This is a genomic window from Candidatus Paceibacterota bacterium (assembly GCA_035530615.1).
Lineage (GTDB): Bacteria > Actinomycetota > Actinomycetes > Nanopelagicales > Nanopelagicaceae > QYPT01.
In genome coordinates, this window is sequence record DATKUL010000001.1 from 345,431 (window position 1) to 402,587 (window position 57,157).

The window sequence follows — 57,157 nt, forward strand, 5'->3', positions numbered from 1 at the left end:
TGCTCGATATGCCTCCGATTTCCTCTTCAGCCGAATTGATTCCATCACCGTCCTCGATGGCTCCAACCTCACGGTTGAAGGTCATGACTTTGCACCCTCCTTCTCCATCTGGACGACAATTGAAGAATGCCTCAACCCTCCTTTGGTCTGGGAGGACGGTCGCGGTTGGTACACGACTGCGCCATTTAGCGAAATCGAGGTTTTCGATTTCCCAGAAGGGATCGGACCAGTCGAGTGCGTCAATGTTGAGCACGAAGAAGTTGTACTGATTCCACAGAAAGTGGATGCAAAAAAAGTTAACTTTAAATACGGACTCGGTGCTGAATTTATTACCACCTTGAAAACAATTCATATGCTCGGCATGGATCGGAAAGAGCACGTCGACGTTCAAGGGATCTCGGTTTCACCACGCGATCTTCTGGCCGCCTCGCTTCCAGATCCTTCAACGTTGGGCGAACGTATGCATGGCAAAACCTGCGCCGGAACCTTGGTGAAAGGCCTTAACAAGGAGGGCCAGCCATACGCTTGCTACATCTACAACGTCATTGACAATGAATGGTCGATGAAGGAGTACGGAGATCAGGCTGTCGTCTGGCAGACCGCAGTGAATCCGCTCATCGCAATGGAGTTGATCCATAAGGGTGTGTGGAAGCCATCTGGCGTTAACGGTCCAGAATGGTTTGAACCAAAGCCTTTCCTCGACCTACTCGAGGCCTACGGAACGAGTTGGACGATTCGCGAAGAGGATTCAAGCCAGATCGAGATATAGGTTTATCTCATGAAGGAAACCTATGACGTTCTGATCATAGGTTCTGGTTTTGCGGGATCCGTCGCTGCGCTTCGCCTCGCGGAAAAGGGATACAGCGTTGCTGTCCTTGAAGCGGGGCGTCGCTTTACTGACGAGGATTTCCCCAAAACGTCGTGGCGGCTCAATAAATTTCTCTTCGCGCCGCGGCTCGGTCTTATCGGTCTACAGAGGATTCACTACCTACCCAATGCGCTCATTCTTGCGGGCGCCGGAGTCGGTGGCGGATCTCTGATCTATGCAAACACTCTTTATCAACCGGGAGACAAATACTTCTCGGATCCCCAATGGTCGTCGATCACTGATTGGAAGAGCGAACTAGATCCATTTTATGACCAAGCTCGACGGATGCTTGGAGTGACACAGAATCCGTACTTCTCTCCGAGTGACCAGGCGATGAAAAATGTGGCGGAGGCAATGGGGGTCGGTGAGACCTTCCAACTCGCGCCGCTTGGAATCTTCTTTGGTAAAGAGAAGGTGAGTGATCCGTATTTCGGAGGCGTCGGACCTGATCGCAACGGATGCATCCAATGTGGTGGATGCATGACTGGATGCCGACACAATGCAAAAAACACTCTGCCGAAAAATTATCTCGGATTGGCAGAACGAGCAGGAGTCACAGTTCATCCACGTACAACAGTGACAAAAATTGAACAGGTCAATAGAGATTGGAAAGTGACTGCAGTAAAAACCGGACCTTTCCCATCGAAGAATCGAATCTTCCACGCCCGCGATGTCATTGTCGCCGCCGGAACGTACAACACTCAGAAGTTGCTCCATCGAATGAAATCAGATCAGATACTTCCCGAACTCTCTGACCGGCTCGGCGATCTTTCTCGAACAAACAGTGAATCGCTAGTTGGTGCCACCATGCCCAATACTGATATCGACTTCAGCGAGGGGTCAGCAATCACGTCCTCCTTTTTCCCAAATGAGCAGACGCATATCGAGCCGGTGAGATATGGGAAAGGAAGTAATTTGATGGGATTGCTTCAAACAATCATGACGGAGGGATCAACATCGGGTGCGCGTCGACGTCAGTGGGTCTCCAAATTCCTGAAGAATCCCTCATTACTTCTTAAAGCGCTTAATGTTCGGTGCTGGAGTGAGCGGACGGTCATCGCGTTGGTCATGCAAAATGTGGATTCTTGGATCAGAGTCCGCGGAAAGCAAGGCCGCTTTAGCTGGCGCTTAACTTCGGAAAATAGCGACGAACATCCCAATGCGACCTGGATTCCTGAGGGAAATGAGACCGCACGTGCTATCGCGAAGAAATACAAAGGTGTTGCCATGGGCCATCTGGGCGATCTCATAGACGCTCCCTTTACTGCCCATTTTGTTGGTGGAGTTGTTATTGGTGAATCGCCAGAAAAAGGAGTTGTGGACCCTTACCACCGAGTATGGAATTACACCTCGCTTCACGTGATTGATGGTTCGACAATCACTGCCAATTTGGGCGTAAATCCGGCTCTAACAATCACGGCGCAGGCAGAAAGGGCGCTTTCATTCTGGCCAAATAGAGGCGAAAAAGACTTGCGCCCTCTACAGTCGGAGAATTATCGTCGTCTTGATCCAGTAAAACCTCTCCACCCGATTGTGCCAATCGGAGCTCCAGGCGAACTGCGAGTATCACCGAAAGGGAGCGCACATGATGAATAGAGCAGCACTAGTCACCGGAGCAAGCGCCGGCATTGGTGCCTGCTTTGCAGACCTTCTGGCAAAAGAAGGCTATGACTTGGTTCTGGTTGCGCGCGACGAAGAGAGACTCACCGAACTCGGACGGCGATTGCAAAGTGAACATGGAATCAATTTCGAAGTTCTCCGCGCCGACCTAACCATCCCAGATGACCTCAAACGTGTTGAGGAAAGAGTGAAAGATAAATCCAACCCAATTGATGTGCTTGTCAACAATGCTGGTTTTGGAATCAAGAAAAGTTTTCTCGCCAGCGATGTCTCAGCGGAGCAAGAACTCTTGGATGTACTCGCGAAAACGCCAATGAGGCTTATGCACGCAGCGCTTCCTTCCATGAAAGAACGCAATTCAGGAATCATCATCAATGTCTCATCCGTTGCCGGTTGGGTCGCAGGGGGTTCTTACAGCGCAGCGAAGTCGTACCTCACCGTTCTTAGCGAATCAATTCACTCGGAACTCTCAACATCGAATGTGAAAGTTCTTGCACTCTGCCCTGGATACACACGGACTGAATTCCACGACCGGGGCAAAATGCACATGTCTGGACTTCCTGATTTCATGTGGTTGAAGGCTGAGAAAGTTGCAGCCAAAGCTTGGTCAGATGCCCGCGCCGGAAAAGCCATCTCTGTGCCAGGATGGCAGTACGCAATATTTGCGACCCTCGCCCGTTCTGCGCCCCGACCCCTCATCCGCAAATTTAGAATCAATATGAAGCCCAAAAAGAGCAAGAAATAACCGCGTTCCTGTCATTTCTCGGTGAATTTCATAAATGACTGGCTTTAGGCTTCTGACCCTGTTGCGGATTGGCTACGATGAGTCCACATTCTCTGGAGGTTATTATGTTTCGCAAAATAATTACTGCATCTGTTCTTGGCTTCCTTCTGGCTGGATCTCTGGTCACCGCTTCTGCCAATGCAGCAACGATCAGCAATGGCGTCGCTTGCAAGACGCTAAACGCCAAGGCCAAGTCCGGTGGCTACATTTATAAGTGCACCAAGAATCCGGTAGTCAAAAAAGCGAAGAAACTGACCTGGGTCTCTCTGGATTGCCTCAAGACAAATACTATTTACGTTAGGCAGAACACCACCTACCTAGCCTTGGTTAAAAATCTCCCCGCCACTCTGGCCGCACTCGACGCCAAGATCGCGGCAGAACAGGTAAAGGTCGCTGAAGCGAATGCGAAAGCCGACTCCTTGGATGCTCAGAGTGTCATCTGGACTGCCAAACTCGCTGAATTCACCGCGGCGCGAGACAAGCTCGCAGCAGATGGAACAACCTCGGCTAAAAAGACAGAGGCACTTGCTAGTTATGCCGCCGCCATACGTTCTATTAATTCCGCAATTCGTTCCAATACCACCGCAGCTCTCTCCCTACGCAAGGTCGGTACAAGCGTCACGACAATGCAGACCACTCGTGCTTCAACGGTCGACTCGATTGCACAGGCCAAGGCTGGGGTAGCGCAATCCCTCTCCATGCGCGGACTGGTCTGCCAGAAGGGCATGTAAAACCCACACACAGTAATTAGCGACTAGCCATAGATCGAGCGGAGAGGCTCGGTCTATGGCTAGCCCTATTTATTGGTACTGGTGACCTGCCTTAACTTCATGTCAATGGTGCGGATAAATAGGATCCTGGCACCAACGTTGCTGGCCATTCACGTACTCTTACGAATCGCGATTCCAGGCTCCAATTTTTTCATTGACCTCATTCTCTTTCACGCGATCTCTCTCTGGGCAGCATTCTCAATCTTCACCTCCCGGACATTCGACGATCAAATCGCGAGAGTCACGCTTGGTGCAGCAATAGTTTTCTGGAGCATCGGTTCGATACTCTCCACCTACAACGAATTCTTCAGTTCCCCACGAATTCATTCTGCGCTTGCCAATACCTTCTATCTGCTCTTTTATCCCTGCGCTTTTATTGGAATACCACGAACGTTACGAGCTTGCGGAAAACTCGGATCACTAGAAATTCTCGACGCCACCATTTTGGGACTCGGTCTGAGCGCAATCGGTGCAGCTTTTCTTATCGAACCCGTCCTTCCTTACTCTCAAGAGGACCTCGCACAGACCTTCGTCGCGATTCTCTTCCCGATCGCCGACTTGGTCCTAGTTGCCCTCGTTCTGGCGCTCACGCTCATCTCCCCACCGACTCCGCGAAGCGCACTCATCACCGCTGGAATAGCGATTTTTCTAATTTCAGATTTTCTCTTTCTCTGGCTCAACGTGAATCACCGATATTCATTGGGAGCGCTCACGGATGATTTGTGGCTCTTGGGAATCGTCCTGCTTGCTCTAGGCATGCGCTTTCGCGGAACCGAGCGAGCGCTCATCGGAACAATTCATCCGCTCTTTGTAGCGCTCTCAGTGATGATGAGCGCAACACTCTTATCGATTACATCGCTACGTCCCGGCTATTTCCCAGAGTTCATTTTGATTCCAACAATCGCGACTTTAATCTTGGCCTTTGTGCGAATGATGATCGCTCTGCGACAGGCCCGATCTATCGGCGAAGAGAGGGTTCTGGCTCGCACCGACGACCTTACAAACTTGCCCAATCGGAGAAGGTTCATCGCAGAACTTGGAGCACTCACAAAAAACTCCGAAGTAGAAGGCGCGCTCCTTCTACTTGACCTAGATGGGTTTAAACCGATCAACGACTTGTACGGCCATGAAATCGGCGATCAACTTCTTAAGGAAGTCTCGCTCAGATTTACCCGAGCCTTGCCACAAGGCGCCCTTTTAGCCAGACTTGGTGGAGATGAATTTGGCGCCATCGTGCGCGGCAATTTCGCCGAAACCTTTGAGGTAGCCCACGCTTTGCGGGCCACCTTGAGTTATCCGTTCTCCATTGCGGACCGCGAAATCCACGTGGGTGTGAGCGTGGGACATGTAGGCAATGACGGTGCGCCAGACCTCCTACGCCGCGCAGATAGAGCGATGTATGAAGCCAAGCGCCAGGGTGCCGGAGTCTGGTCTGAGTCGGCTGCGGACCATGCGAGGAAAGAGTTCTGAATTTTTAGCCTATGATTTAAGGCGCGATGCCGCTCCACTTTCATACAGGCTCGCAGAAGAGGTCTAATTGTCCGCATCCTTCCACAATCGAATTCTTGTTCTCGGCGCCGGCTCGGTAGCCCAATGCGCAATCCCGCTACTTCTCGAACATTTAGTGGAAGCAAAACAGATGACGATCGTGGATCAAAGAGACAATAGATCACGTGTGCAAGGCGCGATAGACCAAGGCGCCACATATTTTCAGGATCAACTTACGCAGGAAAATTTGGATGAGTTCCTAAGTCGCTATCTCTCAGAAGGTGACTTCTTACTCGACCTAGCTTGGAACATCGATGCAAATGAAATGATCCAGTGGGCTCATGACCACGGTGTGATTTACGTCAACACCTCTCTGGAGGAGTGGGAGCCTTATTCTGGTGGACCTGAGCGAAGCGTTCAGTCGCGCACTTTGTACGTCCGACATATGCGTATTCGTGAGATGAAAGCGCGTTGGACGAAGAAGGGTCCGACCGCCATTGTTGAACATGGTGCAAACCCGGGATTGGTATCACACCTGACAAAGCGAGCGCTCGTGGATATTGCCACTCGTGCACTCAAAGATGGATTGGCTGGAGAAGGTGTCGAAGACGCGCTTGCCGAAAAGAACTTTCCGGTTCTTGCGCAGAAACTCGGCGTTAAAGTCATTCATATCGCCGAACGCGACACTCAGGTCGCCGATAAACCAAAGCTTGTTGGCGAGTTTGTAAATACCTGGAGCGTTGAAGGATTCTACGAAGAAGGTATCGCACCTGCGGAATTGGGCTGGGGCACACACGAGAAGAATCTTCCAAAAAATGCCTACCGGCATGAAGATGGACCGAAGAATCAGATTGCAATCGCCCAACCTGGAGCGACAACCTGGGTTCGTTCATGGGTTCCGAATTCTGAAACCACCGGACTGCTTGTTCGACATGGTGAGGCCTTTACGATTTCAGATCATTTAACTGTGTGGGATGGCGACACCGCCGTCTATCGCCCAACAGTGCACTACGCGTACTGCCCAGCCGATGCTGCCATTGCCTCAATGCGCGAACTTGAAATGCGCCAATGGGATCTTCAAGAGAACCAACGGATCATGAACGATGAAATCATCGACGGCGAAGATCGCCTCGGTGTTCTTCTCATGGGTCATCCATATAAATCATGGTGGACGGGGTCGCTGCTGAGCATTCATGATTCACGGAAGATGATTCCGCACCAATCTGCCACCACTGTCCAAGTTGCCAGCGCCGTTTACGCCGCCGTTGCATGGGCAATGAAGAATCCTGATCAAGGACTCATGGTTCCGGATGATCTCCCATGGGATGAAGTTCTTGCTTACGCAGAGAAATACTGGGGCGAATTCCATTCAGAACCTGCCGATTGGGATCCACTGAAATATCGCAACGATCTCTACGGTCCCTGGAACGGTCGCGAATACGACCATTCAGACCCTTGGCAGTTCGCTAACTTCCTGGCGTAATACTCTTCAGCGCTTCTAACCGAGACGTTATGGAAAGAATTAAACGATTTCAAATTCGTGGCGCTTCACAGCCAGTTGAACGTTTCAATTTTGACGGCCGAACCGTAGATTTTTGGAACCCTGGAGTTCCTACCGAACACCTTCTCATCGCGCATGATGGACAGAACATATTTAAGCGATGCTCCGCCACCGGTCGTCGTTCGTGGCAGATGGTGCAGAGTGCAATAAAGGTAAGTCGTGAACTAGGAATCATGCCTCCGGCGATTATCGCCGTTTTCCATAGTAGATCGCCGGAAAACCCTTGGGGGCGGATTCATGACCTTGCCCCTGAGGATCCCTACCAAAATGGGGTCAGTGCCGCGAGAGAAGCTAATGCTGAAATATCCCTAAGCGACCTGCGAGGAAACAAATACCTCGAACAAATCACGGACCAAATAACTCCTGCAATCTGTAAAGAACTCGGGTTGAACCTGGCTGCGATCGACAAAGCCGTGATCGGTTCAAGCATGGGCGGCCTCGCATCACTCTACGCAATGAGCAAGCGCCCCGATTTCTTCAGTACCGCGCTTGCCCTTTCACCTCATTGGCTAGCGGGAGAGGAACCTCTAGTCGATGCAATTATTAGCGCTCTTCCAACACCTGGAGCACACAAGATTTGGATGAGTCACGGGACGGGCGGTTACGACGCGAAGTACGGGCCATTCCAGAGGTATGCCGATCAGAAGATGCGCACTGCGGGATGGATAGACGGTGAAGATTTCATTACTCGCATCTATAACCGATCAGGCCATAACGAAAGGTCTTGGGCGAAGTACCTAACTGATCCCCTACGGTTTTGGCTTTCGCCTAGCAAGTAATTCACGGAAGAAATAAGCACTCGTCTTTGGAGTTCGCTTCTGCGTTTCCTTGTCCACGTGGAAAAGACCAAAAGATTTAGTCCACCCTTGTGCCCATTCTAAATTATCCAGGAGGGACCAAGCAAAATAGCCACGAAGATCTATGCCAGATTCACGAGCATTCAGTGCAGCATCTAAATGCGATTGGTAATATTCAACGCGATCCTGGTCATCAATTTCACCATCGACCATGACATCCGCAAATGCACCTCCATTTTCAGTGATATAAAGCGGCACACCAGGCAACCGCTCCTGTGTCTGGCGAAGCGTGCTAGTCAAACTCTCAGGGTGAACCTCCCAACCCATTTCAGTAAGCGGACCGCGCGGCACTGCAAGATAAGGCGGAGTTCCCGGGTAAGACTTCGAATGGTGGTGCTCGCCATCTTTCGTCTTGCCATCTTTCGGAACCGATGCAATTCGAATTGGCATGTAGTAATTAATCCCCAGCCAATCGATGGGAGCGGCAATAGATTTCAATTCTGACCCTGTGACGAAGGACCAATCTGTAAATTGGCGCGTGCCTTCAATAATGTCTGCTGGGACACCGCGACCGGCAAGCAGATCGAGCCAGAGTCGATTTTGAAGGCCATCTATCTGTCGAGCCGCAGTCTCAACACCCGTGTCCTCCGCGATGACAGACATGAGATTCAGGACAATCCCAGCATTTTTTGCCTTGTATCCGCGGAGAACTTCCATAGACCGACCGTGCGCGGCAAGGAGGCGGTAGGCGGCCTCTAGTCCGGCGGCGGCATCGCCCTTGCCAGGCGCCATGACGATATCTGCATAACCCAAGAAAGCAGAACACCAAGGCTCGTTAAAGGTAGCCCACATGGATGTTCGGTCAACAAAATTCTTGGCCAGTACCTCGGTGTACTCCGCAAAGGCATCGCTGATTCCCGACCAGTTCCAGCCGCCTTTCTTCTCCAAAGCCGAAGGCAGGTCCCAGTGGTAGATGGTGATCACTGGCTCGATATTTCGCTTGAGCAAACCGTCGATCAATCGATCATAAAAAGCAACTCCAGCGGGATCAACCTTGCCCACTCCATCATGGAGAATTCGCGGCCAACTTATTGAGAAGCGATATGAATCAACTCCCAACCACGACAAATGATCGAGATCCTCTTCCCATCGATTGACGTGATCGCATGCTGGATCTGCCTGCGCACCATCAACGATATTTCCCGATATGGCCGCAAAATCTTCCCAAATGGAGCGACCACGTAGAGTGCTCGAGCCCTCTATCTGCCATGAGGATGTGGCAGCGCCAATGCGAAAATCTTTCGGCATACGGGAAACTAAGTTTGCGATCTTGGCATGCGAGGCATCATTTAGTGGGGGCATGGAAACTCGCTTCTCTAGGAGAGCAATACTATTTTACAGATCCGGCAAGGAGTCCTCGGACGAAGAAGCGCTGCAGCGAAAAGAATACGACAAGTGGAATAGCAATCGTTACGAATGCACCAGCGGTAAGAATTTCCCAACCAGATCCCCATTGACCCACAAGAGAGGCAAGTTTGACGTTGATCGGAGCAACTTCTTCGGTTCCTGACGCAAATGTCAACGCCACGAGCAAGTCGTTCCAAACCCAGAGGAACTGGAAGATTGCAAAGGCCGCAATGGCCGGAATCGAGAGTGGAATGACAATTTGACGAAATACCTTGAAGTGATTGCCGCCATCCACGTGCGCCGCTTCCATCAAATCCCGTGGCAAGGACGCAATAAAGTTATGGAGTAGATAAATTGCCAGAGGCAAAGCAAACATTGTGTGAGGGAGCCAAATTCCAGCAAAGTGACCGGCAATCCCCAATTTGGGAACGATTGTGATACCGCCAATATGTGCGCCACCAGTGAAAAGTTGAAGCAGTGGCACGAGAGACATCTGGATAGGAACGACCTGTAAAGCAAAGATGAAGAAAAAGAGTGCGTCACTTCCCTTGAATTTGATCCAAGCAAGCGTATATGCAGCCATAGTCGCGATCACAACCGGGAAAATCACGGCCGGGACCGTAATAACGATTGAGTTCATCAAATATGGAAGAACCCCGTCAGCGAGAGTCGATGAACTCGAACCGAAAAGAACAGAATGGTAATTCGCCAAAGTTAGATCTGGATTTGTGAAAACATGCCACCAACCCGATAGAAAAATATCTTCTTTCTTTCTAAATGAACTAGCAAAGAGCCCAAAGGTAGGAACAGTCCAAAGAACTGTGATAATCCAAACGACAGTAGTCGCAAATCTGGACGAGAAGATCTTTCGGCCCGGATTTGCATCAGCGAGCTTCGTGGTGCTCATGCAATTGTCCGCTCTCTTCGCAGGTTTCTTATGTTGTAAATCAAGATTGGCGTCACAAATACAAAGAGAATGACAGCCAAGGCAGAACCCCTTCCCGTATTAAAACGAACAAATACTTCCGAATACATCTCATTGGAAATAACACTGGTACCGAAATTTCCACCGGTCATTGTTCGGACGATATCGAAGAGTTTGAGCGACGTGACCAACATCGTGGCGAGGACGACAATAAAGGTGCTGCGCACCATTGGAAAGGTAATCCAAGTAAATAGCCGCCATCCGTGCGCTCCATCAAGAGCCGACGCTTCAACAATATCCGCGGGTACCGCCTTAATGGCAGCAGAGAGAATTACCATCGCGAACCCGGTCTGGACCCAGATGAAAATAACCATCAAAAGGAAGGTATTGAGCGGCTGCGTCAGAATCCAGTTAGATGGATGAAATCCAAAAGAACGGACTATGGAACTTAATAATCCAGTTTGTGGCTTGCTAGGTACCGCATAGTCGTAGACGAACTTCCAGATCACTGAGGCGCCAACGAAGGAGATCGCCATCGGCATAAATAGCAATGACTTTGCTACAGACTCACGCTTCATGCGATCCAGCATGATTGCCAGAAACAAACCAAGGGCGGTTGTTGCAAAAGGTGTAACAACAATCCAGAGCATGGTGTTAGAGAAAACCTTCCGCATATCGGCATTGCTCATTAGCCAGGTGTAATTTTGGAATCCGACAAATTTCTTTGAGTTGGCATCTTCAAAACTAAATAGAATTGTCTGAATGGCCGGAACGATGAGGCCGGCAAAAAGAAGAATCATCGCCGGTCCAAGAAGGGTCACTATTGCTATCGGACGCTGTTTGCGCCCGTTCGCTTTGCCGGCGATATAGAAGATCACAAGTAAGACCGCAAAGAAGAGTGCTACCGCGACTACGACCTGTCCGAATTTGGGGGCGTTGGTGGAGAAGAATGAATTCACTTCATCCCCCAATCTAAATTTTCAGTAGTTTAAGCATTTCTGGTTCAAGTTACCAGTATTCATTTCTTGAGTAAATGCAGGTTACTGCAGATAGAAATTGGTGGGGACCCGAAAAATCGGATCCCCACCAACCTTTTTAAGCTCTTTTAGCTAACTGGCCATGAATCATCAATCGCTTTGGCTACATCGGCGGCAGACTTGCCTTCTGCGAACCAAGCGGTTAATTGGGTCCATTCAGTTCCCGCTCCAACAGCTGCAGGCATTGCATCCGAGGCGTCGAAGACAAATGTTGAATGCTTGTCTGCCAAGTACTTAGCCGATAGTTGATCAAGTGGGTTCTTGTAAGCCGATAGTGGGACACCAGAGTTAGCAGAGAGCCAACCGCCACCAGAACCAGCAGTTTTAATGCGATTGATCGCCCACTGTGGAGTGGATAGGTAGTTCTGAAGTTCTTGAACTTCAGGGCGCTTTGAGAACGCGGCGAAGAATTCTCCGCCACCTTCTACTGGAGTCTTCACAGATGGATTGATACCTGGGAGGTAGAAAGCCCATACATCGCCATTCTTGCTGACATCAGTACCGGCTGGGTACTGAGCTGCGTAAAACGACGCTTGCTGAAGCATCATGCAACTTCCCGTTGGGATGCCAAGTCCAGCATCTTGGAAAGTTGTCGTGGCAATTGCCTGAACGTCTCCAACATACTTTGGATTCTGCATCCATTTTTCAACGGTATCCATTGCTGCCAGGATCTTTGGAGCAGAGAACTTAATCTTGTGTGAAATCCAATTGGCATAAACTTTTCCACCAAACTGACGGACTACAACTTCTTCCAACCAGTCCGTTGCTGGCCAACCAGTTGCGCCACCAGAGCCAATTCCACCACAGAATGCAATCTGATTAGCGGCCGCCATCTTGTCTGCCAGTGCCATCATCCCAGTCCACGTAGTTGGGACTGAATAGCCTGCGTTAGCAAACTGCTTTGGCGAGTACCAGACTAATGACTTCATGTTTGCGCTATTTGGGGCGGCGTAGAACTTGCCCTTCACGGAGCCATATCCCTTCCAGCCTGCGCTCCAATATTTGTTAACATTGGCGAGCGTCTTGGCGGGGGCAACTACTGCCTTGCCTGTTGCGACCATCTGTGCGAGGAGTCCGGGTTGAGGAATGATTGCGATATCAGGAGCGTTTCCGCCCTTTACGCGAACGGGAAGGAGTGCTTCGAATTGGTTTGATCCTTCAATTTTGACTTTGATTCCAGTACAGGCCGTGAATGATTTGAGGGCGTTCTGATACTTTGACAATTCTGGATCAAGGATAGAAGTAAATATCTTGACCGTCTTGCCCTTCATTTTCGCATAGCCCTTACCAATAACCTTGTCACAGTTAATTGCTGCATTTGCTGGAGCAACAGTCGTCACCAAGGTTGCTAGAAGTGATGCCGTGGCAATTCCAACCACTGTCAGCAATTTCTTTCGACTAATCGACATAAATATCCTCTTTTTTTACGTAGGAGCGCCTCGGATCCCCCGGTGAGATCCGTATTCCGCGTAAACGAAAGTCTGGCGTTCTGTCCTGCCAACCACAATGAATTAGAGTGTGTAAATTGCTTGCAATCGACAACAATTTGATAACGAAGCGTTATAAGATACCTATCCAAATGCAGGCATTTGCGCTCAGAATAAGTTCCCCGTCAACGGAAACAATTTTGCGATCCGAAGAAATTTCGATGCGCCCATGCCTAGAAATCGCTTGCGGGGTCTGTGACGTATTGAGAATCACTTCGACATCACCACGTCGATAGCCCAGTAAACCTGATCCGTCAGGCGTAATCGACCATGCAAAGGTATCTACTCCGTGAAAGAGTTTTTTCCGCACACTGAGTGCCGCTCGATACAACTCAAGCGAACTCGCCGAGTCGCCCCTCTCATGCTCTACGGTCAAAGAAGCCCAGGTTTGAGGCACGGGTAGCCATGGCCTGCCTTGGGTGAATCCAAATGGGGTGGTCACTCCATTCCATGGCATCGGTACACGTGCGCCATCACGACCCTTCTGCCCGCCTTTAGTCCGGATGAATGCGGGATCCTGTCGGTCGCCATCTGCAAGTTCGACGTCGGGAAGCCCCAACTCCTGACCTTGATATACGTAACAAGATCCCGGCAGGCCAAAAATAAACAGAGCTAATGCCCGGGCTTCTACCGCGCCGATTCGTGAAACCAAGCGAGGCGAATCATGGTTACTAAGCGCCCACGTCGGTGACGCTCCAACACCACCGATAAGTTTCAACGTCCTATCAATGCAACTGAAAATCGCTTCATCATCAAATGGCGCGACAAGTAGGTCGAAATTAAATACCTGCTGCAATTCATCAGGGCGTACATAGAGAGTTGCTCGCTCCGGAGGATGGACCCACGCCTCAGCTACAGCCATTATTTCTCTGTCGTAGGAATCAAAGATCTTGCGCCATGCACGGTAAATCTCATGAACGCCGTCGCGATCGAAATATGGAACAGTTGCCAGCAATTCATTACGAACCGAATCATCCATCTCGACGTCCAGACGGAGAGCATTACTAAGTCCTTGCGGGTCAAAATGGTCCTGCAGAATATTTTCTTTCACAAGACCATGGGCTACATCAATTCGAAATCCATCGACACCCAAATCTATCCAGAAACGAATAGTCTTTTCGAAGTCCTCCCTGACTTCCTCATTGCTCCAATTGAGATCGGGCTGTGAAGAATCAAATAAGTGTAGGTACCACTGACCATCGGCAACCTGAGTCCATGCCGGCCCACCGAATAGGGAAATCCAGTTATTCGGCGGAGTTTGTGCATCTTTCCCATCATGAAAATGAAAACGAGATCTCTCCGCAGAGCCCTTGGGTGCTGCGAGAGCTTCTTGGAACCAGACGTGATCGCTCGAAAAGTGGTTTGGGATTATGTCTATAAGGACTTTCAATCCGAGTTCATGGGCGCGGTCGAAGAGAATCTTGGCGTCATTCAATGTTCCATGACGGGGATCAACGTCACGCGGATTGGCGACGTCGTACCCGCCATCCTTATTCGGCGACGAGTAAAAAGGGCTGAGCCAAATGCCATCTACACCCAAAGTCTGGACGTAATCGAGGTGATCGGAAATTCCGCGGAGATCACCTTCACCATCACCGTTGCTGTCGAAGAAAGAGCGCGGGTAAATCTGATAGAAAACGGCTTCTTTCCACCACGTAGAATTTTTCATTTCAATCTCCAAATACCACTAACTGCGCCTTTGCTCGAAATTGTGATCTGCCCGGACTTTGCTTCTGGCCCGTAGAGAGTCTCTCCTATGGAGTATCCGTATGGTTTGAGATTAATGCTGTACCGTCCGGCCGACCTTGCGACAAATACCAAGACACTCTCCTTCTCAGACTCACGGAGGTAGGCGATGGAATTTGCGCTGATGTCGATCCAACGGAGTCCGCCATTACTTAGCGCATGCGATTTCTTTCGTATAGCGATCAACTTTTTGAATTCCACAAAAAGCTCGTTGTCCCACTTCTCTGGATGCTCCCAATCAATAGTCCTTCGAGCATCTTCCCCCCACTCACCTTCCACTCCAATTTCATCGCCAGCAAAAATCGACGGCACTCCAGGATAAGTAAAAAGGATTGTTGCACCGGCAATGTGTCGGGCTCGGTCGCGTCCCACCACATTTCTGAATCGGGCAGTGTCATGTGAATCCAAGAGAAGCATGCTCGCCGTGAAAGATCTCCAGGGAATTCCGGCCGCGAACGAACGCATCATTGCGACCATCGCCTCTCCCGAAAATGTTGGGATCGGAGTTGGTAAACCCATGAAATTATCCGCAAATTTGGCCGACTTGCTCAACCATCCCCAGATCGGACGCGCAAAACCAACGTAATTCATTGTGCCGTGCCAACCGAAGCCATCTAAGTCCGCCGGAGAATGGTCCGCGTTCTCCGCAACCAGCCAGGCATTGGGATTGGTCTCATCCATTGCCCGGCGCACTCCGCGAGCAACTTCTTGATTCATATCTTGCCAGCCCAACCGACCTGTCATGTTCCCAACGTCAATGCGCCAGCCATCAGTGTTAAATGGCGGCTTAAGCCATCTTTTCACCACTGAATCGGCGCCCGCGTACATCTTCTCTCTAAGGAGTGGGGATTGATAATTCAATTTTGGAAGTCCCGCTACGCCCCACCAACCAACATAACCGTGTCGAATTGTCTTATCCCAGTAGAAGAAGTCACGCTCTTTCGCATCAGGGTTCTTCAATGCTGTCTGGATCCATTCATGACCAATCCCACAGTGATTTGTGGTCAAGTCACCCATAATTCGGAAGCCACGCTTTCTTGCGACCGAAGAAAATTCAATGAAACCTTGGTCTCCGCCCAGCAAAGGATCGGCATGTTCAAAACTTGACGCATCATAACGATGACTGGTTCGAGATGGAAAAAATGGGGTGAAGTAGATGGCATTCACGCCAAGTTCTTCTAGGTGTCCGAGATGCTCAGAAACGCCCGGGAAATCGCCGCCGTAGAACTCTGTCCCGGTTGTAGCGCCACGTCCAGTTGGTCGAGCGTTCCACTCACGTGGAACTGCCCAGGATGGCAGATCTCGCCGTTCACCTGACTTAGCAAAGCGATCAGGAAAAATTTGATAGAAGACTGCATGCTTGATCCAGTCTGGGTATTTCGGCTTGGCAATGATTTGGAAATCTTCTCGATCGACAACGTCCCTGGCAAAGACTCCCTCACCGTTCAACCAACGGTACGTACCTTTGTCGACAAAGAGAAATCGGTAGTGCGTGACAGGATTGATAATTTCAATCTCAACGCTCCACCAAGTTTCGTAAGTTCCAGTCCGCCCTTTCTTAAGTTCAAAAGTTCGTGGTTCGCCATCGTGGAAAAGACGAACCCATACTTTCAAAACCTTGTCACTCTTTGGAACGCGAACACGGAGTTTGACTTTCTCCCCAAGTGTTGGAGCAGAATTACTTACGTATAAATCACTTCCATCATGATGCGGGGATTGTAATTTTTGTGCTTGGTAGCGCAAAAGATGCCCCCTTCGAATTTATGGCAACTGCCTTTATTTCGAGAGTTTCACCTGCGTGCTCCTGGGGATCGACGAAAACGCTATACGGCGAGTTGGTATCTACTCCCAGCGAACGCCACTCGGGAGTTTTCGCCGATTTGTAGAAGAACTCCACCGAGAGGAGATCGTTGGTCGCGATCCCGGCGGTGGCTTGGAAGAAGCCAGTTAAGTAATCCTCTTTCACCTTAATCTTTCCGACTTTCACTTCTGTTCTGTCTATCAACTTATTGGCCTTCAGAACCACTGTCGCGAGTGCAGGAACTGTGATTCTTAAAGTAGAACCCTTCGTCGTGAAAGTCGTTTTGCCAAGAATTGCCTTCCATCCTCCGAAAGAAGTCGCCGTATTGACTTGAATTGTCTGTCGCTTTGCGGAATTATTCAACGCGACTACATACTCGCGTTTCTCCTTGCTATCTTTTTTGGAAAGAACAAGTACTGAGTTCTTTGCATATCTCGTCTGCATAAACGCATTCGCCAGTCCCGGATTCCTACTCCGAAGTTGAGAGAGCGTGACCAGGTACTGTGCAATTGGATTTGAATTAGTCGATGCGAAAGAATCTCCGTTACCAACAGGCTTTCCGCCAATTCTTATCTCCGTCTTCCAAGCATCGATCTTGGTCGGAAACATATCTTGTCGGGCAAGCTGATCATTGCCAGCGCCAGTTCCAGTCATTCCGACTTCGTCACCATAATAGACAACCGGAATACCCCTCGAGAGATACATGAGTGCGTTCGCAAGTTTCGTCCTGGCTAAGAGCTGATTGGCTGGCTGCTCCTTCTTGGTCTGGATAATGTAACCAGAGCGCCCCATATCGTGATTGCCTAGAAATGTAACCAAATCGTTGACCGACGAAGTCGCGCTGGTGTAAAGATCATCGCTTAGGAAGAGATTCTCTAGAACCTTTGCATCCGAATATCCCGAGGCGAAGTCTGTAGCAGTTCGCTGAAATGGGAAGTCCAAGACGCTCTGTATCTTGATCCGACGAACGTAGTTCATCAATTCAACCGGATTAACTTCCCATACTTCACCAAAGATAGTGAAGTTTGATACCCCAATACTCTTCGCAGCATCTTGAATAAGAGGGGACCAGTTCTTGAAGAACTCATCATCAACGTGGCGGGCTGTGTCTACCCGGAAACCCGAGATTCCGTAATCCCTTATCCATTTTCCATATACATCACCCCAACCCCGCCAGACCGACTCTTTCTCAGTAGCCAGGTCATCCAAACCAAAGAAGTCACCTATCTTGGTGCAGTTTCCGTCTCCCCAACATTTACTCATGTCACCAACATTGTGATAATTCGAAAGATCATTGAGCCAAGCCGGGCTTTTTGCATTGGTTGATTCAGTCGGTATGTATGCCTGTTGATCCTGATATTTGACGATGTCACCAGTGTGGTTGGTCACCACATCAAGAATTACCTTAAGTTTCATCTTTTTCGCGCATGCCACAAAATTAGTTAAATCGTCGTTAGTTCCCAAATGTGGATCTACCTTGAGAAAATCAACACCCCAATAACCGTGGTATCCCGCTCCATGCGGAGTTGACCGCTGTTGAGTAACTAGTGGAGTCAACCACACAGCCGTAAAGCCCAATTTCTTTATGCGTGCTAATCCATCATCACCTGCCGTACACGTTCCGGTGAGCCCTTTGAGGTCTCCGCCGTGGAAAAAGGCCGTACTTGTAGGATCAAATCCATCGCCCGCGTCATTGCTCGGGTCCCCATCCTTGTAGCGATCGGGCATAACAAAGTAAATGAGGTCGGAGGCCATTCCGACTCGCGTGCTCTTGGAACTCGCTCCTGAAGCAGCAGAAATTGAATAGAGTGAAGAGAGCGCGAGCAGAGTGGCGATGAGAAGTGAAAGTGAACTTTTACGTTTCAAAATTAACCCTTAACCGATCCGGCTGTTAAACCACTGACAATGTATTTTTGAAGTGATAGGAAAATTACGACAATCGGAATCGAAAGAAGAATCGACCCTGCCGCGAAAGGTCCCCAGTTCTGCGAGTACTGACCACCAATGAACTGTTGGAGTCCCACAGCGACGGTTCTGCTATCCATCTCCACCAGGAAGAGCCGGGCCATAATGTATTCATTAAGCGTGCCAATAAAACTGAGCAATGACACAACTGCCAGCACGGGCGCTGCAAGGGGTACAAAAATCAACCAATACGTCTGCATCGGACTTGCACCATCGATTTTGGCTGCTTCATCCAGTTCTATAGGGATCGAATCAACGAAACCTTTCAAAAGCCAGATGTTTACGCCCATGGCACCGCCAAGATAAACCAGAAGCAGGCCGGTTTGTGATCCGAGACCAAGAGATGGCGCGAATCTATAAACGCGTTCCATAATTACATAGACCGCGGAAAGAGCCAAGATCGCCGGGAACATTTGGACGAGAAGAAGAATTTGTACTCCGGTTTTCCTGCCTCTGAATCTCAATCTGCTAAACGCGAAGGCGGATGAGGCGCCGATAAAAACAGAAATAACGGCCACCGCTCCAGCAATAATAAGAGAGTTCTTAACCCAGGTTAAGTAAGGAATTGCAGGGCTATCAAAGAGTAATTTGTAGTTGTTCCATGAAATCTCGCGCGGAATAAAGGATGTCAATTGCAGACTTCCAGTCGGGTTGAGTGAAGAAATCACGACCAAATAAAGAGGGAAAAGTGCAAATAGTGACATTCCGAGGGCGACGGCGTGACGCCATAGATTTTCTTTCAACCATTTGTTCATTCGAATGTCTCCAAAACTTTTGATTTGCGCAACCCATAGAGCGAAATCCCGGCGACAAGGAAGAAGATAATTACGGAAATGGCACTAGCTAAACCGAGATCTTGCACATTGGATCCAAATGCGATCTGATAGGTATAACTAATCAAAATATCTGTAGCACCTGCAATTTGACCACCTAATTGATCGCGCGGCCCACCACCTGTAAGGAGATAGATCAAGTTGAAGTTATTGAAGTTGAAGGCGAAGGAAGCGATCAATAATGGGGAGAGAATCTGCAGCAGAAGCGGCAGAGTAATCTTGTTAAAGACTTGTCGGCCGTTAGCCCCGTCAATGGCAGCTGCCTCCGTGAGTTCGATAGGGATGGCTTGGAGGGCGCCCGTCGAAATGAGATAGAAGTAGGGGAAGCCCAACCATAAGCTGACCAAAATCACAGCAGAGCGGGCAAAGTTAGCATTAGAGAACCACGCTATGTGGGTGTGAAGAATATTGTTAATGGCACCAAATTCTGTATCAAACATACCTGCCCAAATAAGGATGCTCATAAGGCTTGGCATCGCGTAAGGCAGAATGAGAATGGAACGATACATCCGACGTCCGCGCAGTGGTTTACTGAGCGCAAGGGCCAGAAGGAGCCCAAAGCCAAAAGAGGTCAATACGGTCAGAACGGAAAAGAGAACTGTCCAAATAAAGACCCGAATAAACGGTCCGCGAACATGATCATCCATGATCAACTTTGCATAATTTGAAAACCAGGTCGGAGCTCTCCAGCCCGGTTCGAGTATCTGCTCTTTTGAATCCGCGTAATTGCCCTTCCCGTTATCTCGATAAATAGTGCCGTTTATGAGGTTCCGGAAGGTATCTGTGGACGGTTCATACTTAAGGGTTTGCCTAAAAACAGCGCCAACGTCTTGACCCTCGATGGAAATAAAATAATTACCCGAATAAACATACTTAATTCTCGCGTACTCCTGATTGCCAGTTAAATTCGTGACGGAAGTACGCATGAAATTTGGTGCCGCGGTCGCCACTCCATATTCATTAAGCGTTAGATCTGTAGGAATCAAGTCAATTCTCTTGGTTTTGGTCGAAATGAAGTATTGCGGAGTTGCCACATCCGAAGCCAAAATCGCTAATTCTCCGGCCCTGGTCTTTCCAACAACTATGTCAAAAGTTGTTCCGGCCTCATCGGGTTCGACCCCGAGAGCAATCACGCGCTCGATAGCCTCTTGCTTAGAAATGTAATTTCCAGTTTTGTAATTGTATGTGGACATTACTACAGTAAAAATGATCGGTGCTAAGACAAATGCGAAAAGGAAAATTGTGCCTGGCAAGAAGAATTTAAACGGAACACTTCTAGAAGTGAGATACACGTAATTCAATGCCAGTACTGAGATGAGTAAGAAAGCCGATATCGCATACTCTTTTTGAGCGAATGCGCTCTGGGCAAGCATCAATAAAATTGCAGAGGCTAAGGCAAGCAGAATGATCTTTATGATGAAGGCGATCTTGCCTCTATAAAGTAAAGTCACAATCTGCGCCTAACTTGTTCATAAGGAAAGTGTGGGCGGGAATTTATCCCGCCCACACTTTCAACCTTTATAGCGTGCGAGTATGGATTGTGACCCTTTAGAGGTCGGCCTTACCGGCGGCTACGTTGGCCTTCCAGATTGCAGCAAGTTTGCGTGCCTCAATGGTCGCATCCTTGCCGTCGATGAGAACTGCAGTCCAGTAAGCGGGTGCGGAATCCCAGTAGTTAGCGCCGCCCTTATTGTTGTTAAGGAATGCACCAATCTGTGGAATACCCGCAAGTGTCGCTGCGCTTCCGAAGCCCTTCTGACCAGCCGAAACTGATGCGTCAGACTGCGCACCCTTTTCGGCTGGTGGACGGCCCTCAAGCAACTGATACTTGACTTGACCTTGAGTTGACGCGAAGAAGTTCACGAGAAGTGACTTTGCTCCAACTGCAACACCATGCTTGTCAGCAAACGTTGTAAGAAGTGCGCCGCTTACGCTGCCAAACATGTGGCCGTATGTGCCACTCTTTACTCCTGGCACGGGCATAAGGTTCATGTCGAAACCCTTTGCTACGTAATCTTTCCACTCCCAGTTGCCGATAACTGCAAATGGAACGGTTCCAGCGAGGAAGTTATCTTTACAACCGGTATCGGTAGCAGGGAAGAAGCCATTGCTCTTGTTGCCGGTGAGAAGGTACTTCTTTACGTTTGCACCGAATACAGATGGGTTTAAACTCTGAATCGTGTTTGCTGTCCCCCGCTTGGACATGCGGTAGGCATCCGCACCAAGAGCTGAAAATACCGAGTGAGCTCCCCATGACATTCCGCCACCAGCAATACATAGACCGGCCTTCAATCCCTTGGCAGTCTTGTTTGCCTTGTAATAATCAACCATCTCGCCGATGGTCTTTGGTGCAGATGATACAAGTTTGGTGTTGTAAATCATCGCTACGTTGTTGATGTCAACCGGAACTCCGTAGAGCTTTCCCTTGTAGGAAAGATCGAAGAACTGTGTCTGGTTGAAGCGAGCCTTCTGAGAAGCAGTAAGTGTTACTGGTGCCAATTTTCCGCTCTTTGCGGCGGTTGGCACCCAGTCATTCCCACCAACAACAATATCTGGACCTGATGTTCCTGTTGCCTTATCAAAGGCATCCTTGAGTGCATCAAAACTTGAATAGGTAACAATCTTGATTGTGTATCCCGGAACCCAGTCACTCTTGGCCTTAATGACCGAGGCAAGGTTTGGTCCGCGAGTCTCATCTGCCCACACCACAATTTCATTTGCGGCGTGTGCTGGAGTTACTGCAAAGCCGGTGGCAGAGAATGCCAGGACTGCAGTAACCGCAATACCTTTCAAAAATCTATTCTTCATTGGATCTCCCATGTAAGCGATGTAGATTCTGCAGCGAGGGCAGCAGATGTCTCATTTCACCTCATTTGCAATCAATAGGCAAAGAAAAAATGCCAAAAACAGCATAAAACATTGATATATACCGAATTGTTATCAATCGTTCTGATTACAGAGTCCCTTACAGAACCGATCCCCTAAGAAGCCACCGAACGCAATTCTCCCCTGCCAACCTGCTGGCAGGGGAGAATTGGTAAGAAATTAGTTTTCTACAAATGAAGTTGGACGACGGTCTCATCCCAGCCAGTTACTGATTCTGGCTTGCGCGGACCCTTTCCAATATAACGAGCTGAAGGTCGTACCAGACGACCGGTTCGCTTCTGCTCCAAAATGTGCGCAGACCAACCGGCAGTGCGAGCGGCTGTGAACATAGAAGTGAAGAGGTGACCCGGAACTTGTGCGAAATCCAGAATAATTGCGGCCCAGAATTCAACGTTTGTTTCTAGGACGCGCTCTGGATGGCGTTCGTGCAATTCAGCAAGAGCAGCCTGCTCAAGTGCAAGAGCTACTTCATAGCGCGCCACACCAAGTTCTCTAGCAGTGCGACGAAGAGTGCGCGCACGTGGATCTTCTGCGCGATAAACGCGATGGCCAAAGCCCATCAACCGTTCTCCACGATCCATAATTCCCTTGACATACGCACGTGCATCGCCGGACTTCTCAACATCTTCAATCATGTGAAGAACACGTGAAGGAGCACCTCCGTGTAGTGGACCAGACATGGCGCCGATTGCTCCAGAAAGTGCTGCCGCAACATCTGCCCCGGTTGAGGCAATTACTCGCGCGGTAAAGGTTGACGCGTTCATGCCATGCTCGGCCGCCGAAACAAAGTAGGCGTCGATCGCGCGGACGTGAAGTGGATCAGGGTCTCCGCGCCAGCGGATCATCATTCGCTCGACAACTGTATGTGCCTTATCAACTTCAGATTGAGGAATCGTGGATTTCTCACCGCGCGCAGCTTGGGCAACGTACGAAAGAACCATCACGGATGCACGCGCCAAATTGTTGCGAGCTTCCTCATCAGAAATATCAAGAAGTGGTTTCAATCCCCACGCAGGTGCGAGCATAGCAATGGCAGATTGAACATCCACGCGAACATCGCCTGAGTGCACTGGCAGAAGAAAAGGTTCGGCAGGTGGAAGTCCCGGGTTGAATTCATCATCAACAAGCAGTCCCCATACATTTCCGAAAGAAACACGACCTACAAGATCTTCAATATCTACACCGCGATAACGAAGGGCACTGCCCTCTTTATCCGGCTCGGCAATCTCTGACTCAAAGGCAATGACACCCTCAAGACCTGGTTTAAAATCGTCAGACACTTGTGAACCCCTCATCCCCGTGCACTCCGAGACGCCACAAGGTGGGCGACTCATGGTGACAATTCTGCCCCTAGTTGAGAGTGCTGTGTACCAATCATTGCCCCACCAGGCATAAAGATGCCAAGTTTTGGAAAGTGACGTTAGATACATCTATGGGAAGTGAACTAGACCGTACCGAAATCGCCGCCATGCGCCGCTCTTATAGCGAGACTGGCATGGGGTCCCTAGTCGAAAATCCTTTCGAGGTATTTACCCAGTGGCTGAAGGAAGCACATGAAAATGCCATGATCGTTGAGGCAAATGCGATGGTTCTCACAACCGTGGATCACGAGGGCGGGCTTTCCACGAGAACTGTCCTACTTAAAGATGTTTCAGAGAGCGGTTTCACTTTTTTCACTCATTACAATTCTCGCAAAGGCCGAGCCATTCATTCCCAGCCAAACGTAGCGCTCCTTTTTCCCTGGTACGCCATGGAACGACAGGTGAGTATCACTGGAGTTGCTCAAAAAGTTTCACGATCTGAATCCGAGCAGTACTTTGCATCGCGACCTTGGTCTCATCAGATCGGCGCATGGGCAAGTCGGCAATCTGCACTCCTTTCTTCTCGCGAAGAGTTGGAAAATCGCTGGAAATCTGCGGCGGAGAAATGGCCCGAGGGAAGTGTTGTTCCTACTCCGAGTGAATGGGGTGGATACCGCGTCCTTCCCGAAACAATCGAATTCTGGCAAGGTCGGTATTCTCGGCTCCACGATCGGGTGCAATACCAGCGCGATGTCCAGAATATGGATATGGAAGTTCCAGCGAAGGCAAGCGAATGGGAGATCACTCGCCGCTACCCATAGACTTGCGCTTGTGAGCGAGATAAAGATCCCCGAAAACCTTAAACCTACAGATGGCCGCTTTGGTTGTGGCCCTTCCAAAATCCGTCCGGAAGCGCTACACACATTGACGCAATCCGGTACATCAATTCTAGGAACTTCGCATCGGCAGAAGCCCGTTAAGAACGTCGTGCGCCGAGTCCGTGAGGGGCTCTCCTCACTCTTTGATCTGCCAGAGGGGTACGAAGTAGTACTTGGAAATGGTGGTTCGACAGCGTTCTGGGATATCGCAACTTTTGGTCTCATAGAATCGCGTTCCCAACATCTCGTCTTTGGCGAGTTCTCCTCGAAATTTGCAGCTGCAGCAAAGGAGGCGCCCTTCCTGGGCGATCCCACTATCATCAAATCTGAGCCGGGATCACATCCAATCTCCCAAGCCGAAGATGGTGTAGACGTTTACGCACTCACCCAGAACGAGACAAGTACCGGCGTATCTATGCCAATCCTGCGACCTGCCGGGACCAATGGCGCACTCGTTCTCGTCGATGCAACAAGTGCTGCGGGCGGATTGACTGTGGATGTAAAGGAATTTGATACCTATTACTTCGCGCCCCAGAAATCTTTCGCGTCAGATGGTGGGCTCTGGCTTGCCTTAATGAGTCCTGCCGCAATCGCACGGGCCGAAAAAATCAAGGCTGATGGTCGTTGGATTCCTGCATTCTTCGATCTCGTGACTTGCATTGAAAATAGTCGACTGGACCAGACCTACAACACCCCTGCTGTTGCAACTCTCATCCTTCTCGCCGAGCAGATTGAGTGGATGAACCAGAATGGCGGGATGGCTTTCTCCGCGGGACGAAGTGCCGATTCCGCATCACGTCTCTACTCATGGGCGGAAAAAACTTCATATACAACACCATTCGTGACTGATGCATCCATGCGATCAAACGTCGTAGGCACAATCAATTTCGATGACTCAATTGATGCGACCAAGATTGCATCCACTCTTCGCGCAAACGGAATCGTTGATACCGAGCCGTATCGCAAACTCGGCAAAAACCAACTCCGCATTGGTATGTTCCCAGCTATAGAGCCAAGCGATATTGATGCGCTTACCTCCTGTATTGAATTTGTCGTTAATGCTCTCTGACAATCGATAATGGGGCAATGATCTTTAAGGGAGAGCGCATTTTTTGGGCGATATCACTCCAGGTTGCTGTCCTCAATTTTTACCTGGGTGGTTTCGGACCTGCACAATCACTACTTAGAGCGCAACAACACACCTCCTTGGCAATCGCGGGCCTGCATGGAACGGCAATGGGTATCGCTTCCATCATCGCCGGCTTGATGGGCCCTCGAATCGTTCATCGGGTTGGGCGTGCTACAACTTCGTGGCTGGGTATGGCAATTTTCTGTACCGGAGTCTTCATTTTTGTCATCTCCCCACCTATTCAACTCACACTTTTTGCAACGCTTATCTCGGGCTTTGGAACTTCAATCGTGATAAACGTTATGGTCACCCAACTTTCGCACCACTACTCAAGAGACGCATCAAAAGCGATTTCGCAATCCAGCGGCATAGGCTCAATTGGTTACATCCTTGGAACTCTGACTTCTGGAATGATCGCAGGCACCTCATTCAGTTGGCGGCTTGGCCTGCTTGCCGTCATTCCGGCCAGCGTGATCCTCTACCTGCTCACCCATCGAGCAATGGCAGCCGAACACATACCTGATCCAGTGGGACACCAAAGAGGCTCGCTAAACAGCAAATTCTGGATCTCATGGGTTGGATTTATTGCATGTATATCCAGCGAATTCGCAATTACTTTCTGGTCCGCTGCCCTACTCCGAGAGCGGCTCGGGTCGAGCGCGGCCATCTCAACCATCTCAATCATGGCTATCGGAACCGGCATGGGAATCGGGAGGTGGTTTGGCCCACATCTGCTTCGCAGATATGCACTCGACAAGAAACTCTTAACCGCAATGATCATTCAATTAGTCGGCTTTGCAGCTCTCTGGTCTTCGCATATTTTATGGTTCTCACTCATTAGTCTATTTGCAGTTGGTGTAGGTCTTTCAATGCAATTTGCCCTGGCTTCATTGCGACTCATTAGATTTAGCGAAGATCGCCCCGATCTGGCAATTGGAAAGAGTTCACTAGCGGCAGGTCTTGCAATCGCAGGTGCACCTTTTTTACTTGGCGTCCTGGGAGACCATCTGGGAATCTCCCGCGCTTTTCTCTTGGTTCCCGTCCTGATAATTGTTGCGATGGCGAGCGTTGTCGCGATACCTTCGGACCAATCTATTGGTCAGGAAACTATTGGTCAGGATAAGAAGTGAATTACAGAACTCGACGACTGATTACTCTGATCACGCTCTTTGGTGTTCTAGCCCTTATCATCATAAATGGGCGGTAAAATAACATCGATCGAGAAGTCCGGGGGCACTTCAACTCTGTGACGATATCGCTTCCACACAAAAAGCCCGGCGAAAACAGTAATTAATCCGCCGCTTGCGATTGTCGGTCGTACGCCTATGCGCTCAGCCATAAATCCAACTAGCGGAGAACCCAGTGGTGCGCCGCCCATGAATACAAAAAGATAAATACCCATAACTCGTCCGCGGAGTACTGGGTCCGTATTCACTTGCATCAGGGAATTGGCGGCGATCATGGTTGTGAGCGTTGCAAAACCACAAACAGGCAACCACATTGCGTAGAGAGTAAAGGTGGGCATCAGAGCCAAAATCATGAGAGCCACTCCAAAGGAGAGGCTTCCATAAACAACAAACATCGTCTTTCTAAATCGCTCTAAGCGGGCGGAAAGCAACGCCCCGCTAAGTGAACCGATTGCAATGATTGTTCCGAGCAATCCAAAGGATGCGGCTCCGCGATGAAATATTTTTGTCGCAGCGAGAGCGTTAAAGATTTGGAAATTGAGCCCAAACGTCGCCATAAAGAAGACGACAATCATTATTGCGTAGAGATCGGGACGGGCCTTTACATAACGTATGCCCTCTCTCACGCTACCCATACTCGTGCTCCGTGGCATGAAGAAGAATTCACTCTTTCGAAGAGTTAAGAGGGCAGTTATTACGATGAGATATGAGCCTGAATTAAGCAGAAAGGAAGGACCGGTGCCAAAGACGGCAATTGAGGCTCCCGACAGCGCAGGCCCAATGAGGCGACCAGCATTGAAGTTTGCAGAGTTGAGACTAACTGCATTACCGACATCAGAGTGACCCACAACCTCGGTAATGAAACTCGCGCGAACGGGATTATCAACAGCATTTGCAACTCCAAGAGCAAACGCAAGAACAAAAACGTGCCATAGTCGCGCTTGGTGAATTGTTACCAGCAATCCCAATATTCCCGCAGACAATCCTCCGCCCACATTGGTGAAAATGAGAACTTTCCGTTTATCAAATCGGTCTGCGAGCGCGCCACCATGAAGGCTAAAAAAGAGAACAGGTGTGAATTGCAGCGCGGTCACGAGTCCCAAATACGAGCCGTTGTTATTTGTAAGTTCGAGTACAAGCCAATCTTGGGCAATTCTCTGCGCCCAACTTCCAATATTTGAAATCGTATTTGCTGCGAAGAGGATTCTAAAATTACGATGGCGAAAAGAACGCCAATTACCATTCTCTTTCACACGCACCGGGCGGACCTCCTAAAGACACCCTACCGCCATTAGAGAGGTGGCCCTTGGGCTACGATGCAGATATGGCTCAGTATGTGAGATCGGTCGTAAAATTATTATCTTTCGGCATCAGCGCTTGGATTGTCGCGGGCGCAATCGCGATCGCAATTAATGCAGAATCGAAAGTGATCTGGACCTGCTTCATCGGGGCGCTTCTTGGATTGACAGGGATGCTCTACACAATTCGCAGAGCACGCAGAACCGGCATTTAAGCCTCTAGCTGGCCGGCAATACCGCGCAGGACTTTTCCGAGTCGCTCAGCTTCAACTGCCGATGGATGTCGTCCATGGCGCAGGCCATTTCCAACTTTGTCCAAGATCTTGATAGTGTCTTCAATCATTGCGGCAAGGTCATCAGGGTTAACGTGATTGTTTGCGACCAGTGACGGCGGAGCATCGATTACTCGTACAGAAAGGGCTTGCGGTCCACGACGGCCGTCGGCAACGCCAAATTCCAGTTTCGTTCCGGGCTTGACAGTGGTCACGCCTTCTGGAAGAGAGGTTGCAGCCAAATAAACATCTTCGCCCTCATCTGAGGCGATAAATCCAAATCCCTTTTCCAGGCTGAACCATTTCACGCGACCTGTAGGCATGGGGAACACTCCTTTAAATAACTCAACTCGTGTGAGCCGCACGGAAATTACGGGCAGAGGACGAGTTTACCGTAGTGGCCCTGCGCGGGGAACAATGATTAATCAATAAACGCAGTTCCGTCGGCACGGCTGCACAGCGCTAAATTCGAGACTCTTGCAATCTATACAGAATCCTGTACAGTTCAAGACATGTTTACCCTACTCCCTCACGCCGAGACCTTCTCTGTCACCGAGGCGGCCGAACGTGGTCTGCCCTCCGTTGTACGCAGCGCTAACGCTGGTACAGATTTTGTCATTGAGCGATACGGCAAGCCACAAGCTGTCATTGTCGGGATTGAGCGCATCACGAAACTTGCCGAACTTGAGCGCGATCTCCAAAGCGCAGCATTAGTCCTAAGTCGCGTTGCCACTGACAACGGCAACCGTACCGACATCGATGTGGTCATCAAACATTTTGGCTTTGATCCGGCGGAACTTCGCGCAGAGGCAGCTGCTGAGTTCGCAGCCTCTCAAAAATAACCCAACCGCTCCTACTGAGAAGCTAGAGCCCTAGAGCCTTGGCCTACATTCGGCTTACCGATCCTGCCATTGATGACCTAAATCAGTTATTTCGTCTTGACCCTTCAGTTATGCGGAAGATCATCGCCAAAATGTTGATTTTGGAACTTAACCCCGAGGCTGGTGAGCCTTTACTTGGTGATCTCATGGGGTGGCGCAAACTCACAGTGGGAGATCGGACCTGGCGCATTATTTGGAGAAGCAAGAAAGATGAATCTGGCGGCCAGATGATCGAAATAGCTCAGGTCTGGGCCATTGGCGCTCGCAGCGACTCCGATATCTACGATGAGATGAAGGAAAGAATTGCATCTGCTCCGTCCTCACCTCAAAGAACAGCATTGTTCGATGTTCTCGAATTATTCGGTGACAAAGTTGGCGACGTTGTTGCAACACCCGAACCAATGGACTCGCCTGCCCCCAAGTGGTTGCTGGATAGACTCGAGCACAGCATCGGTTTGCATCAGGATCAGATACGTGGGCTTTCTGTTGAACAGGCGATGGAGATATGGGAAGAGTACATACGTAGGCCGAAGCAGTAAAAGCGACCTAGGGTTAGTTACAGCGTCGCTTCAGAGTGAGCGCCACATCCGTGGTCAACTGAGACCACATGACCATCTTGCGGTGAAATCGCGTTTGCGCATACTCCAAAGGCTCCTCGAAGTGAGCCTGCGATATGGATAAAGAAACCACAAGAGACACATGGTTTAGGGGCGGCCTTGGCAATCGGCGCGTCTGGGCCGTAGTCACCCGTGTACCAACGCTTGCTGGCTTGATCGCGACCTTCTATGGACATCACCCGTGCACGGCCGAGACCAAGTTCCCAAAATTGAATCTCCTCTAACTCTTCATCTCCTGGCAGGGCAGCCAAACCAGGCACCAATCGCGTGTCATCCGGTGATGAAGGCAGTATGTCGCCGACTCCAATATCGCCGGGCTGAATACGGTCTGCGTACGGAATCCACTCAGGTGCAAGAAGCGAATCGGGCCCTGGAAGCAGAACGACATCACAGATGGTCGGCTCGCTCTTATCGTCAACCTTGATCGCGGTTACAACCCAGCGCCAGCCTTTGTACCCGGGCAATGAGGCTTCAAAGAGGTAACTTGCCATCCTGCCTTTGGTATCAACATCTTCCGAGATGAAATCTCCGACATGTTTGGCTTCAGCAGCGCCCTCAATAAGTGCTGCCCGCGCTAGATCGAGCGCATCAAATGAGCCCGCAGATTTCCTTAACCATGCCATGGGGTAAGGGTAAAGCAGAAAGGACTCCCGAGGTAATCGGGAGTCCTTTCGTAGGCTTTTTGAACGATTTATGCGCTCGCAGAAGCACTTGGGGATGGAGACGTGCTCGAAGTTGGGGATGCACTTGGGGATGGAGACGTGCTCGAAGTTGGGGATGCACTTGGGGATGCTGTTGGGGTAGCGAGGTGAAGCGCGGCAATCGCGGCACGGAAGGCAGTATTGGCAGCCTGCAACGCAGTGTTCAATGCCACTTGGGCAGTGCTTACCGCAGTTTTGTATGTTGCAAGTGCGGCTGCAGTTGCGCTCTTGTAAGCAGTTTCAGCAGTTTTCACCGCTGCCTTAAATACACTCTTGGCGTCCTCTTTGGCTTGTTCAGTAGTTGCAGCAGCAAGAGCGGCAGCGTAGGCAGTCTTAGCTGCATCAATTGCGCTCTTCTCTATTGCGACTGCTGGTGCAGCAGCACCCTGGAAAGCATCACGTGCTGCCTTGGTCGCATTTTGGAAAGTTGCGACAGCCGCATTTCTCGCGTTCTGATAAACAGTGAGCGCTGCGGTGATAGCAGGATCGGTTTTGCCTTTCTTTGTGAACTTCTTGGCCAGAGCACGCGCTTGTGCTTCCAAACTCTTGCCTTCATTTTCAAATTTCTTACCCTTATTTTCTAGACTTCGGTTATTCCACTTTGGTGCGGAAGGAATAGAGGGGGATGAAATTTCGCTTTTCTTTCCGCCTTTTCCTTGGTTGCCCTTGCCCTCTGAAGCCATAGCGAGTGGCGATGCTGCGGCAACAATGAGCAATGCAGAACTGGCGGCGACTATTACATTAAATGTCTTTCTCGAAATCACGTGTTCTCCGATCTTAGGGAAGCGTTCAGTGTAAAGAAGAAAAATAGTTCACAGAACTAAATTTGAGATATTCACACGATTTTCACAAAGTTAACTTCTGATTTAGCCTCTGGCATAAGTAGGAATACATACTTCTATAGAAAGAATGCGCCCCGAGAGTTTGACTCCCGAGGCGCATTCTTTTTAAAGGGTAAAGATATTTAGAAGTCCATATCCCCGCCGCCCGGACCACCAGCAGGCATTGCTGACTTCTTCTCTGGCTTATCCGCGATAACAGCTTCTGTTGTGATGAAGAGTGCCGCGATAGATGCCGCGTTCTGCAATGCAGAGCGAGTCACCTTGGCTGGATCAATGATCCCGGCCTTGATCATGTCAACATACTCACCTGTAGCAGCGTTGAGACCGAAGCCTGGCTCAAGATGGCGAACCTTCTCGACAACAACTCCACCTTCAAGTCCTGCATTGATCGCAATCTGCTTAAGCGGAGCCTCGATAGATGATTCAACAATCTTTGCACCAGTCGCTTCATCGCCCTCAAGCTTCAACTTCGAAAATGCAATTTTGGCTGCCTGTAGAAGTGCAACTCCGCCACCGGCGACAATGCCTTCTTCAACTGCAGCCTTTGCGTTACGGACGGCATCTTCGATACGGTGCTTGCGCTCTTTGAGTTCTACCTCAGTAGCAGCGCCGGCCTTGATAACTGCAACTCCGCCGGCCAATTTAGCCAAGCGCTCTTGCAACTTCTCTCGGTCGTAATCAGAATCGCTCTTCTCAATTTCAGCACGGATCTGTGTAACGCGGCCCTTGATTTGATCAGCATCTCCAGCGCCTTCGACAATGGTTGTTTCATCTTTGCTGATGACAACCTTGCGCGCGTGGCCCAGAAGTTCGATACCTGCTTGATCCATCTTGAGGCCGACCTCTTCAGAAATGACGGTCGCACCGGTAAGAATCGCAATATCTTGCAACATTGCCTTACGTCGATCGCCAAATCCTGGAGCCTTGACAGCTGCGGAACGGAATGTTCCGCGGATCTTATTTACTACCAAAGTTGCAAGTGCTTCGCCTTCAATATCTTCGGCGATGATTGCAAGTGGCTTGCCTGACTGCATTACCTTCTCAAGAATTGGCAGCAGGTCTTTGATATTTGTGATCTTGGAATTTGCGATCAAGATGTAAGCATCTTCAAGAACGGCTTCCATGCGATCAGAATCAGTGACGAAGTATGGAGAGATGTAACCCTTGTCGAAGCGCATACCTTCGGTGAGTTCAAGTTCGAGTCCGAACGTATTTGATTCTTCGACGGTGATAACGCCCTCTTTACCAACCTTGTCCATCGCTTCGGCGATCATCTCGCCGATGGTGACATCGGCCGCAGAGATGGATGCAGTAGCTGCAATCTGCTCTTTGGTTTCGACGTTCTTCGCCATTGCCACTAGTTCGGCAACGACTGCTTCAACAGCCTTCTCAATTCCGCGCTTCAGTGCCATTGGATTGGCACCGGCTGCCACGTTACGAAGACCTTCACGGACAAGTGCTTGAGCCAGAACGGTGGCAGTGGTTGTTCCATCTCCTGCTACATCGTCAGTCTTCTTGGCAACTTCTTTAACCAGCTCTGCGCCGATTTTCTCCCATGGATCTTCCAGATCGATTTCTTTTGCAATGGACACGCCATCGTTTGTGATGGTGGGTGCTCCCCACTTCTTCTCCAAGACGACGTTTCGCCCGCGAGGTCCGAGGGTTACCTTGACCGCATCCGCCAGAATGTTCATGCCACGTTCTAGACCACGACGGGCCTCTTCGTTAAAGGCAATCTGCTTTGCCATAGTTGTTTTCGCTCCTATGTTTTCTATCGTTATTGGGGGGATTTATCACTCACACCCCTAGAGTGCTAACGCTAAATCTAGAGCAGGGCTAGCCAGTGGGCAAATGCAAGCCTCTTGAGAAATCGGCGCTGGTTGGCTTTAGCGGGCCGAGCGCGCACTCATCCGCGCCTGACGGAGTCGGCGCAGCCGTTTGACGAGCATAGGAGAGGCCAGGAGGGCATCTTCCCGATCTACCAGGTCATTGAGGAGTTGGTAGTAACGAGGGGCGCTAAGGTCGAAGAGCTCTTTGATAGCGCTCTCTTTAGCCCCGGCGTAGCGCCACCAACTGCGCTCAAACTCCAAGATCCGTACCTCAAGGTCGCTCAGGGTCGTGGAAGTGGGAGTAGAAGTAATCACTGCGCTCTCGTCCATATGGGCAAGCCTAAAGCAATCCCGTCCGAAATGTGGGGATTCAGAGGGTCTCCAAGATGAGTTCGATATCGCTCACCTTGGTCCAGGGGTTCACGATGGCAAAGCGGAGGATGGGTTGGCCGTGATGGGCAGAGGGTGGGATGAACCCGATCTGATTGGCCAGAAGATGATCACTCCAGGATTGATAGTCAGTGCTTGCCCACCCTTTGCGGGTGAAGGCCACAACAGAGAGTTCTGGCTCTCGGAGAAGTTCGAGCCTGGGATGCAAACGGATTTTCTCCGCCGCGGCACGAGCAACTTCCATTGTCTTCTCAATCGCCGCGGCATAGGCATCTGTTCCATGCGCCGCAAGTGAGAACCAGAAAGGTAACCCACGAGTGCGACGGGTCAGGTGGATTGCATAATCAGAAGGATTCCAAGAATCTTCTTCTTGCAAAGTTTCCAAGTAAGAAGCGTGCTGCGTATGAACTGCCTTCGCCAATTTTGGATTTCTGTAAATCAATGCGCAAGCATCAAATGGCGCAAAGAGCCATTTGTGTGGGTCGACGATAAATGAATCCGAAAGTTCGATGCCGAGAAATTTCTCTCGAACAGTTGGCGAGCACATTGCCGCCAATCCGTAAGCGCCATCTACATGAAACCAAATGTCACGTTCTTTTGTTACAGGTCCAATTGAAACTAAATCATCAATGGTTCCTAAATTCGTAGTACCTGCGGTAGCCACGACTGCGCAGACTCGTGTCTGCTGCGATGCGTGATATCTGTCAATCTCTCGCGCAACATCGGCACCCTGCAATTTTCCTTCAGCATCAGGTGCGATAGCCAATACATCCACATCCATAACTTGAGCGGCCGATGAGATAGACGAGTGAGCTTCTTGGCTGCAAGCAATCGCCCATCGAGTTGTTTCAGGCCATAACTTTCTCGCCTCTGCTCGAGCGACAACCAGGGCAGAAAGGTTTCCGACTGTCCCGCCTTGCACAAAAACACCGCCCGAACTCGCTGGCAATCCCGCAAGATCCGATAACCATCGAAGTGCCTGATTCTCTGCAAATACCGCGCCGGCGCCCTCTTGCCACGAACCTCCATAGAGTGCACTGGCACCAACGACGAGATCGAAAAGGTTGGCGTACTCGCTAGGAGCAGATGGAATGAAGGCTAGGTTGCGCGGATGATCCGTTGAAATACACGCTTTCGCAAGGACTCGGGTAAAGACTTCAAGGGCCGCATGACCACCCAGACCCTGTGCGGTAATCGTGTTTCCAACTGCCTCAAATAATTGAGACTCAGAGAGGGGTCCGTCCAACGGCGGATCAGTCTTAAGACGATGAAGACTGTAGGCCAACACTTCATCTGCGAGTACCTCGACTTCATGGGTGAACTCATGCATGTAGAGAAGTGTGCCATGCCACCCTCTAAACTCATCACAGAACCAGGATGCACCTTGAGAGGAGAGGTCGTGAATCAGCGGTATATAGATCTCCGCGGTCACCAAATCTGGAATTCCGAGTGGGCCAATAACGGAGAGGCACTTGTTCTGCTGCACGGGGGCTTGAGCGCAACAGAGGACTTCGACAAATATTTACTCCCTGCCTTTCTTGATACCCACCACGTTTATGCCTATGACCGTACCGCCCACGGTCGAACTGCAGATCGGCCCGGGAGCCTTCACTACGAATTCCAAACGAGTGAGGCAATTGCCTATCTCGCAGATGTCGTGAAAGAGCCGGCTCACCTAGTTGGGTGGAGTGACGGCGGAATCATCGCCCTGCTAGTGGCAATCACGCGACCAGAACTGGTGAAGTCAATTGTTGCGATAGGTGCCAATTTTCACTTCGCGCAGAACGGAGAACCAATTGAGGAGTGGGAGATATCTGAAGCAGACCGATTAGAACATGCGCAGCGATCACCTGATGCACCAGAATCACTCGACGAGAAAGTGCGTCGTATGAGAGATATCTGGAATAGCGAACCGACGTTAACACCGGATGATCTGGCAAAAATTCCCTGCCCGACCCTCATTATGGCGGGTGACGACGAGCGGATGGAGATCGAACATACCGCGTCTATGTACCGGGCAATTCCACAAGGGCAGTTAGCGATCATTCCAGGCACGTCGCACTTTGTTCTTAAGGAAAAACCGGCCCTAACTCAGGCAGTCATCAAACAATTCCTCAACGATCTGAACCCGCCCATTACGCGTCAGCCATTTAGAAGAACTAATCCCGAAGTCAATTAGTGGGTGACTGCTCGCACTCTCTCATCATGAAGTTGCTCGAATATTGGTGCGGAGATTGGTGACATCGCGCCCAACTTTCTTTCAAGTATCCAATCTGCTAGTTCTGGGTTTCGCGCCAGTGCTGGACCATGCATATACGTGGCGACTACTTGATCTGTCACCAGGCCCTCAGAATTGCTTCCTGCCCCATTGCCGATTCCATGTACTACCTGTCCAAGGGGCTGCATCCCTTCGAGCAGACGGGTCTGCCCACTGTGATTCTCAAAGCCGGTCAACGTGGCGATCGGAATAGTCGGTTCAGAAATTACTTCCCCCACCGAACGTAACTCTGCAGAGATGGTTTCGACTGCGATCAATTCAAGTCCAGGAACTATCCGCCCTCCTGAGGCCGGAAAATTCATTCCTAATATTTGAAATCCCGCGCAGACGGCAAATATATGTGCACCACTCTCCAGCGCTTTCTTCATTCCATCTTTTCGCGCCAAAATTTCCTTGGCTGCAATCTGCGCATCATCCTCGCCCCCACCCAGGAGATAGAGATCAGCACTTGTTGGAACCTTTTCTCCAATGCCAATTGTTAGAACTTCGTGCGCGATATCGCGCTGCTTAAGCCGCCAACTCAAGATGTCAACATTGCCACGGTCTCCATATGTTCCTAACAATTCTGGGAGAAGATGGATGATAGAAAAAGTCATCTGCGTCTCACCGACTTCGACAATCGGTGGAAGGCGGTATATGAAGCAATCAAATCCGCTTTCCTATCTCCTATCACCCGCGCCGCCTCTAATTCGTCGTTAACCAGCCGGTGCGGAATTTCATTGACGGTTAGTCGCGCTGACACGTCAATGCCCCGCTCGCCAGTAACTAAGACAACTCTCCCGCGCAGTGGCGAGTAATCAACATCCCAAAGCCAAGATGTGTCCTTGCCGTCTTGCGTATTCGCATTTACTGCGAGGAGAACCGTCTCGGGACCACTCGTCGAACTCGTCGCTAAGGTCTCCCGCCAACTTGCGGGATTCTTGGAAAGAAGAAGTCGGAAAGTAGTTGTGCCGATGTGCAATTCGCCAAAACGTCCATCGACGCTCGAAACCATTGAAACCGCATTTGCCGCAGTGGCTGAGGGAACTCCCATCACAGAAGCAGAAATGATCGCCCGAGCTGCATTTGAAAGTGCCGCTCTCCCGGGGATTCGACTCACCACTTCGATCATCTCTCCGTGCGGACCGCGCAGAGTGTCATCCTTTAAAACCCATTCTGGATTGGGTTTCTTGAAGCCGCATTCACAGTGATAAGAGTTTCCACCATCAGACCACCCCAAAACGTGCCCGCAAACAGGGCAGGTCGAGGCATCCATATGCCCCGCTGTCCCAGCACTAAACCAGATGACTCTTGACCAATCTTGCGCGGCCCAGACGACAAAGGGATCATCTGCATCGGCGAGTATCTGACAATTCGCTGGTAGTCCAAGAAGAGCCACTTTCCATTTCTGCGCAACAGAGCGGACTTCCGAGAGGCGATCTAGTTGGTCTCGCCCAAGATTGAGAAGAACAACCAATTCCGGCCTGGTCTGAGTGATGGCCCACGGTAGAACCATTTCATCAACCTCAAGTGCTGCAGTTGTTGCCTTTGTATCTTGGCCCAGGGCGGTTGCCACACCCGCGAAGAGATTCGCCCCCGTGAAATTGCTAATCGTTCTGGTTGTCGTGCTCAGCGCATTGCAGATGAGAGAAGTTGTCGTGGTCTTGCCGTTAGTTCCGGTGATGAGAACAATTCTGCGATTCTTGGAGAGGGTAGCAACCGCACTGGGCATAAGTTTGAGGATTATCCGCCCGGTAACCATGACGCCACTGCCCCGCCCAGTTAGCCTGGAAAGAGCACCAAAAACATTGGCAAACCAAAGGGTGACTTTCAGCTTCATCAGTTCAGCAATCCAACGGCTCTAATACTCCAGTGCTCACGTCATAAATTGCGCCAGCCACCACCACGCCCTTTCGCAGAAGCGGGTACGAGCGAATCCGCATGAGATCGGTCGCGAGCGCCTGGCGCTGATCTCGATCCGTTCTAAATTCAAGGCTGCGAGTATCGACTCCGTACTGTTCAAAGATCGTTGCGTGAATATCCGCTTCGTTGCTCTGCGCCATTCGGCAGTCGGTATGAGGCATGACCAGAATCCGATCGACTCCCAGCAGGTAAGTCGCAAGGACCAGAGTGCGTAGTACATCCTCTGTCACCCGGGCACCGGCATTTCGCAAAATCTTGGCATCCCCTGACGCCATCCCAACTACAGCAAGGGGGTTAATCCGCGAATCCATACAGGTCACGATCGCCAAGCCCTGCGCCGCCGTCCCCGTGAGTTCTCGGCCTTGGAAATTCGCGACAAAACCCTTATTTGCGCTTAAGACATCTTTAAATGCCTCCGCTGGGAAAGTGCCTGGCTCCATCATCCTGCAAGTCTACTGAGTCAAAAATCTCACTCGTTGGTTGTAACGCAGGGGCCTTTCCAATCGTTCTAAGCACCAGATACCCACATACCCCACTAACCCCATTGGGAGGATTGCCATGAAAGCCCTCAACCGGAACCATCTCGCCGCCATCGCGGTAGGAGCCCTGCTCCTCTCTGGTTCCAATCTGGCTCTGGCCCAGGCTGACAATCACAAGAAAGAAAACTCTCACCCCAAGCACGCAAAAAAGGTCGAACCGATCAAAATCAAGGGCGGGGTAGGTGTACTGATCCTGGATACGAGCACAGTTGTTCCTACATTCCAGTTCGACACCTCAACCGTGGTACCCCGCATTGAAATCGACGCAGACCACACCCCACGCTTTGATACAAGCACCGCCACCTCGCCATGGCCCCCACTCCAATTCCCCGCTGAAACCAGCTCCCACCATGGAGACGATGGAGACGATGGAGACGATGAGGGCGATGAGGGCGATGAGGGCGATGACGACTCGGGAATCGTCTCTTCCTCGCCGCTGGGCATCCGCGAAGGCTGAAGAGAGTTAATCTTTGAGGCAACACCGCAAAAGGGTTAGGGGCAGATGGAAGAGTCAGAAGAAAAGATCGGCAATGCGCACGAGCAGAGTGAAGAGTTCACCGATGCTCCATCCGATCTGCCTGATTACGACAAACTAGTAGAGGAGGCAATCCGTGGCAGCGATTCAGCATTCACCCTTCTGTGGCGACACTTCCAGCCACGCATGGTCCGCTACCTCGCCATGTTTACCAATGATCCAGAAGACCTCTCCTCGGAAGTTTGGATCAAAGTTGCGACGTCAATTAAGGGCTTTGACGGTGACTCCAAGGCCTTTAGGGGATGGATTTACACGATTGCTCGAAATTCCGCCACTGACCTGGCGCGAAAAAGAAAGCGAGAAGGAGTCACGTCCGAACTTCATGATGGAGATTGGATGGGTGAGAACTCCACAATGGTCGAGGTCATGGATCTGATTAAGAAATTGCCGCAAGAGTACGCAGAAATCATCATGCTACGGGTAGTTGCAGACCTGGAAGTAAATGATGTGGCTGAAATCGTAGGTAAAACACCTGGAAATGTAAGGGTACTAACGCACCGCGGACTCAAACAGCTTAACGAAATGCTCTCAAGGGGGTGATGCAGAATGAATAAAAATAAAGATTTTTCGCTGGAAGATAGCGAAGATTTAATCAACAATCTCAAGTCGAACGCTGCACCCGAGTTTGAGAAATTGCGAAGCACGCTTAACCTACTCTCGCATGTACACGATCTTTCACCTATTTCGATTCCACCGGTACTTCCGTCTGAGATTGGCCAGCCAGTTCAGCTCCTCACTGGCAGGATCTCTCACACGAGACGAACTGTGGTCACATCAATTCTTTCAGTGGGAATTCTGGCTTCTGCATCCCTTGCCGCCGCTGCTGTTACAGGAAGAGGACCGGCTCCCATAGTGAGTGCGGGCCACCAGAGCGCAAAAGTTGTTAAAGCAGTTGCCGGCGCCATCAGTGAGGTCGTAACAGGAAAGAGCGATGCGTCTCCAGTAAAGCCTGCATCAACCATCAGCAACCCCGCGCTTGCCCCAGGTGGGGTAGATGAGGATGATTCTGATGGCCGAAAAAATTCAGAGCATTCACTAGTTGGTCCGTCATCACTCCCATCGTCGCTTCCAACTTCCGAAAGCGACGATGATGAGGGACTTTCACTTTCAGTTACGGTATCTCCTGCACCCACAACAATAAAACCTTCTGGAATACCGAAACCCACAACACAGCCAGAAGATGATGAAGAGGATGAAGAGGACGACTAAGCCAGAACGAACTACTTATTCTTCTCTTTCTTCTCCTGCTTCTTCGCACGCTTCTCTTTGAGAGAGAGTTTTGGTTCTTTCTTCTGGTTCGCGTTGCTCTTCTGTTCCTTATTTGCCATGGTCACTCCGTTCTTGGCGCTCGATTACGAGTAAATCACTACGGTGAGTCTAAGGCAAAGGTATGCTCCCAGTCTTGGCTATTGGGCCAGAAGGAACTAGGGGTCCTGGATGCTGGGATTTGCAATCACAGTCATTGCGGGGCTCGTCGTCGGCACAATCAACGGAATGGCTGGTGGGGCTTCTCTCATTTCCTACCCAGTCCTGCTCGCACTCGGACTTCCTCCCGTTGATGCGGCAATTACAAATGCCTTGGGTGTCTCCAGCGCCAATCTATTTGCTATTCGAGCCGGAGAGCACACTGCAGTAAAACTTATTAAGGACTATAAACGGCTCATCATCATTTCCACTATCTGCGCCTTAATTGGAGCGACACTTCTCCTAATCTTTCCCCCAAACATCTTCGAACACGTCGTTCCATTTCTATTGCTGGCAGCCACACTCACCCTTCTACTGCCAACCAAACCTCGCCTCAGCCGACGCAATGAAATTGCCGAAACACTTGGCATTGCCTCAAGTGGGCTTTACTGCGGATATTTCGGACCTGGTCAGGGTGTCATGGTGATTACATCTCTGGCGCGAAACCCCAAAGATCCAGCAACTCTCAACGCAGCAAAAAATATCATCGTCGGAGTCACGAGCATCGCATCAAACATCGTCTACGTATTTAGCGGTCACGTGTACTGGTCGCTTGCCTTTGCCTTGTTCCTTGGTTCGAGCATCGGCGGAACCCTCGGTGGCCGGTGGGCAACCAAGATGTCTCCGCTATTTTACAGAGTGCTTGTCATGAGTGTTGGATTTGGAGCCTCAATCTGGCTCTTCATCAAGTACTTCTTCTAAGCCACCCATGCGTGGGGGCCTTCAGTGTTTTATGGGATCCACGATCGTGGCAAATGATTTGTTTGGGTGAATCTGACAACACTAGTTTTTACTGTAATCATTAATATCGCGGGCCTTTTCAAAGTTAGCGGCATTCAACCTCGTATTCCACACTGCCGAGGACTCAGACCTAATCTCCCTACTTGAGTGATTCCCTTTCAGGTACCAGGAACAGGTTTCTACCTTTCCTATTCTCAGAGAAGTTGCTTCATTAATAGCTGGAATTAAGTCTGTATCTTGGGACGCGAGGATCACTAAGTCGGCAGTCCTCACTTCCCGGACCAGTGCAAGTGCACACAAAACATCAATGCCTTTTTCTTGTTTACCAATCGGAATTTTCTCGCCGCTACTATCTAAAACAGGTGTGCCCGAAGCATCTCTCTCAAATGTATATTTCAAAGGGCGGTGAGTAACGATGACCCGTTTATCGCGCTCCCAAAAAGCGGCCTGCGCAAGATTGCGCGCATATTGAATTGGATTATGAACGTTTGATGGCAAACCACGATAAACTAAAACTTTGGAAACTGTGGCCGATGAGAAACCTTCTTTAATCCTTGAATTTCGCTTCTCAATTAATTCTTCTGCAAATTTAATTGGATCAATGTAATGCTGATGATGCCCGAGATTGAAACCATGCAATTTGGAACCAGTAATGTGAACATTCTGGTAGTCCATAATGACTGTTGTTTTAAGCACAATGATTCCTTATATGAAAAAGCCCCACCAGTCCCGGAGGACGGTGGGGAACTATGGCTTAAGTATGGCACAAACTAATGAGCTTGGTAAAGATTCTGAATTACTGTGGACAAATGGAGCCCCCCGTCAGGATTGAACTGACGACCTTCCGCTTACAAGGCGGATGCTCTACCACTGAGCTAGGGAGGCCTTTCTTACCAGCGCATTATGTCAGCGCATTTGAGATTGAAGAAATTCAGACCAGACTAGGCCGCCTAGCCACTATTCTGCGGGCTTTTCCAGGAAACTGGGATCGAATGTTTTGCCGATCTTCCATCCCCGGAAGATTTTCCGCGAAATCGTCGCCACATCCACGGGAGCAAAAAAATCAGACACCAACGAAAGTTGGAAGCTATTCTTTCCCGAATTCCCACCTTCGCGCGTGGCGCTAATGGCTCTCGCCAATTCGTTGAGTGCGGAAACTCTAATTTTTCCAGGACACCTTGCGCCACTCGATCGTGTCCAAGTGGATTGAGGTGGAGCCGGTCATCGGCAAGAAAGCGACGATCGCTTAGGACATTCTCCGCATTGGCATCTGCCACTACGGCGCCAACTTCCCTGGCCACCGATCGGACATTCTCGTTGAACACACGGAAGCGGGACTCCCAGAGATCCGCGGTCTTGCCCGTCCGATCGGTTCTTTCTAGCACGGTGAAGAGAAGGATCGTTGCCCCAGATTTCGAAATATCGCGAACTGCTTGTCGATAGAGCGGTAGGACTATCTCTGCTCTGTAATTGGGACGCAGCACATCATTGGCCCCAGCATGGAAGGAGAGAAGAGTCTCGGGGCCTGTCACATAAGTAAGAGCGACCGGAATCTGATCCTGGACAACCTGTCTGACCAACTTTCCCCGTACCGCCAAATTTAAATAAGTGAAATCTGGAACTTGCTCAGACATGACATCTGCAACTCGATCTGCCCAACCACGATACTCGCCGTTCACCACATGATCAGACATTCCTTCAGTGAAGGAATCTCCGCAAGCGATGAGTCGTGAGAACTTCATTGTGTGCGGCGTTGCTCATCCACCCAGAAAAGTGCGATTGATGTTGCAACACTCGCATTGAGCGACTCTGTAGTTGTACTCATCGGAATTGCAACAACTAGATCGCATTTCTCTTTGACAAGTCGAGAAAGTCCCTTTCCCTCGCTACCGACAACGATCATGATTGACTCCTTGGCAAGTTTCATCTTGCTTAAAGAATTCTCAGATTCGCCATCAAGTCCGATTACGAAACAGCCCAACTTCTTTGCCGCATCAATCGCGCGCGACAAATTTGAAACCTGCGCGATCTGCATTCGTGCAGCGGCGCCAGCCGAACTCTTCCAAGCCGATGCAGTCATTGCCGCGGCGCGGCGTTCGGTCATGACAACTCCGTCCGCACCAAATGCGGCCGCACTTCGGACGATGGCTCCCAGATTTCGTGGATCAGTCACACCGTCAAGAGCAACGATCAACATCGGACTCTTTGCTCGAACCGCTATCTCCTCAAAACTTGAGTATTGATATGGCTTGATTGCCAGCAAGACTCCCTGGCTGCTTCCAGAGAGGCCCTCAACTTCGGCGCGATGTACTTCTCTGATTGGAAGGTGAATTGCCATCGCCAACTTCAATGACTCAGTGATGCGGTCGTCAACGTCAATGCTTCTGGCAATGATCAATTCCGTAGCGGGAACTCCTGCCCTAAGTGCTTCAACAACTGCATTCCGACCGGCAACCAATTCACCGCCGCCCTTTGGACGCTCGCTCTTCTGACGAGGAGCACGGGGCCGAGTCTCCTTGGCCCCAGCAGTTTTCTTTCGCTTCGCAGCAGCGTGATACGGGCGATCTTCAGCTTTCGGGGTAGGTCCTTTACCGGCGAGGCGACGTTTGTTCTTCCCGCCGGTACCCGTTGTCGCACCCTTTTTGGATGAACGTACCGCGCCACGACGCTCTGAATTTCCAGCCATGTTATTTCCGCTCTTCCTTAGGTTTTATCGACCAACGTGGTCCTTGCGGCGTATCTTCAACAATGATTCCTAATTCGCCCAGTTCGTCGCGTATCTGGTCGGATGCAGCAAAATCCTTCCGCGCGCGTGCCGCAAGACGTTGCGCCAGGGCGAGTTCGATCGTGCCAGAAAGTGCCGTTTCAAGATCGGTCCCATCACTGGTTGCAAAGACTGAGTCGTAAGGATCGCAACCAAGAACATCGAGTGCCCCGCGAATTTCTGACGCCTTCAATTCCAATGTTTTTTGGTCGTCGGCGGTTATTGCAATATTTCCTACGCGAAGTGCTTCGGCAATATGGGCCAGTCCCTGTGGTACAGCCAAATCGTCATTCATTGCATCAGTAAATTCTTGCGAAAGAGTTGGAGCCGGAACTTTCCCTAAGGCTATGCAGGCGCGCTTGAGAAAACTTTCAAGACGACGAAATGCCGTGGCAGACTCTTCGAGCGACTCAGGTGAATATTCAAGGATCGATCGGTAATGCGCGCTACTGAGATACCAGCGCAATTCAATGCGTCGCACGTGTTGGAGAACTGCTTTCACCTGCATCGAATTGCCGAGAGACTTACTCATCTTCTCACCCGACGCAGTCACGAGGGCGTTGTGCATCCATGTGGTTGCAAATGCCCATCCCGCCGCTTGCGACTGTGCAATCTCATTTTCGTGGTGGGGGAAAATTAGATCTAAACCGCCACCGTGAATATCAAAAGCTTCCCCTAAATACGCGTGCGCCATAGCCGAGCACTCCAAGTGCCAACCTGGTCTGCCCGGACCCCAGGGAGTCGGCCAAGACGGTTCTCCCTCTTTCGCGGCTTTCCACATTGCGAAATCGCGCGGGTCCTTCTTAAAGGTCTCTTCAGCATCTGCTGCAGATTGCAGGTCATCCACATTCTGTCGAGAGAGGGTTAAGTACGATTTGAGTTTGCGTACCTGAAGGTAGACATCCCCATTGCCGGGTGCGTAGGCAACTCCCTTTTCCATCAAATTGGCCATTAAGTCGATCATCTGAGTGATGTGTCCGGTTGCCCGCGGCTCGTACGTGGGAGCGATGACGTTGAGGGCTTCATAGGCGGCCGCAAACTCGCGCTCGTACTTCATGGCCAGAGCCCACCAAGGCATTTTCTCGTGGATCGCCTTATGCAAGATCTTGTCATCAATATCGGTGACATTGCGAATAAAGGTCACTTCGTATCCGGATTTCATCAACCAACGACGGAGGATATCGAAATTGATGGCACTTCTGACATGACCAACGTGCGGTGAGGCTTGAACCGTTGCACCGCACAAATAAATGCTTACTTCACCTTTTTTAATTGGGAGAAATGGTTTCGTTGTACGCGACATCGTGTCGTACAACGCGAACGAACTCATCGGGTCAACCAATCCTCTAGATAGTGATAATTAAGAAGCAGTGTAAATTAGTGCAGAGGCGATAGCAGCCAAGCCACGACCTTCACCCGTAAATCCCAAACCATCTGTCGTTGTCCCTGAAATCGAAACATCGGCGCCGTCGAGCGCCCGAGAAAGTGCGGCAACGGCCTCACTTCTACGAGCACCCAGTTTCGGGCGGTTGCCGATGACTTGCACACTCACGTTCCCGATTTCAAAATTGGCGCTACGGATGATTCGCAGAGTCTCGGCCAAGAGTTGAGCACCAGATGCGGCTTTGTACTCTGGTCTATCCACCCCGAAATTGGAGCCGAGATCTCCCAAACCCGCCGCCGCGAAGAGTGCGTCACAGATTGCGTGGGCGGCGACATCTCCATCGGAATGGGCTTCGACACCGATCTCATCTGGCCAATGGATCCCGCCGAGCCACATAGGTCGGTCATGATCCATTGAGTAAGCATGGGCGTCGACACCCACTCCAGTTCGAAATCCGGAGTAGCCAGCCTTATCTACGGGGGGCAGCGACATGAAGAGCCTTCCGACAAAGGGAGTTACGAAGCAAGTACCTCATCAAGAATGAATCCGGCCTTTTCTTCGTCCGTGCGTTCGGCCAGGGCAAGTTCGGAGACAAGAATCTGCTTGGCCTTGGCCAGCATTCGCTTCTCACCAGCTGATAGTCCGCGATCAAGGTCACGTCGGTAGAGATCTCGCACAACCTCAGCAACCTTGATTACATCGCCAGAGGCAAGCTTCTCAAGGTTGGCCTTGTAACGTCGAGACCAGTTGGTGGGTTCTTCTGTATACGGCTGACGCAGAACATTAAATACCCGCTCCAGTCCGGCACTATCTACGACATCGCGGACGCCCACTAGATCGATATTTTCGGATGGAACGCGGACGGTCAGATCTCCTTGCGCAATCTTGAGAACCAAATAAGTCTTCTCTTCACCTTTGATTAAACGAGTTTCGATCGCTTCGATTAGAGCCGCTCCATGATGGGGGTAAACAACGGTTTCGCCAACCTTAAATGACATGTAATGCCCTTCGTTAGGCCCTAATAATACCAGCGATTAGTGATCACCATCACCCCCGATTTAAGCGCAAAATACCGGCTTCTTGGATATTCCTTGCGCCATGAGAGAATTACGCAGCCCATATACCTGGAGGAGAACCACATGCATCTGCGAACCGCTGCAATCGTCGCCCTATCTATAACTCTGGGGTTCTCGCTTACCGCATGTGGAGCTGGCAGTGACGCAGCGACAAGTCAGATCGCTCAAGTTACCGACGGTGTGGATGGTTCGATAACCACTTACGGCAGTGACTTGAAAGTGACTTCGATGTTGCTTGTGGCACAGCCTGATGGTTCTGCAGTTCTTGTTGGTTCGATCGTAAATAGATCTTCGAAGGACGATGTGCTTCTCGGAATAATGGCCGATGGAATCACCGCAACACTTTCACAGAATGAATTACCACTCGTACAAAATACGCCCCTGTTCTTTAGCGGGGATAGCGCCAACGCGAGTGCAGCAATTCCTGGTCTTAACGCTGCTATTGGAACACGCACCAAATTACACATATTCTTTGGAGTTGCTGGGGAGTTAACACTCGATGTGATTGTCCGCGAACGCGCCGGCGAGTTTGCACTTGTTGGAGCACCCACTAGTTAACTCTAGTTTGGGTCGCTAAGCCTCCATTTTGTAACCCAGACCGCGCACGGTCTGGATTAACAAAGGGTTGGCAGGATCTTTCTCGATTTTTGACCGCAATCTTTTAATGTGGACGTCCAAAGTCTTTGTATCGCCTACGTAATCGCTTCCCCATACGCGATCAATAAGTTGCATACGCGTTACCACTCGTCCAGAATTTCTCATAAGGAACTCAAGGAGTTCAAACTCTTTGAGTGGAAAATTGATAGTGGCATTATCGACGGTCACAATGTGCCTCTCGGTATCCATTCGTACCGAGCCAGCCACAAGTACATGTCCGTCATCGGATGAGAAGCCTGTATCACTATTTCTACGGAGAACCGCATGTATGCGAGCCACCAATTCGCGTGAAGAGTAGGGCTTGGTCACGTAATCATCGGCACCAAGCTCGAGGCCCACAACTTTGTCTACTTCTGAGTCTTTGGCAGTCAACATAATAATTGGAACATTCGATCTCGTGCGCAGTTGTCTACATACTTCGGTTCCCGATAACCCAGGAAGCATGAGATCCAGCAAAACGAGATCGGCACCGTGACGGTCAAATTCCTCAATAGCTTTGGGTCCAGTGTCAGCGACTCCAACTTCAAATCCTTCACGTCCCAAGAGATAAGAAAGCGCTTCCGAGAAAGAGTCTTCATCTTCAACGACGAGGATTCGTGTCATTTTTCCTCCGATTGTGACATAGCAATACTATTTGATTCTGCCCGGCGATAGAGGGGCAGACGGATCGTGAAAGTCGTACCAGCACCTTCTTCGCTCCATACGGAAATATCTCCCCCATGATTTGCGACAACATGTTTAACGATGGACAAACCTAAACCAGTACCTCCAGTCGCGCGCGAACGGGCTGGATCTACTCGATAGAAACGTTCGAAGATCCGCTCAATGTCCTTCTCTGGAATGCCTATCCCTTGATCCGAAATCGAAATTTCCGCAAGATCGTCTTGAGTTCGCAATGCGATTGCCACTCGAGTGCCATCTGGACTGTAGTTGATCGCATTCTCGATCAGATTGCTAATCGCCATCTGAATTTGATGACGATCCCCCAAGACTAGGAATTCATCTGACTCGCTAAAACTCAGCGAAATACTCCGCGAATCTGCAGCCATACGAGAGGCATCAATCGCATCCGCGATTAAATCGGAGAGATTGAGAACTTTCGCATTCTTTAAAGGATCATCATCCTGCAATCGTGAAAGATCAATAATCTCCTGAACAAGATCCGAAAGTCTCTTTGCCTCCGCCTGCATCCGTGTTGCAAATTTAACAATTGCATCGGGGTCGTCGCGGGCGCCCAGAACTGCTTCACTGAGAATGGAGAGAGCACCAATTGGCGTCTTCAATTCATGCGAAATATTTGCAATGAAATCGCGCCGAATTGCATCTAGGCGACGAAATTCGCTCTCATCAAATATGAGAACCACGATTAGTCCTTGTCCGCCTATTGGCGAGACCCTCACCTGTAGATCATGCGTACCTTCTCCAATTGGACCCCGCGGCAGAGCGACGGTGGCCTCTTGATACTGTCCAGATCGTCTGGCTGCCCGCACAAGGGGGAGAATCTGGTCTGAGACCAATCTTCCGTCTCTACTAAGACCCAGGGCTTCGGTTCGTTTGGACGAATCCAGAATCACTTCGCCGGGCGCCAACACCAGATATTCGGCGTCCACAATTTGGAGCAAGTCAATGATGCCCGAGGGTAGATCCCACGTCGGTCGAATCTGCGTACTTGTTCGTCGCCGTCTTAGCACCCCCTTATCGTAGAGTCGCAGGTCCTTCCATACCCAACCCGCAGCCAGTTAAGCCACTCATAAAGCCAAGTCTTAGCGAGTCATTCAATTCCCGTTCACTTAGGGCCCCCGAAACCGACCATTCACAAGATATTGTTACTCCATGCGCGACGCGTTTCACGATGATCTCAATGCCATTGGCCAGACTCTTATTGATATGAGTCAGCGGGTCTCTAAAGCGATGGAGTTGGCGACAACTGCGCTGCTAGAGGCAGATCTGCAATTGGCCGAGCAAATCATCTCCGATGATGATGTGATCGATGTAATGCAGCACGAATTAGATGCGAAAACTCTCAATGTGCTCGCTCGTCAACAACCTGTAGCCGGTGACTTAAGAACGCTCGTCACGTCTCTAAGAATGAGCGCCGACCTCGAACGTATGGGCGACATGACCCACCACATCGCAAAGATTGCGCGGATGAGATATCCCGCAAAGGCGGTCCCGCCAGAATTAGCCGACACTATTCAAGCCATGGGAAAAGTTGCCAAGAATATTATTGATAAAACCACGCATGTGCTTGAGACGCACGACTTGCAGTCGGCAGTGGAGTTAGAAACAGACGATGATGAAATGGACAAATTGCATCGTAAGTTATTTCTCACGCTACTAGACGATGCCTGGCCCCATGGCATTGAGTGCGCGATCGATATGACATTGCTTGGTCGCTACTACGAACGCTGTGCAGATCATGCAGTTTCTGTGGCTAGACGGGTTTACTTCCTCGTCACCGGAGAGTTCGCATCAGAAACGGACGAACGCTGACCCTGATTGGCCACGGCACTGATTGCCGCTTGGGCGGCAGTTGGATCTAGGTACTCGCCACCTTTTTTTACTGGTCGCATCTGATCGTCGAGTTCGTAAAGCAAAGGGATACCCGTCGGGATATTGAGTTCGGCAATATCTGCATCAGAAATTCCATCAAGATGCTTTACAAGGGCGCGGATAGAGTTTCCGTGAGCGGTTACGAGTACAACTTTGCCCGTCCGCAAATCAGGCACGATTGACTCCTCCCAGTAAGGAAGCATCCGCACAACAACGTCCTTGAGGCATTCCGTTCGTGGCAGGGCCGGGCCAAGGTCGGCATAACGTGGATCGTTCACCTGGCTATATGGATCTGCATCATCAATGGGTGGTGGCGGAACATCGTACGAACGCCTCCACAACTTGAACTGCGCTTCGCCGTAGGCCTCCAAAGTTGCCTTCTTGTCTTTGCCTTGTAGTGCACCGTAGTGTCGCTCGTTCAGACGCCACGTTCGTCGCACCGGAATCCACTGTCGATCACATGTCTCTAACGTAATTTGCGATGTTTGAATTGCCCGGCGAAGCAGAGAAGTATGCAGAAGGTCCGGCAGCAAGCCACGACTCTTGAGAAGCACCCCTGCTCTGGCTGCTTCTATCTCTCCAGCATGTGAAAGAGGGACATCGACCCATCCAGTGAATAGATTCTTCGCATTCCATTCGCTCTCACCGTGTCGGAGCAAGATCAATGTGTAAGTCATAGGTCTATCTTGCCAAGTACCGAGCCCTGTATTCAAATCTAGAACTAAATCAAGTGCTCAAAAGCTTTGAGATTGGCTAATGACTCTCCCCGTGAAACTCGCCAGGCCCATTCGCGGCGAATTGCAGTGGCAAAACCCAACTCGAGAAGTGGGTTGAAAGAGGCATCTGAATACTGAAGTACGCCCCCAATAAGGCGATCCAATTCTTGATCACTCACTACAGAGAGCGGCAACCGCCCGACAAGGTACAAATCTCCCAATTCGTTCAGTGCAAATGCAACTCCGTACATCGCTGCATTCTTCTGCATACACCACTCAAATACTTTCACCTGATTCTCATCAGGCTTACGGATGATGAATGCATTAATACTCAATGAGTGGTCACCGACAATAAGTGCACAGTGGGTCTGCAATTTCTTTTCACCCGGAAGGGTAAGTAAAAATGTATCGTGATTTTTCCGTTCGTACTCGATGTCATGTGACTCTAAGAAATCTTCAATCGTAATTCGAGGATCGATACTAGCCATTGGAGTTAGCCGTCCGATGAAGCTTTTTGGCGTTCCATTTGTGAAAGCACTCGGTCATAAGTATCAAGTGTGCCCCGCGCCGTTGCGTCCCATCCGAAGTGAGACGAGTGTTCGAGAGCGCCAATTGAAAGCAAAATTCGTCGTTGTGGTTCGACAAGTAATCTGGCAATGACCGAAGACCATGCACGTGGATCATGACCATCAACAAGAACGCCAGAAATGCCATCGGCCACTGCAGTTCGCAAGCCACCTACGGCCGTCGCGATGACAGGAGTGCCACAGGCCTGTGCTTCAAGAGCTACAAGCCCAAATGATTCGCTATAACTTGGTACGCAGACCAAGTCAGCGGCGCGATACCAGTTGGGAAGTTCGGTGCGTGGCAGCGGTGGTAAAAATCGAACGACATCGGAGAGATTGAGCCAACTGGCCAACTCTTTCAATCGCTCTACTTCCTCGACACCATTTCCGGAGGCCCCACCGATGATGAAGACGATGAGTTTGGCCCGTAGATGCGGAGAGTGTGAAAGCATCTCAGCGGTTGCGCGGATGAGAAGCTCTGGGCCTTTGTGGGGCTGAATGCGTCCGACAAATGTCACCACGTGGGCGTCGTGCGGAATCTGCAAGAGTGCTCGTGCGCTCGACTTTCCACTTCCAGGTGTAAATGTGTAGAGGTCCACTCCCGGAGTGACTACGTGAACGATATCTGGACACGCGCCGTACAAGGAAACTAAGCTCGCCGCTTCCGCATCAGTATTTGCAATCAGTGCACTTGATGCCGCCACAACTTCGGTCTCTCCGACAACTCTCTCTTCTGGCTCTGCCGATTCACCTTCAGCAAGATTGAGGTTCTTCACACGCGCCATCGTGTGCATCGTGTGAATAAGAGGGATATCCAACTTCTTGCTCGCAGCAATGCCAACCTTCCCGGAAATCCAATAGTGGGAGTGGATGACGTCGTATCCTGGCTTAGATTGGATTGCTCGAAGAAATTCTTCTGATAATTCCTCGCAAAATTTAGGCAAATCCTCCTTCGCAACTCCGCTAACCGGCCCGGCAGTCAAATGGCGAACGGTTACACCGGGGGCAAACTCAACGACATCAGGAAGATCTGGATGGTTGCGTCGCGTGAAGATATCAACGCCGACGCCCATTGCAGCCATCCGCTTGGCGTTCTCGGCCACATACACGTTCATTCCACCCGCATCACCGATGCCAGCTTGATCCAGGGGGGATGAGTGCACCATCAAAGTGGCGATGCGTCGGTTCATTCGAGAAGTCTATCCAGGCTAGAAATTTGCGCGAATGGAGCCGACAACTTCTTTACCCCCGTAGATTGGAGTTGACTCAGATGATGAAACAACTCCAAACGATTCCAAGGCTGCAACAAGGAGCACGCCCAGAGCGCGTGCTGAGCCATCATCGACCTTGACGGCAAGCGAGCGGCCGTCCGGAAGTGAGGCAACTTGAACTCCTTCGGCCCCTTCTTTTAAGAATAATCCAGGGATTTCACGCATCTTCCGAGTGGTCAAACGCCCCTCGCCTGCCACCATCTCAGGAAAGTCGCGACAAGCGCCGATGACACTGCGGTGGATGGGATCGGTGGAAATCGTGATGTTGCGAATCGCACGCGCTAATCCCAGCAGCGAAATGAGGAAGAGGGGCGCACCACAACCGTCCACACTCACGAAAGAAACTTCTTCCCCGGCTAAGGATTCCAGTTCGACTCTGCAGGCCACCTGAACTGGATGTTCTGGATGAAGATAACTTTCAGTAGGCCACCCATTTATCACCGACGTCAGAAGCATGCCTGAATGCTTTCCGCTGCAATTTTGTGCCAAGGAGGTACCGGGTTTGCCACCCCACTTGATTCGATCTGCTTCACCCAACGGTCTATCTTTCGCATTCTGCAGAGCCGACTCATCAAGATTGGCGAGGAGTAAAATTTCTCGCGCAGCACTCTGGTGTATTTCAGATCCAGAATGACTTGCCGCAACGAGTGCCAACAACCGAGGTTCCAATTGCATTCCTGCGCGAACCATGGCGGAGGCTTGAATACTCTTAATCGATGAGCGCGGATAGATAAGAAGAGAAGGATTTCCCCGCGAAAGGTGGATGCTCCCATCAGCACCAAGAAGAACCATGTGTCCGCGGTGCTGTGATTCTACGAAACCGCTCCTGACAACCTCCGCCAGTACTTCTCCGATCTGATCGGTAGCCATTTGGTTATTCGTAAGAACGCGGAAGTGTCGACCAGAGATGCGGTTGCATCAGTTTGCCCTCCGCGGCCATGTCATAAGCGAAAAAGAGTTCGCCCTCGACCAGGCCATACAACCGCGAACCTTCTGTAACAATTTTCGCTGAAGGTGCTGAATAACCTTGATCCATCACAAGTTGTATTTTGGGTCCGTCGAATCGACCAACCCAACCCTCGGCAATTCCCGTGTTGTGGGCAATGATGACTTCGAGAGTGTTGCCCGGCTTCACCCGCCAAAATCCAGTTTCGGAAGCACCCGGACGAATTATTTCGTCATCATCATCAATGAGCCAGGAGCGAGAGTAATAGTTCAGGAAGGGGCGACCGTCGTGGCCAAACACAACTTCGTGCGCAAATTGAAAGGGCTCAATACCTTCGTACTCTCCGCGTCCTTTTCCCCGCCAGGTTCCAACCAGCCATGCAAGCGGATTGAGGTCCGGATGCAGGCCCTCGGGAATAGTAAAAGCCATTATTTCCTGCCTCTCCGTCGCTTGCCGCCGAGTCCATAGACAATCAAGACGATACCCAAAAGTATCGCGATAGTTGCCAGCAGCGTAGAAGTTACTAGCGCCATTGCTGGCTTTCTCGCTCCATAGTCGCCAGCCTACCTGCTCCATCCTTTAGAGTTCTTGTATGGCACGATCATCGAATTTGGTTATCAAACTGGCATCCGGGGCTGCTGAGGCTGAACGGGTTGCGCAAGCATTTTCAGTTGCATCGATAGCACTTGCGGCAGGCGTTGAAGTCTCTCTCTGGCTAGCAGGTGAAGCATCATGGTTCGCAATCCCAGGGCGAGCCGAAGAATTTTCTCTGCCGCATTCAGCGCCACTACATGAAATGCTCTCTACTCTCATCGAGAGCGGAACAGTCACGCTCTGCACACAATGTGCGGTTCGCAGAAATATTCAAGATGGCGATCAAATCAAGGGGATCCGTATTGCCGGCACGGCGACTTTCGTGGAAGAAATTACCAGAGAGGCAACGCAGGCTCTCGTGTACTAAGTTAAATTAGTAGCCTCTTGAGTTGCCGGAATCCCTTCAATCATTAGTGTCGCATCCAGCGGAATGCTCCGCTTCAATACTGCAAGTGCGATTGTTCCTAATTCGTAATGCCGTGCGACGGTTCCGATAAATCCAACCTTCACACCATCTTTTTCAACATCAGCACCGGTCGCGGGAATACTGATAACACTCCCATCCAAATGGAGCATTGCAAGTCGACGGGGAGGTTTGCCCAAATTTGCAATCTTCGCAACGGTTTCCTGTCCGCAATAGCAACCTTTGTTCATGTGAACTGATTTGTTCAGCAGCCCAAGTTCATTTGGAATTGACTTGTAATCGGTTTCAAATCCTATTCGCGGCCTACCAACGGCGACCCTTTCCGCCTCCAGTGCCCAAGTACCAACTCGAACCGCACTCTGATTAAATTTCTCGTGCCAGAGCGCGATCTCATTTCGAGGCACTATTGCAAATGGCCCGCCAAGAGAATCTGAAAGTCCCGGGGCACGTAACAACGCATACTCACCGCTCAAATCGCGCACTTCAACACGGAGCATAAATTTCATCTTCTCCAAATGGGCAAGCAGTGCCTTCCCCCGCCCCGCATCCAACGTCAGCCAAGTTCTCTCACCGTCATCCATCAGATTGAACTGATGCTCGATGTGGCCCTGCGGATCCAGAATAAGAGCAGAAGTCCATATGCCGGGCGCTAATTTCTCAAGGTGCTGAGTTGTGAGTGAATGGAGCCAATGTAAGCGATCCTGACCTGTAATGCCGATGATCTCGAAGTGAGAGAGATCTGCCCAAGCGTTGCCCGCTGCCAGAGCGCGTTGCTCTTGGCTGGGTTGTCCAAAATGCCAGACCGCACCCTTATCTGGGCCATCTTCAACAAGGACCTGCGTCACATGCTCAATCTACTGCGCGAAGAGATTAAATGTCGTCTCGAGCGCAGTCAGCGCAGGTGCCGTACACCGCAAAATGAGTGACATCGGTCTTGAAACCATAATCATCGGCCAACGAATTCACGAAATTAGCCGCAACTTCGATGGGTGCGTCACCGACAGATCCACACGTTCCGCAAACAAGGTGGAGATGAGTGAGTTCTTCAGCGGCGTGATAGGTGGCGCCACCATGACCGAGGTGGGTGTGTTGCACCAATCCCACATTTTCCAGGGTTTCGAGGTTTCGATAAACCGTCGAAAGATTTATTCCGGGATGAGACTGCCGAACCCGCTCGGCGACTTCTTCTGGTGTCGCATGTCCCAACTCACGGACAGCTGAGAGCACGAGCTCTCGTTGCGGGGTGAGGCGTAATCCTCTTTGGCGAAGTTCATGCTGTTCGGCCATGTCAGCCATTCTAACGGAGCCGAAGTAGGAGAAGGTAAACCTCGCAGCCGAGGCAGAAGTTAAATGCTGCGTTGAGGAAGGCGGCGGCGAGCGCGGCGCTGGTTGCGATTGTAAAGATGAGTGGGAGACCACTTAGAGAGCCGGCGATGCCAACCAGGGCAAAAATCAATCCGACGCTCTGCGCAAATTGTGGAGGGCGGATATCTTCGGCAGGGACCTCGCCCTTCAAGCGAGGACGTACCAAAGATTTATAGATTTGTGCATAGGGGGTGAATTGCGGTCCACGAAAAGCGCCAATCGCAAAAACTACGGCCTGAAAAATAAGCACCCATACTGAATTCGTGGCGAGAGCCAGTATTAGAACTCCAGTTGTTAGAAGTGCCGAGAATCGCGGGCCACGTGCATCGATCGTTTTAACTTCTGCTGAGTTTTCATCTGTGATTTGAGAAGCAAAATGTGTCATGTGAGTTCCTTAAAGTTGTGTCGGGAAATGGATGTAAATGCAAAAACGCTTACATCACATTCGACACAAAGAACCCGCTATGCGACCAAAATCCAGAAAGCGGCGCATAGTGAAAAACGTGGGCTCAGAGTGGAACATGGGTTAAGCGTAAAGAAAATCAAATGAATGCGCTAATTGCGAGATGTTCGCACCTTCAAGTTACAGGCGCTCTGCAAAGTTCTACCTAAGCGATGCCAAGGAATTCAAAACCTGGTCGCGGTTGGGAGCGCCCACGGCACGGCCCACCTCCACTCCTTGCGAATTCAGAATCAAGGTAGTTGGCGTGGAATGAATATTGAGTTTTCGGACAAGATCAAGGTGGGCTTCGGCATCTATTTCAATGTGCACCACATCCGGCAATGCTGAAACAACATTTTCCAGAAGGATCCGGGTCACCCTGCAAGGGGTGCAGAAAGCCGATGAGAACTGGACCAAAGTAGCCCTTGATCCAAGTGGGCCGCCAAGTATTTCGCTACTCAGAGCGGCTGCTGGGCCCTTATGTGAGGCGCGAATCCTTCCCCTTGAGCGTTGGTACCAGAAACCATAGGCAGTGGCCAGAGAGAGAACAATTAGAATTGGAGCCAAGGAATTCACGCGAGTAGTCTGACCCATTAACTCCGAAGTTCCAACTGATTTATGGGCGAGTTATTAGAGAGAGGAAGTCGATCATGGCACGCGTTCTTCTTCTCACCAATGCTTTGGGAAGTGCCGAGGTACTTCCTGCGCTTGGTTTGCTCCAACATCAAGTACGAATTCTTCCGGCTGAGGCAAGTCTCCTCGTAGAAGTTCCGGAGATGGATCTCCTCTTCATTGATGCTCGGCGCGACTTACCGGCAGCTAAGAGTCTTACGCGCTTACTGACATCCACCGGAATTGGCTCGCCGGTAATCGTCATCGTGACCGAAGGCGGTCTCTCTGCGATCAGTACGGAGTGGGGAATCGACGATGTCATTCTTGACACGGCCGGGCCGGCGGAAGTTGAGGCGAGAATTCGCATTGCCATCGGTGCGCACATGGCACTTAGGAATGCATTAGATCCAACATCAGGTGAAATTCGTACCGGCGATATTGTGATCGATGAGAATGCATACACGGCAAAAGTAAAAGGCCGAACGCTGGACCTAACTTTCAAGGAGTTCGAGCTCCTAAAATATCTGGCACAACATCCGGGGCGTGTTTTCACGCGCGCCCAACTGCTTCAAGAGATTTGGGGGTATGACTACTTCGGCGGTACGCGAACCGTAGACGTTCATATCCGTCGTCTGCGAGCGAAACTCGGACCTGAATTTGAATCCATTATCGGCACAGTGCGAAATGTTGGATACCGCTTCACTTTGCCAGCAGGAAGTAAAGAAAGTCTGCTTACAGAACGCGTTCAGTAATTGATAGAGAATCTCAATCATCTCGATCCTGGAGCGCAAGAGGGCGTCCTCAATCTCATTTCCGCTGCGACGGAGCACGATGGAATTCCACCGATCGCCGAACATATTGTCCTGCACCTGCGGCACGGTGGCGATAAGGATGATCGACATCTCATCGTCAAGGCAGATGGCTTGATAGTCGGCTATGCGCACATTGATCTCACCGATACCGTTGCTGGATCCAGCGCCGAACTTGTCATTCATCCTCACTATCGAGGAAAGGGGCTCGGACGCGCC

Annotated in this window: 61 protein-coding genes and 1 tRNA gene (2 of these 62 cut by a window edge); 23 read left to right on the plus strand and 39 right to left on the minus strand. The window is 50.5% G+C overall.

What is annotated here, in order from left to right:
• The 7 genes from VMW30_01825 to VMW30_01855 form a co-directional block, all read left to right on the plus strand.
• Positions 1–769 carry the 3' portion of a saccharopine dehydrogenase C-terminal domain-containing protein gene (locus VMW30_01825; GenBank protein ID HUW87105.1) on the plus strand. The gene continues 458 nt to the left of window position 1, outside the view, so the window shows 769 of its 1,227 coding nt (coding positions 459–1,227); the start codon falls outside the window, past its left edge; it ends in the stop codon at positions 767–769.
• 9 nt (positions 770–778) lie between these two features.
• Positions 779–2,464 (plus strand): GMC family oxidoreductase, encoded by a 1,686-nt coding sequence (locus VMW30_01830; GenBank protein ID HUW87106.1) that lies wholly within the window; start codon positions 779–781, stop codon positions 2,462–2,464.
• Positions 2,454–3,233 (plus strand): SDR family oxidoreductase, encoded by a 780-nt coding sequence (locus VMW30_01835; protein ID HUW87107.1) that lies wholly within the window; start codon positions 2,454–2,456, stop codon positions 3,231–3,233. Before VMW30_01830 ends, VMW30_01835 begins: the two co-directional genes overlap by 11 nt.
• Positions 3,234–3,337: 104 nt before the next feature.
• Positions 3,338–4,003 carry a hypothetical protein gene (locus VMW30_01840; GenBank protein HUW87108.1) on the plus strand — a complete coding sequence of 222 codons (666 nt, stop codon included), beginning with the start codon at positions 3,338–3,340 and terminating at the stop codon, positions 4,001–4,003.
• Between the two features lie 105 nt (positions 4,004–4,108).
• On the plus strand, positions 4,109–5,512 hold the full coding sequence (locus tag VMW30_01845; GenBank protein ID HUW87109.1) for a GGDEF domain-containing protein: 1,404 nt from the start codon (positions 4,109–4,111) through the stop codon (positions 5,510–5,512).
• 67 nt (positions 5,513–5,579) lie between these two features.
• Entirely contained in the window at positions 5,580–7,013 is a 1,434-nt protein-coding gene (locus VMW30_01850; GenBank protein ID HUW87110.1) for a saccharopine dehydrogenase C-terminal domain-containing protein, read from the plus strand.
• A gap of 29 nt (positions 7,014–7,042) precedes the next feature.
• The gene (locus tag VMW30_01855; protein HUW87111.1) at positions 7,043–7,870 is read left to right on the plus strand and encodes an alpha/beta hydrolase-fold protein; all 828 of its coding nucleotides are present in this window, start codon (positions 7,043–7,045) and stop codon (positions 7,868–7,870) included.
• Here VMW30_01855 and VMW30_01860 read toward each other — a convergent pair.
• The 11 genes from VMW30_01860 to VMW30_01910 form a co-directional block, all read right to left on the minus strand.
• Positions 7,841–9,250 carry a family 1 glycosylhydrolase gene (locus VMW30_01860; protein ID HUW87112.1) on the minus strand — a complete coding sequence of 470 codons (1,410 nt, stop codon included), beginning with the start codon at positions 9,248–9,250 and terminating at the stop codon, positions 7,841–7,843. The genes VMW30_01855 and VMW30_01860 overlap by 30 nt on opposite strands.
• Before the next feature lie 28 nt (positions 9,251–9,278).
• Entirely contained in the window at positions 9,279–10,202 is a 924-nt protein-coding gene (locus tag VMW30_01865; GenBank protein ID HUW87113.1) for a carbohydrate ABC transporter permease, read from the minus strand.
• Complete coding sequence (locus VMW30_01870; GenBank protein HUW87114.1) at positions 10,199–11,179, minus strand: sugar ABC transporter permease; 981 nt, start codon at positions 11,177–11,179, stop codon at positions 10,199–10,201. Before VMW30_01870 ends, VMW30_01865 begins: the two co-directional genes overlap by 4 nt.
• Before the next feature lie 146 nt (positions 11,180–11,325).
• On the minus strand, positions 11,326–12,666 hold the full coding sequence (locus VMW30_01875) for an ABC transporter substrate-binding protein (GenBank protein ID HUW87115.1): 1,341 nt from the start codon (positions 12,664–12,666) through the stop codon (positions 11,326–11,328).
• A 151-nt stretch (positions 12,667–12,817) separates the two neighbouring features.
• Positions 12,818–14,413 carry a glycoside hydrolase family 13 protein gene (locus tag VMW30_01880; protein HUW87116.1) on the minus strand — a complete coding sequence of 532 codons (1,596 nt, stop codon included), beginning with the start codon at positions 14,411–14,413 and terminating at the stop codon, positions 12,818–12,820.
• Positions 14,410–16,233 carry a glycoside hydrolase family 13 protein gene (locus VMW30_01885; protein HUW87117.1) on the minus strand — a complete coding sequence of 608 codons (1,824 nt, stop codon included), beginning with the start codon at positions 16,231–16,233 and terminating at the stop codon, positions 14,410–14,412. Before VMW30_01885 ends, VMW30_01880 begins: the two co-directional genes overlap by 4 nt.
• Complete coding sequence (locus tag VMW30_01890) at positions 16,193–18,157, minus strand: alpha-amylase family glycosyl hydrolase (GenBank protein ID HUW87118.1); 1,965 nt, start codon at positions 18,155–18,157, stop codon at positions 16,193–16,195. The genes VMW30_01885 and VMW30_01890 overlap by 41 nt, the downstream gene beginning before the upstream one ends.
• A 2-nt stretch (positions 18,158–18,159) precedes the next feature.
• Positions 18,160–19,011: a sugar ABC transporter permease gene (locus VMW30_01895; protein HUW87119.1), complete on the minus strand. Its 852-nt coding sequence runs from the start codon at positions 19,009–19,011 to the stop codon at positions 18,160–18,162.
• Positions 19,008–20,540, minus strand: a complete 1,533-nt coding sequence (locus VMW30_01900; protein HUW87120.1) for an ABC transporter permease subunit — start codon at positions 20,538–20,540, stop codon at positions 19,008–19,010. Before VMW30_01900 ends, VMW30_01895 begins: the two co-directional genes overlap by 4 nt.
• A gap of 97 nt (positions 20,541–20,637) precedes the next feature.
• Positions 20,638–21,897 (minus strand): extracellular solute-binding protein, encoded by a 1,260-nt coding sequence (locus tag VMW30_01905; protein HUW87121.1) that lies wholly within the window; start codon positions 21,895–21,897, stop codon positions 20,638–20,640.
• Between the two features lie 245 nt (positions 21,898–22,142).
• On the minus strand, positions 22,143–23,255 hold the full coding sequence (locus VMW30_01910; GenBank protein HUW87122.1) for a citrate synthase 2: 1,113 nt from the start codon (positions 23,253–23,255) through the stop codon (positions 22,143–22,145).
• Between the two features lie 134 nt (positions 23,256–23,389).
• Here VMW30_01910 and pdxH point away from each other — a divergent pair, with 134 nt between their 5' ends.
• The 3 genes from pdxH to VMW30_01925 are packed head-to-tail and all read left to right on the plus strand — an operon-like array spanning position 23,390 to position 26,413.
• Entirely contained in the window at positions 23,390–24,097 is a 708-nt protein-coding gene (gene pdxH / locus VMW30_01915; GenBank protein ID HUW87123.1) for a pyridoxamine 5'-phosphate oxidase, read from the plus strand.
• A gap of 10 nt (positions 24,098–24,107) precedes the next feature.
• Positions 24,108–25,223 (plus strand): phosphoserine transaminase, encoded by a 1,116-nt coding sequence (serC, locus tag VMW30_01920; GenBank protein ID HUW87124.1) that lies wholly within the window; start codon positions 24,108–24,110, stop codon positions 25,221–25,223.
• A 17-nt stretch (positions 25,224–25,240) separates the two neighbouring features.
• Positions 25,241–26,413 (plus strand): MFS transporter, encoded by a 1,173-nt coding sequence (locus VMW30_01925; protein HUW87125.1) that lies wholly within the window; start codon positions 25,241–25,243, stop codon positions 26,411–26,413.
• Between the two features lie 47 nt (positions 26,414–26,460).
• On the opposite strand, the gene VMW30_01930 is transcribed toward VMW30_01925, so the two are convergent.
• A complete protein-coding gene (locus VMW30_01930; protein ID HUW87126.1) occupies positions 26,461–27,729 on the minus strand; it encodes an MFS transporter in 1,269 nt (422 codons plus the stop codon).
• A gap of 65 nt (positions 27,730–27,794) precedes the next feature.
• On the opposite strand from VMW30_01930, the gene VMW30_01935 reads away from it, so the two are divergent.
• Positions 27,795–27,983 (plus strand): DUF2530 domain-containing protein, encoded by a 189-nt coding sequence (locus VMW30_01935; protein HUW87127.1) that lies wholly within the window; start codon positions 27,795–27,797, stop codon positions 27,981–27,983.
• Here VMW30_01935 and VMW30_01940 read toward each other — a convergent pair.
• Positions 27,980–28,363, minus strand: coding sequence for a cold shock domain-containing protein (locus VMW30_01940; protein ID HUW87128.1), 384 nt, complete (start codon positions 28,361–28,363; stop codon positions 27,980–27,982). The genes VMW30_01935 and VMW30_01940 overlap by 4 nt on opposite strands.
• A gap of 189 nt (positions 28,364–28,552) precedes the next feature.
• Here VMW30_01940 and VMW30_01945 point away from each other — a divergent pair, with 189 nt between their 5' ends.
• Both VMW30_01945 and VMW30_01950 read left to right on the plus strand, forming a co-directional pair.
• The gene (locus VMW30_01945; protein HUW87129.1) at positions 28,553–28,882 is read left to right on the plus strand and encodes a prevent-host-death family protein; all 330 of its coding nucleotides are present in this window, start codon (positions 28,553–28,555) and stop codon (positions 28,880–28,882) included.
• Positions 28,883–28,920: 38 nt separating this feature from the next.
• The gene (locus VMW30_01950; protein ID HUW87130.1) at positions 28,921–29,460 is read left to right on the plus strand and encodes a type II toxin-antitoxin system RelE/ParE family toxin; all 540 of its coding nucleotides are present in this window, start codon (positions 28,921–28,923) and stop codon (positions 29,458–29,460) included.
• A 17-nt stretch (positions 29,461–29,477) separates the two neighbouring features.
• On the opposite strand, the gene VMW30_01955 is transcribed toward VMW30_01950, so the two are convergent.
• The 5 genes from VMW30_01955 to VMW30_01975 all read right to left on the minus strand — a co-directional run bounded on the left by VMW30_01955 (position 29,478) and on the right by VMW30_01975 (position 34,630).
• Positions 29,478–30,161: a DUF3027 domain-containing protein gene (locus VMW30_01955; protein HUW87131.1), complete on the minus strand. Its 684-nt coding sequence runs from the start codon at positions 30,159–30,161 to the stop codon at positions 29,478–29,480.
• Between the two features lie 68 nt (positions 30,162–30,229).
• Positions 30,230–31,003 (minus strand): hypothetical protein, encoded by a 774-nt coding sequence (locus VMW30_01960; GenBank protein ID HUW87132.1) that lies wholly within the window; start codon positions 31,001–31,003, stop codon positions 30,230–30,232.
• 200 nt (positions 31,004–31,203) lie between these two features.
• Positions 31,204–32,829 (minus strand): chaperonin GroEL, encoded by a 1,626-nt coding sequence (gene groL, locus VMW30_01965; protein HUW87133.1) that lies wholly within the window; start codon positions 32,827–32,829, stop codon positions 31,204–31,206.
• A gap of 138 nt (positions 32,830–32,967) precedes the next feature.
• Positions 32,968–33,240 carry a DUF3263 domain-containing protein gene (locus tag VMW30_01970; protein HUW87134.1) on the minus strand — a complete coding sequence of 91 codons (273 nt, stop codon included), beginning with the start codon at positions 33,238–33,240 and terminating at the stop codon, positions 32,968–32,970.
• 40 nt (positions 33,241–33,280) lie between these two features.
• Positions 33,281–34,630 carry an aminotransferase class V-fold PLP-dependent enzyme gene (locus VMW30_01975; GenBank protein ID HUW87135.1) on the minus strand — a complete coding sequence of 450 codons (1,350 nt, stop codon included), beginning with the start codon at positions 34,628–34,630 and terminating at the stop codon, positions 33,281–33,283.
• A 69-nt stretch (positions 34,631–34,699) separates the two neighbouring features.
• On the opposite strand from VMW30_01975, the gene VMW30_01980 reads away from it, so the two are divergent.
• The gene (locus tag VMW30_01980; GenBank protein HUW87136.1) at positions 34,700–35,479 is read left to right on the plus strand and encodes an alpha/beta hydrolase; all 780 of its coding nucleotides are present in this window, start codon (positions 34,700–34,702) and stop codon (positions 35,477–35,479) included.
• Here the strand turns inward: VMW30_01980 and VMW30_01985 are convergent.
• Genes VMW30_01985 through VMW30_01995 form a run of 3 tightly spaced genes read right to left on the minus strand, consistent with a single transcriptional unit; the run spans position 35,476 to position 37,920 of the window.
• Entirely contained in the window at positions 35,476–36,174 is a 699-nt protein-coding gene (locus VMW30_01985; protein ID HUW87137.1) for a glutamine amidotransferase, read from the minus strand. The genes VMW30_01980 and VMW30_01985 overlap by 4 nt on opposite strands.
• Positions 36,171–37,397 carry a MurT ligase domain-containing protein gene (locus VMW30_01990; GenBank protein HUW87138.1) on the minus strand — a complete coding sequence of 409 codons (1,227 nt, stop codon included), beginning with the start codon at positions 37,395–37,397 and terminating at the stop codon, positions 36,171–36,173. Before VMW30_01990 ends, VMW30_01985 begins: the two co-directional genes overlap by 4 nt.
• Before the next feature lie 4 nt (positions 37,398–37,401).
• Entirely contained in the window at positions 37,402–37,920 is a 519-nt protein-coding gene (locus tag VMW30_01995) for a carbonic anhydrase (protein HUW87139.1), read from the minus strand.
• A 118-nt stretch (positions 37,921–38,038) separates the two neighbouring features.
• Between VMW30_01995 and VMW30_02000 the strand changes: the two genes are divergently transcribed.
• The 4 genes from VMW30_02000 to VMW30_02015 all read left to right on the plus strand — a co-directional run bounded on the left by VMW30_02000 (position 38,039) and on the right by VMW30_02015 (position 40,720).
• Positions 38,039–38,476, plus strand: a complete 438-nt coding sequence (locus VMW30_02000) for a hypothetical protein (protein ID HUW87140.1) — start codon at positions 38,039–38,041, stop codon at positions 38,474–38,476.
• A 45-nt stretch (positions 38,477–38,521) separates the two neighbouring features.
• Positions 38,522–39,094 carry a sigma-70 family RNA polymerase sigma factor gene (locus tag VMW30_02005; GenBank protein ID HUW87141.1) on the plus strand — a complete coding sequence of 191 codons (573 nt, stop codon included), beginning with the start codon at positions 38,522–38,524 and terminating at the stop codon, positions 39,092–39,094.
• Between the two features lie 6 nt (positions 39,095–39,100).
• A complete protein-coding gene (locus VMW30_02010) occupies positions 39,101–39,763 on the plus strand; it encodes a hypothetical protein (GenBank protein HUW87142.1) in 663 nt (220 codons plus the stop codon).
• 228 nt (positions 39,764–39,991) lie between these two features.
• Positions 39,992–40,720, plus strand: a complete 729-nt coding sequence (locus VMW30_02015; GenBank protein ID HUW87143.1) for a sulfite exporter TauE/SafE family protein — start codon at positions 39,992–39,994, stop codon at positions 40,718–40,720.
• Between the two features lie 81 nt (positions 40,721–40,801).
• On the opposite strand, the gene VMW30_02020 is transcribed toward VMW30_02015, so the two are convergent.
• The 7 genes from VMW30_02020 to VMW30_02050 form a co-directional block, all read right to left on the minus strand.
• Complete coding sequence (locus VMW30_02020; protein HUW87144.1) at positions 40,802–41,455, minus strand: hypothetical protein; 654 nt, start codon at positions 41,453–41,455, stop codon at positions 40,802–40,804.
• 114 nt (positions 41,456–41,569) lie between these two features.
• Positions 41,570–41,644 (minus strand) — tRNA-Thr (locus VMW30_02025).
• Positions 41,645–41,709: 65 nt separating this feature from the next.
• On the minus strand, positions 41,710–42,501 hold the full coding sequence (locus VMW30_02030; protein HUW87145.1) for an SGNH/GDSL hydrolase family protein: 792 nt from the start codon (positions 42,499–42,501) through the stop codon (positions 41,710–41,712).
• Positions 42,498–43,445 (minus strand): 23S rRNA (guanosine(2251)-2'-O)-methyltransferase RlmB, encoded by a 948-nt coding sequence (gene rlmB / locus VMW30_02035; protein HUW87146.1) that lies wholly within the window; start codon positions 43,443–43,445, stop codon positions 42,498–42,500. Before rlmB ends, VMW30_02030 begins: the two co-directional genes overlap by 4 nt.
• A 1-nt stretch (position 43,446) precedes the next feature.
• On the minus strand, positions 43,447–44,853 hold the full coding sequence (gene cysS, locus VMW30_02040) for a cysteine--tRNA ligase (GenBank protein HUW87147.1): 1,407 nt from the start codon (positions 44,851–44,853) through the stop codon (positions 43,447–43,449).
• 30 nt (positions 44,854–44,883) lie between these two features.
• Positions 44,884–45,399 (minus strand): 2-C-methyl-D-erythritol 2,4-cyclodiphosphate synthase, encoded by a 516-nt coding sequence (gene ispF / locus VMW30_02045; protein HUW87148.1) that lies wholly within the window; start codon positions 45,397–45,399, stop codon positions 44,884–44,886.
• 23 nt (positions 45,400–45,422) lie between these two features.
• Entirely contained in the window at positions 45,423–45,905 is a 483-nt protein-coding gene (locus VMW30_02050; protein ID HUW87149.1) for a CarD family transcriptional regulator, read from the minus strand.
• Between the two features lie 141 nt (positions 45,906–46,046).
• Between VMW30_02050 and VMW30_02055 the strand changes: the two genes are divergently transcribed.
• Positions 46,047–46,541 carry a hypothetical protein gene (locus VMW30_02055; protein ID HUW87150.1) on the plus strand — a complete coding sequence of 165 codons (495 nt, stop codon included), beginning with the start codon at positions 46,047–46,049 and terminating at the stop codon, positions 46,539–46,541.
• A 15-nt stretch (positions 46,542–46,556) separates the two neighbouring features.
• Here the strand turns inward: VMW30_02055 and VMW30_02060 are convergent, their stop codons facing one another.
• Both VMW30_02060 and VMW30_02065 read right to left on the minus strand, forming a co-directional pair.
• Positions 46,557–47,243, minus strand: a complete 687-nt coding sequence (locus VMW30_02060) for a response regulator transcription factor (protein ID HUW87151.1) — start codon at positions 47,241–47,243, stop codon at positions 46,557–46,559.
• Positions 47,240–48,331 carry an ATP-binding protein gene (locus tag VMW30_02065; GenBank protein HUW87152.1) on the minus strand — a complete coding sequence of 364 codons (1,092 nt, stop codon included), beginning with the start codon at positions 48,329–48,331 and terminating at the stop codon, positions 47,240–47,242. The genes VMW30_02060 and VMW30_02065 overlap by 4 nt, the downstream gene beginning before the upstream one ends.
• 142 nt (positions 48,332–48,473) lie before the next feature.
• Here VMW30_02065 and phoU point away from each other — a divergent pair, with 142 nt between their 5' ends.
• The gene (phoU, locus tag VMW30_02070; protein HUW87153.1) at positions 48,474–49,133 is read left to right on the plus strand and encodes a phosphate signaling complex protein PhoU; all 660 of its coding nucleotides are present in this window, start codon (positions 48,474–48,476) and stop codon (positions 49,131–49,133) included.
• Here phoU and VMW30_02075 read toward each other — a convergent pair.
• Genes VMW30_02075 through VMW30_02095 form a run of 5 tightly spaced genes read right to left on the minus strand, consistent with a single transcriptional unit; the run spans position 49,085 to position 53,121 of the window.
• The gene (locus VMW30_02075; GenBank protein HUW87154.1) at positions 49,085–49,870 is read right to left on the minus strand and encodes a phosphoglyceromutase; all 786 of its coding nucleotides are present in this window, start codon (positions 49,868–49,870) and stop codon (positions 49,085–49,087) included. The two genes, phoU and VMW30_02075, sit on opposite strands and share 49 nt — an antisense overlap.
• 44 nt (positions 49,871–49,914) lie before the next feature.
• Complete coding sequence (locus VMW30_02080; protein ID HUW87155.1) at positions 49,915–50,397, minus strand: YbjN domain-containing protein; 483 nt, start codon at positions 50,395–50,397, stop codon at positions 49,915–49,917.
• 5 nt (positions 50,398–50,402) lie between these two features.
• Positions 50,403–51,665, minus strand: coding sequence for a D-inositol-3-phosphate glycosyltransferase (gene mshA, locus VMW30_02085; GenBank protein HUW87156.1), 1,263 nt, complete (start codon positions 51,663–51,665; stop codon positions 50,403–50,405).
• A gap of 18 nt (positions 51,666–51,683) precedes the next feature.
• Positions 51,684–52,616, minus strand: coding sequence for an asparaginase (locus VMW30_02090; protein ID HUW87157.1), 933 nt, complete (start codon positions 52,614–52,616; stop codon positions 51,684–51,686).
• Positions 52,617–52,620: 4 nt separating this feature from the next.
• Complete coding sequence (locus tag VMW30_02095) at positions 52,621–53,121, minus strand: FABP family protein (protein HUW87158.1); 501 nt, start codon at positions 53,119–53,121, stop codon at positions 52,621–52,623.
• 163 nt (positions 53,122–53,284) lie between these two features.
• Between VMW30_02095 and VMW30_02100 the strand changes: the two genes are divergently transcribed.
• Entirely contained in the window at positions 53,285–53,653 is a 369-nt protein-coding gene (locus tag VMW30_02100; protein ID HUW87159.1) for a DsrE family protein, read from the plus strand.
• Here VMW30_02100 and VMW30_02105 read toward each other — a convergent pair.
• From VMW30_02105 to VMW30_02120, 4 genes are all read right to left on the minus strand, one after another.
• Positions 53,650–54,555, minus strand: a complete 906-nt coding sequence (locus VMW30_02105; GenBank protein ID HUW87160.1) for a folate-binding protein — start codon at positions 54,553–54,555, stop codon at positions 53,650–53,652. The two genes, VMW30_02100 and VMW30_02105, sit on opposite strands and share 4 nt — an antisense overlap.
• A 25-nt stretch (positions 54,556–54,580) precedes the next feature.
• On the minus strand, positions 54,581–54,997 hold the full coding sequence (locus VMW30_02110; GenBank protein ID HUW87161.1) for a Fur family transcriptional regulator: 417 nt from the start codon (positions 54,995–54,997) through the stop codon (positions 54,581–54,583).
• 10 nt (positions 54,998–55,007) lie between these two features.
• Complete coding sequence (locus VMW30_02115; GenBank protein ID HUW87162.1) at positions 55,008–55,460, minus strand: DUF4395 domain-containing protein; 453 nt, start codon at positions 55,458–55,460, stop codon at positions 55,008–55,010.
• Positions 55,461–55,679: 219 nt separating this feature from the next.
• Entirely contained in the window at positions 55,680–56,093 is a 414-nt protein-coding gene (locus tag VMW30_02120) for a thioredoxin family protein (GenBank protein ID HUW87163.1), read from the minus strand.
• 74 nt (positions 56,094–56,167) lie between these two features.
• Here VMW30_02120 and VMW30_02125 point away from each other — a divergent pair, with 74 nt between their 5' ends.
• Positions 56,168–56,881: a response regulator transcription factor gene (locus VMW30_02125; protein ID HUW87164.1), complete on the plus strand. Its 714-nt coding sequence runs from the start codon at positions 56,168–56,170 to the stop codon at positions 56,879–56,881.
• Positions 56,882–57,157, plus strand: partial view of a mycothiol synthase gene (gene mshD / locus VMW30_02130; GenBank protein ID HUW87165.1) — the 5' end (the start) only. Its footprint extends 651 nt past the window's final position; 276 of the gene's 927 nt are visible here — the first part of the coding sequence; the start codon lies at positions 56,882–56,884; its stop codon lies off the right edge, out of view.

Excerpts from the sequence above, each read along its gene's own strand:
- VMW30_01905 (HUW87121.1), bottom strand. The coding sequence starts at position 21,897 with ATGAAGAATAGATTTTTGAAAGGTATTGCGGTTACTGCAGTCCTGGCA.
- VMW30_02010 (HUW87142.1), top strand. The coding sequence starts at position 39,101 with ATGAATAAAAATAAAGATTTTTCGCTGGAAGATAGCGAAGATTTAATC.
- groL (HUW87133.1), bottom strand. The coding sequence starts at position 32,829 with ATGGCAAAGCAGATTGCCTTTAACGAAGAGGCCCGTCGTGGTCTAGAA.
- ispF (HUW87148.1), bottom strand. The coding sequence starts at position 45,399 with ATGTCGCTGCCCCCCGTAGATAAGGCTGGCTACTCCGGATTTCGAACT.
- VMW30_02110 (HUW87161.1), bottom strand. The coding sequence starts at position 54,997 with ATGGCCGAACAGCATGAACTTCGCCAAAGAGGATTACGCCTCACCCCG.
- VMW30_01895 (HUW87119.1), bottom strand. The coding sequence starts at position 19,011 with ATGAACAAATGGTTGAAAGAAAATCTATGGCGTCACGCCGTCGCCCTC.
- VMW30_01940 (HUW87128.1), bottom strand. The coding sequence starts at position 28,363 with ATGCCTACAGGTCGCGTGAAATGGTTCAGCCTGGAAAAGGGATTTGGA.
- VMW30_02015 (HUW87143.1), top strand. The coding sequence starts at position 39,992 with ATGCTGGGATTTGCAATCACAGTCATTGCGGGGCTCGTCGTCGGCACA.
- mshA (HUW87156.1), bottom strand. The coding sequence starts at position 51,665 with ATGAACCGACGCATCGCCACTTTGATGGTGCACTCATCCCCCCTGGAT.
- VMW30_02100 (HUW87159.1), top strand. The coding sequence starts at position 53,285 with ATGGCACGATCATCGAATTTGGTTATCAAACTGGCATCCGGGGCTGCT.
- VMW30_01835 (HUW87107.1), top strand. The coding sequence starts at position 2,454 with ATGATGAATAGAGCAGCACTAGTCACCGGAGCAAGCGCCGGCATTGGT.
- VMW30_02060 (HUW87151.1), bottom strand. The coding sequence starts at position 47,243 with ATGACACGAATCCTCGTCGTTGAAGATGAAGACTCTTTCTCGGAAGCG.
- cysS (HUW87147.1), bottom strand. The coding sequence starts at position 44,853 with ATGAGTTCGTTCGCGTTGTACGACACGATGTCGCGTACAACGAAACCA.
- VMW30_02125 (HUW87164.1), top strand. The coding sequence starts at position 56,168 with ATGGCACGCGTTCTTCTTCTCACCAATGCTTTGGGAAGTGCCGAGGTA.
- VMW30_01845 (HUW87109.1), top strand. The coding sequence starts at position 4,109 with ATGGTGCGGATAAATAGGATCCTGGCACCAACGTTGCTGGCCATTCAC.
- VMW30_01990 (HUW87138.1), bottom strand. The coding sequence starts at position 37,397 with ATGAAGCTGAAAGTCACCCTTTGGTTTGCCAATGTTTTTGGTGCTCTT.
- VMW30_02005 (HUW87141.1), top strand. The coding sequence starts at position 38,522 with ATGGAAGAGTCAGAAGAAAAGATCGGCAATGCGCACGAGCAGAGTGAA.
- VMW30_02080 (HUW87155.1), bottom strand. The coding sequence starts at position 50,397 with ATGGCTAGTATCGATCCTCGAATTACGATTGAAGATTTCTTAGAGTCA.
- VMW30_01985 (HUW87137.1), bottom strand. The coding sequence starts at position 36,174 with ATGACTTTTTCTATCATCCATCTTCTCCCAGAATTGTTAGGAACATAT.
- VMW30_02000 (HUW87140.1), top strand. The coding sequence starts at position 38,039 with ATGAAAGCCCTCAACCGGAACCATCTCGCCGCCATCGCGGTAGGAGCC.
- VMW30_01975 (HUW87135.1), bottom strand. The coding sequence starts at position 34,630 with ATGCATGAGTTCACCCATGAAGTCGAGGTACTCGCAGATGAAGTGTTG.
- VMW30_01880 (HUW87116.1), bottom strand. The coding sequence starts at position 14,413 with ATGAAAAATTCTACGTGGTGGAAAGAAGCCGTTTTCTATCAGATTTAC.
- VMW30_01955 (HUW87131.1), bottom strand. The coding sequence starts at position 30,161 with ATGGCATGGTTAAGGAAATCTGCGGGCTCATTTGATGCGCTCGATCTA.
- VMW30_01995 (HUW87139.1), bottom strand. The coding sequence starts at position 37,920 with ATGGAGCCAGGCACTTTCCCAGCGGAGGCATTTAAAGATGTCTTAAGC.
- VMW30_02030 (HUW87145.1), bottom strand. The coding sequence starts at position 42,501 with ATGAAGTTCTCACGACTCATCGCTTGCGGAGATTCCTTCACTGAAGGA.
- VMW30_02115 (HUW87162.1), bottom strand. The coding sequence starts at position 55,460 with ATGACACATTTTGCTTCTCAAATCACAGATGAAAACTCAGCAGAAGTT.
- VMW30_02055 (HUW87150.1), top strand. The coding sequence starts at position 46,047 with ATGCATCTGCGAACCGCTGCAATCGTCGCCCTATCTATAACTCTGGGG.
- VMW30_01860 (HUW87112.1), bottom strand. The coding sequence starts at position 9,250 with ATGCCCCCACTAAATGATGCCTCGCATGCCAAGATCGCAAACTTAGTT.
- VMW30_01840 (HUW87108.1), top strand. The coding sequence starts at position 3,338 with ATGTTTCGCAAAATAATTACTGCATCTGTTCTTGGCTTCCTTCTGGCT.
- VMW30_01925 (HUW87125.1), top strand. The coding sequence starts at position 25,241 with ATGATCTTTAAGGGAGAGCGCATTTTTTGGGCGATATCACTCCAGGTT.
- VMW30_01970 (HUW87134.1), bottom strand. The coding sequence starts at position 33,240 with ATGGACGAGAGCGCAGTGATTACTTCTACTCCCACTTCCACGACCCTG.
- VMW30_01875 (HUW87115.1), bottom strand. The coding sequence starts at position 12,666 with ATGTCGATTAGTCGAAAGAAATTGCTGACAGTGGTTGGAATTGCCACG.
- VMW30_01830 (HUW87106.1), top strand. The coding sequence starts at position 779 with ATGAAGGAAACCTATGACGTTCTGATCATAGGTTCTGGTTTTGCGGGA.
- VMW30_01865 (HUW87113.1), bottom strand. The coding sequence starts at position 10,202 with ATGAGCACCACGAAGCTCGCTGATGCAAATCCGGGCCGAAAGATCTTC.
- rlmB (HUW87146.1), bottom strand. The coding sequence starts at position 43,445 with ATGGCTGGAAATTCAGAGCGTCGTGGCGCGGTACGTTCATCCAAAAAG.
- VMW30_02075 (HUW87154.1), bottom strand. The coding sequence starts at position 49,870 with ATGACTTACACATTGATCTTGCTCCGACACGGTGAGAGCGAATGGAAT.
- VMW30_02050 (HUW87149.1), bottom strand. The coding sequence starts at position 45,905 with ATGTCATTTAAGGTTGGCGAAACCGTTGTTTACCCCCATCATGGAGCG.
- VMW30_01855 (HUW87111.1), top strand. The coding sequence starts at position 7,043 with ATGGAAAGAATTAAACGATTTCAAATTCGTGGCGCTTCACAGCCAGTT.
- VMW30_01945 (HUW87129.1), top strand. The coding sequence starts at position 28,553 with ATGTTTACCCTACTCCCTCACGCCGAGACCTTCTCTGTCACCGAGGCG.
- VMW30_02090 (HUW87157.1), bottom strand. The coding sequence starts at position 52,616 with ATGGCTACCGATCAGATCGGAGAAGTACTGGCGGAGGTTGTCAGGAGC.
- VMW30_01935 (HUW87127.1), top strand. The coding sequence starts at position 27,795 with ATGGCTCAGTATGTGAGATCGGTCGTAAAATTATTATCTTTCGGCATC.
- VMW30_02095 (HUW87158.1), bottom strand. The coding sequence starts at position 53,121 with ATGGCTTTTACTATTCCCGAGGGCCTGCATCCGGACCTCAATCCGCTT.
- phoU (HUW87153.1), top strand. The coding sequence starts at position 48,474 with ATGCGCGACGCGTTTCACGATGATCTCAATGCCATTGGCCAGACTCTT.